Raw genomic sequence first — 50405 nt, forward strand, 5'->3', positions numbered from 1 at the left:
CATGGATGCTGCGTAGACAGCATCCCGCCCCGGCTCCGTCAGGGAGGCAAGCATGGCTGGCAATTGGCTGAAATTACGCTGCCGCGCATCCAGAATATGCCGGGCGCGGGCCAGCACAGGGGCCTGATAATCCCTGGGCCGCCATTGGCGCACAAGGGCATCTGCCCATGCGGCGTCCTTGTCCGGATGGCAACCAAGGCAGGCGTTTGGCGAGCCAAAACTGGCAGTTGCGGCAGGCGTGGGCGGGCGCATGGAGTGGTCGCTCCGGCTCATGCGGGCAAAGTCCGTCTTGGGCATATGACATGAAATGCAGCGGGAGCCGGGGCTTTCCGGCTTGTGCCGGGTGTGTTTGTCCAGCCCGGCCTCCTTGTCCTTATGGCAAGGCAGGCATGCCTGATCTGGATCCTTGGCCTGACGGAAACGCCCGCTGGAGGTATGGCAAAATATGCATTCCAGTTTACCCGCGCGCACGCAGGGGGCAGAAAGCCATGATGTGAAGGTGAAGTTTTCCCCCAGGTCGCGCCCGTCTGGATAGTAATCCTCATTTTCCAGCAGGATCAGATCAAAGTGGTCAAAAAAGCGTTCGCCAGGGCGGAATGAATCCGTGATGGGCGACATCTTCGCATGACACGAGGCACAGGAATCGTCGCGCTGCTGGCGATCCAGATCTTTTTTTATACGGATGATTTTCAGATCCGCAGGCGGCTTTCCCGGTTGCGCGGCAAGGCAAACGTCATTGTGAGCCTGCGACGGCCCGTGACATGTTTCGCAGTTGATGCCCGGCTCACGCCATGTGGTGCGGTAGCTGTCGCTTGCCGCATCATAATTGGTGGTCAGCTGGCTGACATGGCAGGCGTGGCAGGAGGTATTGAAGGTGTAGGCGCGGTCGCGCCAGTTGAGGCCCTCGTGCCCGCCAGCCCGAAAGTGGGGGCTGTGCCGCGTTGCACTGTCTGCAACTGCAAACCACTGGCGACTGCGCACGTCAAAAGCCAGAGGCAGGGTCTGCAAGCGCCCGCGCTCAAGGGTTGTAAGAAAATAATAAACGTTTTTGCCGCCGAGCACCTGCGCAATGGCGTAGTCGTGTTCGCCGTCCGGGCCCGTCTCGCGCACAAAACCCAGCCCCGGCCCGCAATAGGCGCGGTACACCCGCCCGCCGGATTCAATGCCCTGATCCTGCGGGGCCAGCTGCGCCCCAACCGTGGCATCTGTATACGGCTGCATGGCCAGCCCGTGACGGGATGTGGACCAGAGGGAATAAAATTTTTCGTGGCAGCCCTTGCAGCTTTGCGAACCGGCAAATCCCTCGGCGGCATCGGCGGCAAGAGTCGCGTCCGGCCCGCAGACAAGGGCAAGCCCCAGCAACAGGGCCTGCCCGCATCTGCATATATTCTCCGCTATGTTCAAGCCTAGTACCCTGGCAGGCGGAAATTGGGCGGATACTTTTGCAACACGCCACGGTAGCGGCCAAATTCCGAATTGATGACATTCCCCACCGGTATGTGGCGAATACCCACGGAATCGTCTTCCTGCGGATTTGTGTACAGGTTGAACATCACAAGGCCGCCGGTTTTTTCAACGATGCCGCCGGTAAAGCCGCCATTGTAACCCTTGCGGGTGATCATGTCGGTGATCTGCACAGCCTTGTGCAACTTGAACTCGTCAATGCGCACAGCCGCAAAGGTGGTGCCCAGCCAGTACAGGATGCTTCGCCTGTTGGAATTGCCCTTGTCCGCCAGCAGGAAGGAAAGCTGGTCGATGCCGTCCACATAACGGTCTGGGGGCAGCAGCTTGGCAAGCTCTGCTCCGGGCTTGCCAGCGAGGGAAAGCGCTGTAGGCAAAATGTCCGCAAGGTCAAAGAGACCTTCTGTCTTGCGGGGGGAGATCACGCCCTTGAAATAGGCAAACGTGGGAACGCGGGTGCCGCCTTCCCAGGTAGTGCCCTTGTATCCACGGAAAGGCGAACGGCCATAGGGCGAGACTTCACCTTCCGGCCCGTTATCCGAGGTAAAAATAACCAGCGTGTTGTCAATCTGGCCGGAATCCTCAAGGGCCTTCATCAGGCGGGCGAAGACATCGTCCATCTCAACCATGCAGTCGGAATACGGCGTGCAGGCGCGGGATCTGCCCAGATACTTGTCGCTGGGATAGTTATCAAAATGACATCCGCGCGTGCCAAAATACAGAAAGAAAGGCTTGGGATTTTTTGCCTGAGCCTTGATGAAATTTTCACCGTAGGTCGTCAGGTCGTCATCCAGATGCTTGATGCTGTCGAGGTCAATAACCCGCAGATCCTTGCAGCCTTTTTCGCCTTTTTTGCACTGCACTTCGCTGTGGCTGAAGGGGGCGTTTTCAAAAGCGGCAAAACGGGGGGGATTAAGGGCAATCTCTGGGTTGGCATTGATGTCGCGCCACTCCGTGTATTCGTCAGAAACCGAAAGGAATCCACGAAAATCGTCAAAGCCGACATTGTTGGGCAGGGAGCCTTCGTTTTCACCCATGTGCCACTTCCCTATGCCCTGGGTCACATAGCCCTGATCGGAAAGCAGTTTTGCAATGGTGATGGCCCCGTCCAGACCGCCCGCCTGCCCGTACATGGGCGGGTACTGCAAGCCGTGATGCACCGGAAGCTGCCCGGTCATGATGGTGGCGCGGGTTGGCGTGCAGCTTGGCTGCGAATACGCGGAGGTCATGATAAGCCCTTCGGAAGCGAATTTGTCCAGCGAGGGAGTATCGTTGCCCACGGCTATGCCGCCGCCGTTAAAGCCCACATCCATCCAGCCAACGTCATCAAGCACAAAAACCAGGATGTTGGGTTTTTTACCGAACTTTTTTTCCAGAGCAGCCAGTTTTTCCCGAACGGCCTTGTCCTGATCTGGATGGGGAATGACAGGCTCCAGATTGTCGGCGATTTTAACGCCGGGGACAGTCAGATACTGGTCGGGGTGGGGATACCCCTTGGCTTGAACGGGGCCTGATGACGTCCCCCTGTCGTTTTGCGCAAGGGAGGTTCCTGAAACAAGCGCCATTGCCCCCAGCTGCATGAGGGTCAGGGCAGAACACAAACAGATAAAACGCAAGAATTTATCCATGCTTCCTCCGAACAACAGTGCTTAGCTGAAGATGTTCAAAAAAATAGCATTGTAAATACTGCTTGACTAGATAAAAAATTACTATTTCGCGATATTCGTAACCATAATGATTCTATAACTTTTATTTTTACATCATATTATTATGGCATATTTTCAGTACAAAATTGTTATACCGGCTTGAAATATAAAACATTCATGTCCGATCATTTTTACTTTTATATAACCTGTCTACAATATTGTTTTTATGATTTTTATAAACTTCAAAGAGACACGCGTCACCAACAACAAACTACAAACACGATATATTAATAAAATAAATTTTATCATACATCACCTTTGTGAACCTTGGTCATAACCTTAAGAAATAAAAAATATATACATAGAGCAATTAATATATCATCCCACACCATATTTTCTATGCGCGTCAAAGAATGGTACGTGCATGAAACGCTTCTCTCCAGTTATGGCATAAGGCCCGAACCAGCAGATACTTGATCAATATTAACCTGTGCGCAGAGCAGCAGCCCCCTTTGCGTGCCTTAAATACCGGTGGATATTTTTACCCTGCCACCCAAGCCAACAAAAAGTTCCATTATTTTAGATTGTTATATTTTATCTAACTATTTTTATTCAAAAAACATACGGCATCATGTAAACTTGGAGCCACAGCGAGTAGGTGGTGCCGCACCCCACTGCATGCGGGCAAATCGGCTTCCACTGTACCCGACTGAATTCCTTTCAAATGATGGTGAGATCATGCCCACAGCAGAGCAAAGCACCAGAGAAAAGAAAGGCGCGTTATGCAACTGCAACAGGCGCATGCTTGCCATCACGGCGGCGTCCCTTCTTTTTCTGCTGACGATCATCTGGTCGGCAACCCTGTGGGACATTGCACGCTCAGAAAGAGAAGTTCAGTCAACTGTTGAAATTACCACGCGCACTCTGGCCCGCGCCCTGAGCGAGCACATGATGTCCACAATCAAGCGCCTTGAGCTTGCCATCAAGGAGCTGGATGCCACATGGGCTCCCGACCAAAAGGATATTCGCGCAGAAGCGGAGGGGCTGAAAAAAATCATCGGCGATCTTGCCCTGCAAATTTCCATAGTCGAACCTGACGGCCTTGTTTCCTATTCAACCCTGCCACACACAACAGGCATAAGCATAGCCGACAGAGAGCACTTCAGCGTACACCTCACCCCGCCGTGGCGGGAAATTTATGTTGGCAAGCCGGTTTTGGGCCGTGTTTCCGGCAAATGGACCATCCAGTTTTCCAGCCCAATTGTCCGACAAGACAAACTTGTCGGCGTCATTGTTGTTTCTGTTGAGCCAGACTACTTTGCCTCATTCTTTCGCAGCCTTGGCCTTGATGCGCAAGACTCCATCGATGTCATCCGCTCCGACGGCGCACTGCTTGTGCGCTCCACGGGAGCGGGCCTCATTTATGGGCACATCATCAGCGGCACAGCCTATCTGAAAGCAAACTCCCCCATCAGCGGCAACTTTCGCCGCCCATCGCAGATTGACGGCATTGAACGGATATTCGGCTATTACAAAATTGGCCAGTATGGGCTGACCTTTGTGGTGGGCAGCGCTGTGGGCAACGCCTTTGCGCCCTTTGAGCAGATACGTACCGCCACGTTATGCGCGGCGGCGCTGGTATCTGCCCTGCTGGTGGCTCTGGCCTTTCTTGCCTACGACAGCCTGCGCCGCCGCGATGAAGCCGAAAAACAGCTGGAGCTTACGGGGCAGGTATTTGATTTCACTGGTGAAGCCATCTGCATAACAGACAGCGAAACAAACATCCTGGCAGTCAACGAATCCTTTTGCCGCCTCACGGGTTTTTCGCAGCCGGAGATTATCGGCAAGACGCCGCGTGTGCTGGCCTCAGGCCGTCACGGTCCGGAATTTTACAAGCATATGTGGGATCAGCTGTTTTCAAACGGCTGGTGGGAAGGCGAAATCTGGAACAAGAAAAAGGACGGCACCTTTTACCTTGAATGGTTGAACATCAAGGCTGTGCGCAATCTGCGCGGGGCCATAACCAACTATATCGGCGTGTTTGCCGACATCAAAAAAATCGCCGTAACCCAAAGGCGCATTGAGTTTCTGGCCACGCACGATGAACTGACCCAGTTGCCCAACCGCGCCGTGTTTTGCGACCGCCTGCAAAAAGCGCTGGATTGCTACCCGCCCACCAGTTGCCAGTTTGCTGTTGCCTTTATCGACATTGATGATTTTAAGATAGTCAATGATTCCATAGGGCATGCGGCGGGCGACAGTCTGCTTAAAGAAATGGCCCTCCGCCTCACCACCGCAGCTGGCGCGGATGCCGTTGTTTCACGCTTTGGCGGCGATGAATTTACCCTGCTGCTGGAAAATGTGGACGATGCCAAGGCTGCAGCCACTGCGCAACGCATCATTGAGTCTTTACGCCAGCCCATTTCTGTATGCGGCTTTGAAATCTACGCAGGGGTCAGCATTGGCATAGCCGTGTACCCGCAGCACGGCAGCGACATAAGCAGTCTTTTGCAAAATGCCGATATTGCCATGTACCATGCCAAGGGACAGGGCAAAAACACTTTCAGCTTCTTTAATGACGAGCTGCAGATCAAGGCAGCCATCCAGCTGCAGATAGAAAGCGGCTTGCCGCGCGCCATTACAGAAAACGAGCTGGTTTTGCACTACCAGCCGCAGGTGGAACTGGATTCCGGACGCATAATCGGGCTTGAAGCCCTTGTGCGTTGGCAGCATCCCAATGACGGGCTGCTGTTCCCTGGCAAGTTCATTCCCCAGGCGGAAAAAACACGCCTTATTGACAAACTGGGCGAATGGGTTGCCGACAACGCCGCCGCGCAGATCGAGCAGTGGCGCGCCGCAGGGCTCAACCCGCCCAAGGTTTCCATAAATATTTCACCATCGCAATTTTTGCGTGGCGCGGCCTTGCCCATGATTGAGCGAATCCTCAACAAATATTCCATCCCGCCGTATCTGCTCGCCATTGAGCTGACGGAAAGCGCCCTTATGACCGACCCCAAGGAGGCCCGCCGCGCTCTAGGCAAATTTCGCGATATGGGGCTGGAAATTTCCATTGACGATTTTGGCACCGGTTTTTCTTCGCTGTCGTCCCTGCGCCACTACCCCATCAACAGGCTCAAGATCGATCAGTCTTTTGTGCGGGATCTGGACGAAGCCCCGGATGCCTGCGCCATCACGCAGACGGTCATTGATCTGGCAAAATATCTGGGCATAGCCTCCATTGCGGAAGGCATTGAGAACGAAGGGCAATTCACCAAAATCAAAATGATGGGCTGCAATATCGGGCAGGGATTCTTTTTCGCAAAAGCGCTTTCAGTGGAAGAACTGGAAAAAAGAGGATTCGTCAGCACCGGGCCGGCAATTATCACGCGCGACCAGTAGCACCCTCCGCTCAGGCGGAGTGCACCACGGTATTCTTGCCCTTGGCCTTTGCGGCGTACAGGGCCGCATCTGCCGCGCGCAGCAGTTCCCGCCTGTTTTTCTTTCCCGTGGGCTCCAGCACCGCAACTCCGGCGCTCACGGTAACAACATTGCCGTGCCTGCCAGTTGCATGCTCAATGCACATCTGTGCAAAAGCCCGCACCACATCCTCCGCCAGTGCAAGCGCCTCTGTGGCGCCCATGCCGGGCAGGATCAGGGCAAACTCCTCCCCGCCATACCGGGCGGCCACATCTGTGGTGCGCCGGGCATGCGCTTGCAGAACCTGCGCCAGTTTGCGCAGGCATTCATCGCCTTCCTGATGGCCGTACTGGTCATTGAAGTTTTTAAAGTCGTCAACATCCAGAATCACAATGGCCATGCCAAGCCGCCCACGCACGGCCCGCTTCCATTCGCTCTCATACGCGGCATCAAACTTGCGCCTGTTGGCAAGGCTGGTGAGGGCGTCTGTCTCCGACATATCCTGAAGTTCTTCGTTGGCGACCCGCAGTTCCGCTTCCATTCTTGCAAATGTCATGGCGATAATGCTGAAAGTCAAAATCGAGGCAATGAACATTGCCATGAGCAGCAGGGCCTTGGCCATGTCATCCGGCCCGGAGGGAAGGCACTGCACGGAGTTGAAGGCCTTGTACGCGCGCAGCACAAACACCGCCCCAAGGACAACAAACATCGCCGACAGCAGGGATTGCGTCGCATGCCGTTTCCAGCCCTTGACCACATACGGCTCAAAACCGATGCGGAGAAACATGAAAGCCATGCCAAGGGAAAATACGGCAACCCTTGTGCACGTGTTGAAATCAACAAACATATAATAGGCGATTACGGCTGAAGCTACCGCAAAAACACCATAATTTATCGCCATGCGACGCTTTGGCCTGACACCGCCATACAGCAGCAGGCCACGGAACAGGAAAACTCCGGAGAGCAGCATCAGCACGCCGCCAGAGTAGAGGGAAAGCAATAAATCAAAAGGACGGAAATAGTTAAGAAACAGCCCTACAGACCAGCAAACTAGCCCAAGTGTCATACTCCCGAACCCAGGATAGGTGCGGCGGTACAAGTACGTGTACACAAGCACGGAAGACAGCGAGAAATAGAGAGCCGCCACGAGAACTGCCATGGTAAAGGCATCAAAGTTGCTCAAAAGATCAATCATTGGCAACAATCCGTAACGGTTGGGAACAAGCCAAAATTTCAGAATGCCTCAGAAACCTTGAGCAAGATTAGCATGTTGATCCATACCTGAAAAGGCGCAAATACTCCCCCGCCCTGCCAGACACGAACACTCCTTTTACGCCACCGCCCCTTTCCGCCAGGTTGACCTGCTCCGTGCTTCACGCGTAAGGCCAAGAGGTGGCTGCAACCTGCCGTGTTGCCTGTTGAATACGTTCCACCCCGGCCCTGATGCCGGATCAGCGAAGGCCCTATGGATATTCCCGTTCTTGTAGTTGTGATCGCCTGGTTTGTGGGCGGTTTTGTTTCAGGTGCAAGCGGCATCGGCGGCGCCATGATCGCCCTGCCCCTTGCGGCCCTGTTTATTCCCATTCAGGTTGTCATCGCCCTGAGCTGCATACTTAATCTTGTTATGGACGGCATGATCGCCGCCATGCATTTTCGGTTCTGCAAGGTTCGCGCGCTGTACCCCCTGTTTGCCGGGGCCATCCCCGGCTCCATCATCGGCCTTTTCATTCTCCAGATGGTTCCTGGCAGCATGCTCCAGGGCATGACCGGCATACTCCTGCTGGCATTTGTGCTTTGGCAGAGCCGCTCGCGCCTAAGCCAGACCGGGCAGGAATCCTGGCTCAAGGGCGGGCTTGCGGGCTTTGCCTCGGGCGTGCTTGGGTCGGCCATCTCTTTTGATGGCCCTCCAGTGGGAGCTTACGGCCTCTATGCCGGGTGGACTCCACGTATATTTCTCGGCACGCTGGGCGTATTTTTTATCATCAGGGCTTCACTAACCTGCGTTCTCCAGGCCGGAGCGGGATTATACACGCCCGAGGTGCTGCGCTACGCCGCATACGGCTTGCCAGCCACTGTGCTGGGCACGCTGTGCGCCTTCCCCGTAGCGAAAAGGATCAATCCAGAACGCTTCCGCACCGTGCTGCGCGGCATCATTGCCGTTGCGGCTCTCGTCTGCATCTGGCGGGCGTGGCTGTAGCGCTCAACCATTTGTAACTTTCCATCAGTATTGGCCTCCTCGCGGAGGCCTTTTCTTTGCGGCAAAGGCGCAGGGCCGGAGCTGACCACGGCCACGGTAAAGCCGTTTACAACTGAAATGAATGAATTACCCTCAACAATCTGACAATATTTCAGCAGTTTGCCATCACACACGCGGCGCAGCCCTGTTACCCTCACAGAGCTGCGCCGTTATATTTTCAACCAGACAATTCAGGCTGGCAGGGGTTGAAGCCGCCTAAACTTCGGCGGTATACGGCGGGGCCGGATCGTACTGCAAAATTTTGCGCACAAGGCGGGCGTGATCAGGGTCATGTATCTGGCCCACAAGCCACAGGGCCATATCCATTCCCGCAGAGACGCCCTGCGAGGTGACGATCTTGCCGTCGCGCACATAGCGCGCATCCGGCAAAGCTGTTATTTCTGGGTCTCTTTCAAAGGCGTCCATAAGCTGCCAGTGCGTTGTGGCCCGGCGCCCCTTGAGCAAGCCGGCCTTTTGCAGAATCAACCCACCGGTGCATACGGCGGCAAGGTATTCCACCTTTTCGTACTGCTGCCGCACCCACTCCAGAATGCCGGGGTCGCTCCAGGCGTATTCGGAAACTTCCGCCGTGCCGGGCAACAGCAGCACATCCAGCGGCGGGACGTTTTGCAGGCTGTAGTCCGGCGAAATACGCAAGCCGCTCAATCCGCAGAGGGGTTGCCCCGTGCAGCTCAGCGTCACCACCCTGCCGCCCCCGGCAAACTGGTTAGATGCCGCAAAAACCTGCATGGGCGCTACAAAATCCAGCTCTGCCACCTGTTCATAAATATATATTCCGTATGTGAGGCCTTTTTTCATCTTTATTCTCCTTTAAAAAAATGTCGGCTGTACTGGTGGGGACTCAGGCCAAGGCGGCGGATGAAGGCCTTGCGCAGGCGATCTTCGCTGCCAAAACCCGCCGACTGCGCCACCGAGGCAAAGGAATCAGCCCCGAATTCAATAAGTTCCCGCGCCCGGGTAATACGCAAGCCTTCCACAAAGCGTGCGGGGCTGCTGCCGGTTTCTGCGGGGAATACCCGCGCGAACGAGCGGGGGCTCATGTTCGCCACCTCTGCCATGCGCTCAACAGTCAGATTTTTGCCAAGATTCGCCTCCAGCCAGCGCACCAGAGGGGCAAACCTGCCCGCATTGACCTGCGCGGCCAGCGCGGAGCTGTACTGGCTCTGGTTGCCGGGGCGGCGGCGGTACAAAAGCAAGACGCGGGCGACTTCCATTGCCAGTCTGTCGCCGTAGTCTTCCTCAACCATATCCAGCGCCAGATCTATGCCCGCCGTAACGCCGCCGCTTGTGGACGTGTTGCCGTCGCGTACAAAAATGGCGTCAGGCTCCACGGTAATCTGCGGATACAGTTCGGCCAGGCGACCAGCCACCAGCCAGTGGGTTGCCGCCCTTTTGCCATGCAGCAGACCACAGGCCGCCAGAATGAACGCCCCGCTGCACACGCTTGCTATGCGCGCAGATCGGGCCGCCGCCGCACTTACCTGCTGTATGATCTGCGGATTCTCCGATATGGCTTCCGCATTCACTGCGCCGGGAACAACGAGAATATCCGGCGAAAGATATTCAAGTGTTGTTTCCGCCGTCAGCACAAGACCGGATGACGTTCGCACAGGGCCTGGGGTGCAGGCGGCGAACACGGGGGCATAGCCCTGATCCTTTTTGTTGGTGTGCGCCAGGATATCCGTAGCCGCCGCAAAAACTTCCAGCGGGCCGGATACATCCAACGAGACAATGCCGGGATAAAGAAAGAAAACAACGCGCTGTTTCATGTGTGCAGAATAGAAAACGACCGCACTGGCAGCAATGACAAAAAATAGTCTTTTTCTGCCACAATGGCGGATACAGGGATGCCGCAGGAACAGACGGTGCCGATTGGCAGAAAGGCAAAGGCCGTCCGGCATACTCGCAGGTATGCCGGACGGCCTTTATATTTTTGGATGTCGGGTCTTCTGGCCCGTCTGGTTTACTGTTTCTTTTTATCGCGGGTCTGTTTGGTGGGGCTGCTGGGAGCTGCGGCCTTGGCAGGAGCCTTGGTGGACATGCTGCGCAGGGCGGCCTTGGCATCTGGATCCCCGTTCTTGGCGGCAAGCTGATACCAGCGGTTGGCTTCGGTCAGGTTGCGGGGAACGCCCGTACCCTGTTCGTACATGAGGCCAAGGCTGTACTGAGCGGCAGCTTCATTCTGCTCCGCAGCCTTGCGGTACCAATCCACAGCCTGGGTATAATCCTGCGCCGCGCCGCGCCCCTGCTCATACATATAGCCAAGGTTGTACTGCGCTTCAGCATAGCCCTGCTCCGCAGCGCGTGTATACCACTGCACGGCCTTGGCGGGATCCTGGGCATAGCCGCGCCCTTCAGCGTACATGTAGGCCAGGTTGTTCTGGGCTTTGGCGTGATCCTGCTCTGCAGCCTTTTCAAACCAATGGGCCGCCTTGGTGTCGCTCTGGTTTTCGCCCTTGCCGTTCATGTAGGTCCAGCCCAGCGAATACTGTGCCGAAGCCAGCCCCTGATTGGCGGCCCGGGTGTACCAGTCAATGGCGGCGGCTTCATCCTTGGCCACGCCCTTGCCATAGGCATAGAGGTAGCCAAGATTGTACTGGGCCATGGCCAACCCCTGATCGGCGGCCTTGCGGAACCAGCGGGCGGCCTCGTGGTAATTGCGTGGAACGCCATCCCCGGTAACCAGCGATGTTGCCCACGAATTCATGGCGCTGACGTCGCCCTTTTCTGCCGCCAGACGGAAAAATTCCGCAGCGCGCGTATTGTTTTTCTTCACGCCCTTGCCTTCAAGGATCAGGCGACCCATAACATAGAGGGCTTCGGCATTGCCGCTGTCCACCAGCGGCTTGAGCACGCGCACGGCCTGATCGTAATCGGCCTTGTCCAGCGCGGCCTGAGCCTCGCGCAGGGTCGAGGCATCATCAGCCAGAACAGTGCCGCCCATGAGCAGAACAGAACAAAATACCGCAGCCACCAACAGCGACAACGAAAAGACACGAACTTGCATGTGTTACAGACTCTTCAGCATTTTCAGCCAGTAAGGGTTAGGACCGCCCGGAACGGTCAGGGCCTGCTGCGCGCAGTAGGCCTTGCGCGCCTGCTGCGCCTTATCGCTCATCCACCATGCCAGCGGATCACTCCAGACCTCGGCGGCCTTGGCGGCGGCCTTCTGGGGTGTTTCGTGCCATATACCGGCTTCGGCCAGCATGTCCAGCAGGGCCGTGGCATCGCTTGTCAGCGCCCAGGCCTCGCGCCGCCAGAACAGCACCATGGGGATATTGGCAACCAGCGATTCCAGCAGTGTTGTGCCGTTGTGATCCAGCACCAGCAAACGGCAGGCATAGAGGTGGTTTGACAACATGCCTGTAGCCATTCGCACAGCGGGGAAACGCTCCAGCACCCAATCCGCATCGCGCAGGGAGCCGGGAACCGGGAAATAGGGGCGGTACAGCGAACAAGCCTGCACATCGCGCCCCAGAGCTTCAAAAAATCGACTTTTATCCTTGCGGTATTCCACTACCTGCAAGGGCGAGGGATGCGCGTCAAGCCGATAGGGAAAGGCGGGCATTTCGGTGCCGACATACAGCAGGTTTTCGCCCTTCTGCCCCTGCCAGCGCCCTTCAAGGCCATCAAGCTGCGGGTAAGGCAAGGGAACAAAATTGCCCGCGCTGCCCTGATGCTGCTTCCAGCCCCAGGTGCCAAAGGCATGCTGGCTGTATTCCACCATCTCCACATCTGAAACGCAACGCACCTGCCCGTAGTCGCTGCCATGCTGCACATACATGAGGCGGTTGCCGCGCCCCCGCCACTTGGCCAGCGACTGGCGGTAATCCGCATCTTCATAGGCCAGCACGCTGGCAACGCGCAGACGCGGCCCCAGCGGATCAGGCGTAAGACGGGCCGGATGCTTGTGACTTGCCAGCAGTTGCGGCAAGGAAGCCATAAACAGCGTCACCAGCGTACTGGCGAAATTTTCTGGCAGATCCGCCGCAATACCGGTGGCGGCGCTGCTGTACTCCGCCTGCGGGCGCGACTTGTCCGGCCCATGGCTGCGGTGCAGCAAGGCCAGCGAAAAACGCAAAGTCTGGGCAATGCTCATGCCCTTGAGCCGGGGGCAAGGCAGGCGCAGCATCAGCTTGCGCAGCACCTCACGCACCTGCTCCTTGCCGGAGAGCTTTTCCTGCTCGCCATACTTTTTTTGCACCGAGGGCAGATATTCCATGCTCCAGGCAGCGGGAAAGACCTCTTCCAGCAGGCGCGAGAACAGCCAGTGGTTGTAGGTATGCCCCAACGCCCCGTGCATCACAAAATCCGGCCCGGTGGCAAAACTGAACGAGCAGTCACGCGGCAGCAGCGGCACATGCAGCGGCTCCTGCCCCCAGGCCTGCACCATGGCCTTGACCCGCCACCAGCGCTCCACAACCTGCTTGGAAACATTCATTGCCCACGGCGTGAGCAGGGTCTCCCAATAGGCAGGCGGCAAATTGCGGGCATGCGGGCATATACGCTCGGCGACATGAGGCAGCATGTCGGCGCAGAGAGCCTTTACCTCCTGACAGGCCCGCTCCTGCAAGGGAATCTCGACCAGCGGCTCAGGAGCAAAGGTGAATTTTTTATCCCAGTCGGGAAAAAATTCTTCCTGCTCTGCAAAGCACCAAGGCCCGGCCGCGCGAAAAACCGCAGGGTCGGCCTTGTGGGGCATGCGCCCAAGAACAAGGGTTACGCGCCCGTTGCTCATAATCAGGCCCTGTCAAGATCGGCCCAGGAAAGCACGGTATCTTCCGGCAGATCGCGGCGGGCGCGCATACCGAGCACCTCGTCGTAATTACGGGGGGAGATGCCGTGCGCGGGGCGCTTCCAGGTAAGATCGGCAGCGGTCAGCGGCTGACCGGCAGGCACAGCCCGCGCCGTCACCAGGGAGCGGCGGGCATGCTGCCGTGCTGGTTCTTCTTCTGGCAGGGCGCGCAGCTCCATACCGCCCACGCTGGTCAGCGTGGCGTTGAGGCGCTTGTAGAAATGCTTGAGGTCTTCCTTGTCCATGGCATGATAATGGTCATTGCCGGGCAAGGTTTTGTCGTGCGAAAAATGCTTTTCAAGAATGCGCGCGCCCAGCAGGGTGGCGGTTTCAAGAATATGCATGTCGTTGGGCAGAGTGTGGTCGGAATAACCAATGACATGCTGGGGGAAATGCCGCTTGAGCGCGGGAATCATACCCAGAGCCGCGTTTTCATCAGCAGTCGGATAGTTGAGCACGCAGTGCAGCAGGGCCAGCTTGTTGCCCTTTTCTTCAATCCATTCCACGGCTTCTGCAATTTCGTGCAGATGCGCCGCGCCGGTGGAGAGAATAATGGGCTTTTTGAAATCGCAGAGAATGCGGATAAAGGGCTTGTTGGTAATGTCGGACGAGGAAATCTTGAACACGTCCATGAGGTCGTTGAGAAAGTGCGCCGACTCCACGTCAAAGGGCGTGGACATGAAGGCAATGCCCGCAGCGTCGCAATGCTTCTTGAGGGCTTCAAATTCGTTCTTCCAAAAAGAATCGTGCTTTTTGAAGAGCTCGTACTGGCTGGAGGTGGGTTCCTTGGAGGTATCCCAGTAGGCAGGAGAATCCTTGGAGGCCAGGGTTCCTGCCTTGTAGGTCTGGAACTTGATGGCATTGGCCCCGCCCTCGGCGGCCTCGTCAACCAGACGGCGGGCAATTTCCATGCTGCCCTCGTGGTTCACGCCAGCCTCGGCAATAACATAGGGAACGGGGATGTGGGTTTCCTGAGTGGGGACATCGAATATTTCCATGAGTTTCATGCTCATTTCCTCTCTGATGAATGATGGGGGAAAACTATACTCCCGCAAGATGCAAAAGAAAAGCACACGCTGTGGCCCATTCACATAACATTTTACAATAACAGTATATTTAAACTATCCGGGCGTTTTACCCAACGCTCTTTACCTGCGGCCCGCCTGCGGATATGTTCTTTGCCCAAACCCATAAAGGATGCAGACATGGCGCACAGCAAGACACTTCGTATCGTTCTGGCCACGCAGAACGCGGGCAAGGTTCGCGAACTGGCCGACCCGCTGACCGAATTCGGCGTGGAAGTTCTGGGGCTTTCCTCCTTTCCTGAAATTGGCGACATCGAAGAGACCGGCACCACCTTTGAAGAAAACGCTCTCATCAAGGCCCGGGCCGTGGCGGCCCTGACCGGCCTTGTGAGCGTTGCCGATGATTCCGGCCTGGAAGTGGACGCACTGGACGGCGCACCGGGCGTGTACTCTGCCCGCTATTCCGATGACTGGGAGAGCCTGCCCGGCGAAAGCCGCGATGCCCGCAACATCCGCAAACTGCTGCACGCCATGGCCGCAGTGCCCGCTGAAAAACGCGGCTGCCGCTTTGTCAGCTGTATGGCCGCCGCCAAGCCCAATGGCGATGAACTGGTGGTGCGCGGCACATGGGAAGGCACCCTGCTGGAAAGCCCGCACGGGGACAACGGCTTTGGCTACGACCCTATTTTCTTTGATCCAACAGCGAACAAATCCGGCGCGGAACTGACGCGGGATGAAAAAAACGCCCGCAGCCACCGGGGCAATGCCCTGCGCACCCTGCTGGCCCGCTGGGCCGAATTTATGCGTTAAGACGCGACACGCACCAATGATGCGGACGGAACAAATCGCCCGCAAAGATCGCATGGCTACAAAGCCAAGAAATCAGGAGCAGGCGGGGCAACCCGCCACTTCTTTTCTACCCCGGCTGCAAGGCCGCGCGCTGCGCCCTCCTGCCGATGCGCAGAACGCCCCACGAGTTCCGGAGGAACAGACCGTCATTTTTATGCCAGTCAGGGCAACCGGCAACCGGATCTGCTCATTTTCCACGCGCCGCCAGTCTCTAAACTTTTTCGCCTTTGCTCCGTTAAAATAACTGAGGTGCAAGACCTTCGGCATTTTTGCATGGAGGCAAAAAATGCCTTTTGGGCAGCCCGGAGCAAAACAAATGCTCCGCGCGCGCAAACGAAAAAATACGGCCAAGACGGGTATCCGCGCTATCTGCTGATTTTTTTCAGTATTTCTGGCATCGCCCCCCCCGCCCCGCCGTATCCACCAATTTGCACGTATCTTGCAAATTTTTGAGTGTCCGTCATGTCTCCGGCACGTATTGCCGCCATTTGCATGCATGGCGGCTGGCGGTTCCCCGGGGTTTGCGCATGCCCGCACCGGGAACGGCACATCTTTTTTGTGAGGCACCTATGGCCACCACCATATCCGGTTCCAGCGCCATATCCAACCTGAGCGGTTCGGATACAGACTTTGACAAGGTTCTTGCGGACCTTAAAAAGGTTGAGTCTACGCAACTCAATCGTCTTACGGCGTGGAAAAGCGACTGGAAACTGCGCTATGATGCTTTCGACAAAGTTATTGGGCAGGTCAGCACCGCCAGCAATGTGCTTGCAAACCTTGCCAACAAAAACAGCTTTGTTACCAAAAACGTAACCAGCAGCGACAGCAATATTATTTCGGCTGTTGCCAGTGCCTCTGCGGACGACGTACAGCATACCATCAAGGTCAGCCAGGTGGCGAGCAACGCCATATGGGCCAACACCGGGCACGTCTTTAGCAGCAAGACGGACATCGTCAATACATCCGGCACATCGCAGACATTTTCATACCGCTATGCCGGCAAGGAATACAGCATGGCCGTTCCGGCCAATACCACGCTCGATTCCTTTGTGAGCATGGTCAACAATTCTTCCGACAACCCCGGCATCAAGGTCAGCATTGTTCAGGCCAGTTCCGGCTATGTTTTTCAGGTTGCTGGCAAGAGCACCGGCGCGTCCAACGATCTGGTCATCCACAGCTCTGGCCTTGTGGGCATGAGCGCATCCGGCGCATCCTCCACATGGTCGACCAACAGTGTGCTGGACATGGGCAGCACGCTCACCAACCCCACCAAATATGCCTACGACCTCATCATGGAGGACGGCAACACATTTTCGGTCAAAATCGATGGTGACAAGACCAACCAGGATCTTGCAAGCGCCATCAATGCGCAGGTGGGACGCAGCATTGCCAGCATTGACGGCTCCGGCAATCTGCAACTTGCTGACGTCAAGGCCATGTATCGGCGCAACACAAGTACGCAGACATCCTTCAGCACCCCGGTCACAAAATTTTCCCTAGGCTCAACGCCCACAACAACCAAGCTAACGGGCGCCCTTACGGTTGATCTGAACATCAACGATGGCGTCACCACTGGCACACGCACCTTGACCATTGCCGCTGGCACCACCATGAAGGATGCCGCACTGCAGATCGCCCAGGCTTCCGGCGCCAGCACGGCTGAAATGACTTACAACAACACCACTGGCGGCTGGGAGCTGAACCTCTCCAACGTGAACGGCGCAACCCTTAGCTTTGCGGACAGCGCCAGCGATTCTGGCAAAATGACCTCAGCCGTCATTGCGGACCAAACCCAACTTGGCACCAAGGTGGTGGGCGATTCCGGCTCGCAGAGTTTTACCGCCAGCACCGCCATTACCTTCGACAGCGCCAAGCTCTCGCAAAAGCTTGGCGGCACAAGCGCTGACGGCACAAAAAACTTTACCTATACCTTTGTTGACAACACTGGCGGCACGCAAACCCTGACCATTGCGCAGGACAAGACCTATCAGGATCTGCTGACCCAGCTTCAGTCTTTAAGCGGTAGTACATTAAGTGGGGATGGCAAAACTGTAACTTTTGCGAATACTGAAAAATTCTATTTAAGCGCTGGCGGTACCGGCGGCGGCATGGACGGAATCACCGTCAAAACAGACGCCACGGCCACCGTTACCAAGATGGCCGCAGGCACCGCGCTGGAGACGCCCCCGGCCCTGACCTATACTTACACCACCAATGACAGCTCCACGCCCAAGACTTTTACGGTTCCTGGCGGCTCCAAGATGGCGGACGTGATCGCCGCCATCAAAGCCAAAGGGCTGGCTGGCTCCCTGGTAAGCGCGGACGGAAGCACAACCATCGACCTGCAAACAGGCACGCTGCCTACAACCGGCAGTTATTTTCTCAAGCTCAACAATATTGATTCGCTCAGCGGGCCGGGAATTACCGGTCAGGTGACCTCGTCCTCCAACTGGAATATCCGTGGCGCGGCAAATGCCAAATTTACGGTGGACAACTGGCCCCTGACCATGGAATCCGACACCAACAGCGTGAGCAACGTGATTGAAGGCGTGGTCTTTACCATTCAGGACAAAGGCAGTGCAGCCATTACGGTCAATACAGACGTCACCTCGGTGGAAAAATCCATTCAGACGTTTCTTGATTCCGTCAACTCTGTCTTGATGACCATCAATGATTGCACAAAATTTGACCCGAACAAGGATGTCACCACCAACGATCCCAAAAATATAAACAGCAAAAACTACAGTACCTCGCAACTGACCACAGAAAAAGGCGGCCTCCTGCAGGGCAACTATGGCGTGCAACTGTTCAAATCTCGCTTCACTTCGTTGGTCAACAGCGCCCCCCCTGGCTTTGCCAGCCGGTCATCCGCCTCTGATGTGCTGTCGGGCGATGTGCTTGCCAACCTCGCCAACATGGGCATCAAGGTTGAAACCGACCAGTCGAGTTCCAACTATGGGCTTTTAGTAATTGCGCCTTCGTCCGGCATTGCCGAGCTGCAGAAGATGGACAAGAGCAATTATGAGAAAATGATCAACAGCAACCTTTCGGACGTTGTGGATTTTTTCTGTTCCAGCGGCACCGGCACGACGACAAGCTCTGATTTTCGCTATGGCAGCCACATTGCGGGCATCACCAAGGGCGGTTCCTATGATGTGAACTACTCTGTTGATGCTGGCGGCAATATTACCAATGTCACAGTTGGCGGCGTGGCCGCAACTCGCGACACAAGCCAGCCGGGCTATTACTATAGCGTTGCTTCCGGTGATGCGCGAGGCCTTTCGCTCCAGATAGACAACCTTACCCCCGGCAACCACACGGGGCAGGTACGCATCAAGGAAGGACTGATTCAGACGGTCAGCACCTTCCTCAAAAGCGAACTGACCTATACGGCTGTCAACGTCTCGGGCACCGGCACCGCAGATCAGACGTCCGCAGCCATTGCGCTTAAATCAAAAAACGGCGCCTTGATGATTCTGAAAAACAACTATCAGAGCATCATGGAAAATATCGACAAAAAGATTACTCAGGAACAAGATCGGCTTGACCAGTGGGAAGCCCGGCAAAAAAAATATTTTGCCAACCTTGAAACCCTGCTTAAAAAATACAATACCCAGAAAGATCAGCTCACGTCACAGCTCAAGCAGCTTTCCAGTTCGTCAAGCAGCTCCTAGCCAGCATGAAACAACAATAAGGCCAGCCAAAGAACACCGCCATAAGGACACACTATGAACAAAGCGGCGCAAGCATATTTTCAGACCAAGGTCGGTACCACGGATCAGGGGCAACTTTTGCTCATGCTCTATGACGGCGCGCTCACATTCATACAGCAGGCGCGCACAAAAATGATTGCCAATGACTATGCGGGAAAGGGCATCCTTATCTCCAAGGTTATTGACATAATCAATGAGCTTTCCGCTTCTTTGAACATGGACAAGGGCGGCAGCCTGGCTGTGAACCTGAACAACCTGTACCTGCTCTGCACGGCACGTTTGCTGCGCGCCAACCTGAAAATGGATATGGATTCACTTAACAGTGTGGAATCCATCCTTTCAGGCCTGCGTGGCGCCTATGCCCAGATTATTGAAACCCCAGAGGCCCGTCAGGCGAGCAACGATATTGCCACCCGCCTGCAACCCCTGGGGACAATGACCAGATCTCCGCAGCCTATCATACCGTCAACAGTCACTGCCGTGCCGCGCTCCCATGCTCAGGCGGCCTATGGCCGTAGCGCCATGCGCCCTGCGGCAGAGGCACCCAGCCAGATGGCCGATGCCCAGCGCGCGCATGTGCAGTCTTTTGACCAAGCCACGCCGCAGGCGACAGCACCACAACCGCGCCTGCCCGGCGCTTACGGCAAACCCTAGTACAAAGCCTTGCCCTGAACAGGAAGGCTGATAGCAGTATTACGCAAAAAGCGGCGGCATCTTGGTGTCGTCGCTTTTTGCGCTGACATGCGGTCTGCCGAAAAATACCACCGATGCGGATGGCAAAAGACGCAAGGCTGTTTTGGAAAATTGATCATGATCCTCTTTGACAGGCTTATCCAGAGAAGCTAGTCTTCACAAAATTTTTAAAGAGCATCCGCTCAGAGTTTATCCATATTTTACTGCACTGCGAAACAAGCGCCATGGTGAAATCCAAAGAGTCTTCTGTTAACTGCAAAAACACATATCTCAAACTATTTGATATGTTTGATAAAGCAGGCGTCCCGCCAGAAACGCGCTGGCGCTCCCTGCTGCTTTTTTTCAGGGAAATGAAGGACTATCATTTTCTTGACGAAGAACAAAAGATTGCCATTCTCGCACAGATGGAAGATCTGTTGAAAAACAGACACTACTCTGATGAGCAGCTTGTTTCCACAATCCGCAAATGCAGCGAAATATTCAGTAAGCCAATTGTGACCCAGCTCGACAGCATGGTTCACGAAACGTCTTCCATCATAGACCAGTTTTTCAGCAAGCTGTCTTCGCGCTACGGCGACATTGCCCACCTTGAGAAAGAAAGCCTTTCCATTGTGGCGGAAAACGGTGATAGCACCGTCATGCTTGAAAAGCTGCAATCAGCCTTTCACCGGGTCAAGGTTCTTTTTGAGGAAGACATCTGCAACCTTGAAAATCTCGCCTTTATTGACCCTCTGACTCAGGTTGCCAACCGCCTGAGCCTTGATCTTTTTATCAAAAATTCTACGGCCCGGTGGCACGAAGAAGGGCAACCCTTTGCCTTGGCCCTCTTTGATATCGACCACTTCAAAACCTTTAACGACACCTACGGCCACCTTATCGGCGATCAGGTGCTTAAGGTTGTGGGCTCGCACCTCCGCAGGGCACGCGAAGAAATTGATACAGATACGGATGCCCTTGCAGCACGCTTTGGCGGCGATGAGTTTGCCCTTGTGGCCTCCGGGGCCAACGCGCATCTGTTGCCCGAAATAATCAGCCGTTTTTGCAAGGCCATCAAAAATTTCAACCTGCTCATCCGGGATACGGAAGGCAATGTTGAAAAAAATAACCTGCACATTACCGTCAGCGCCGGCATAGCCGTGTTGGATGCCAAAGCGCCCCAAATCCAAACGGCAGAACAACTTTTTGACCGGGCGGACAAAGCCCTGTACCACGCCAAGCACAATGCCCGTTCGCGTGCGGTGGTGTTAAAGGCTAACAACCAATACCTGATTCTGGACGAAGAAAACCACAAGGCTGTCTAGTGCCAGGGCAATGCCCGCAGCTTGCGCATCATTAAAAAAGGCGGGAAAACCCGCCTTTTTTATGGTGCCGAAAAAATCAGCCGCATGCCCGCCAGCAAAGGGTTACCCCCTCGCGCCCCCGTTTTTTACAGCCCAGCCAATGGTTTGGTGAAAGCTGAGCTTTACCGCCACTGCGGCAAGGCAAGCTGTCAAAAACGCCCCCGCCATATCCAGCGGATAGTGCACCCCCACAAAAATCCTGGCCCAGGCCGTAGCGAACCCCAGCAGCATGACAAACAGCGCAATGCCACGCGAGCCATTTTGCAGTAACAGAGCAAACGCCAGAGAAAACAAAAAAGTGGCGTGTAAACTGGGAAAGGACGATGTGGGTTCGTGGGCAATCAGCATTCGCCCAAGCCCCAGTACAAAGGGCCGAGGATTATAATGAAGCATTCGGATCAGGCAGGCTGAACCCATGGCTACCGCCACGGTCAAAACCACACGTAAAGCCAGAGCAATGGCAAAACCGCGAGGCTTTTGCCGCACAACAGCCAACAGGGTCAACACCACAGCAATGCCGATGGGCCATTCTGCCAGTGCGGCCCCTGCCCATACTGCAAAGGGAGATGCCGCATCGCTGGCGTTAAGAACGAGAAAAATCTGGTGATTCAGTGAAATCATGATTTATGCCGGGATGCAGTGCATCAGAAAAAATCCGCATTATGCGCGCTGAAGCGTGTTGTCAAAAATTCCTTGAACATAACCACGGCCGAGGCCGCAGTGGGACTCCAGGCAAAATCCTGAAAAACAAAATGTCCGCAATACGGCAGCATGAGCAGGGAGGCCCCTGGAATCAACTTTTTCATTTCCACAAGCTGCTCTGGCAAAACGATATCCCGGTCGCCACCCACAACGAGCGTTGGCGTTTGCAGGGCTTGCAGACGCTCAGTTTTTATAATGTCCATGCACTCCCACAGCTCTTTTGTCTTGCTGATGAAACTCTCGAACTTGGGGGCCGGATTAAGTTCCTCATACTGTTGCGCAACTTCCGGCATATGCTCCCGAACAAAATCCGCAGACAGATTACCAACAGTTTCCAGCCAACCATCCGACATACCTTCAGCAAGATAATTGCCGGATATGGCAATGAGGCTCTTTACCCTGCCCGGCAGGCGGCTTGCCATATGCAAGCCGAGGTTCGCCCCATCGCTGTAACCAACGATGTGGAAAGATCGCAGATCAAGCGCCTGCGTGAAAGAAATCAGCTCCTCCGCCATCAGGGCATACTCAAAAGGCGCGTCTGTATCCGCTGTTCTGCCGTGCCCGCGCCGGTCAACAGCGATAACGCGAAAATCCTTTGCCAGTTCTGCCAGCAGGGTTTCGTAATTTTCGCAGGTATCCAGCCCGCCGTGCAAAAAAAGAAGAGGTTCCCCCTGCCCCTTTGTTGTATAAAACCAGTTGATTTCGCCAGTTGATATCTGCATTTCTTGCACTCCGATGTCTGATTTATTTATTACATTACCTTTTTACGTTGACTTATCAACTCTAGAGAGTTGCCATTACTGCCCTGAACTGAAAAATATTTTCGCGGATACTCACACAACACGCCCGGTCCTGTAAACAAAAAGAGCCGGAGCAAATAATACTCCGGCTCTTTTTGCGCATATCAGAGTTTGCTTTCAAGCTGCTGTCAGTGCACGCCCTTACCATTAAGAAATGGCCCGTAGCGTTTGTCCGTCCCCATAATATGGCCCACGAGCCACTCTTTCAAAAAGCGCATGATTTCCATGGTGACCTTGGCGCGACCACTTTTAAGCTCCTGCTCAAAAGCCAGAACTTTTTCTACCAGATCACGATGCGCTTTTTTGTGTGCAGGCGCTTCTGCGTAGCCATAGCGGTCAAAAAATTCTTCTTCCGTGGCGAAATGCTTTACTGTGTATTGCTTCAGCCTGTCCAGCACGCCTGCAAGCACCTCTTCTGACCGACGTTGCCGCATGGCGGAATTCAACTCATTGATAAGGGCCACAAGAGCCTTGTGCTGTTCGTCAATCTTTGCAACCCCTACAGAAAGATCGCTTGTCCAGCATATCAGCTGATCGGAATCTACAACGCCGCCAAGATTTCCCTGCCCCATGGCGCTGACGATGGCGTCCAGTTCTTCTGCCTGACCGGATATTTCCACAAGCACACGAATGGAATTATTGACATGTTCCGCAGTTTCCTTTGCGATTGTGTTGACTTCAGCCGCACCTTTGCGAACATCTTCACTCGCTGCAGTTTGCGCCTGGCTGGATGCTGCGATGGCAGAAACTTCGTTGGCGGCCTGCTGGACAAATCCCGCAATCCTGTCCACATCTTCAGCGGCCTGTTCGGCGGCGCTTGCGCTAGTAACAATATCTTGCGCGGCGGCATCCACAGCCTGAACATTTTCGCGGGCCCTGGCCTGAATATTTCTCAATGACTCGCCGACCTCGCTGGTGGCCTTCATTGTCTTTTCCGCAAGCTTGCGCACTTCATCGGCTACCACGGCGAATCCACGGCCGGCTTCGCCAGCCCTGGCGGCCTCAATGGCGGCGTTCAGGGCCAACAGATTTGTTTGATCCGCAATGTCGGAAATAACTCCAAGCACAGCTCCAATGCCCTCGGCCTGTTGCCCAAGATTGGTCATGGTTTCCTTGAGCAGCAGAATGCGCTCTTTAACCTGATCAATGGAAAGAACTGCCGAGCGCACCCCTTGCGCGCCCGACACAGCCCCCTGCTGCGCCAAAGCAGCGTCATCCGCAGCTTTAACGGTATTGAGCGCTATACTCTGAATGGCGGAATTAATCTGCTCTATGGCTTGCGAGGCTCCCTGCATTCTTTCCCGCTGAAGCACCACATCGCGATCAACATTCTCCATGTTTTGACCAAGTTCGCGGATACCGGAAAAAATACTCGAGGATGCAGTAGCCGCTTTTTGCGAGGCGGTGCGCATGTCATTGAGCAGTTGTCGCACCTGCGCTTCCGCAGCGCGGCTTTCCTGCAATGCAAGCTCGCTGTCTGCCGCGAGCCGGTGCGCTTCGTCGCCTTTCTGCCGGGCATCTTTAAGGGCCTGATCCAGTGAGGCGACCATAGTGCAAATACTTTCGCGCAGATCTGAGTATTCTTTGGGCATGGTGTACGCTGGGCATGCTGCGGGACGGCCACTGGCGATCTCTTGTGCGTAATCACGTATGCTGCGTAAAGGAAGTATCAGTTGCCTGTAGACCGTCCATATTAAAAAAAGACCAGCCGTGGCCGCTAATAAAAATAACACACCGTGTATTATAAACGATGCATTAGAAATAACGCCATATGTGAATGATGCTGCGCCACCGCACATCAGCACGACAGCAGAAGAAAACAACCGGAATGAGAGGCTTGTTCCTGATGCAATAGCCATGACAGATCCCCTAATGTAGTCGATTGTCGATTTTCAGGAAGCAAAAACTGTCTCGATAAAAATGCAGGCTAAACAACTCAACGGGAACATTAATAACTTTTATATATAATTATACAAAGTTAAATGCAACTGTCACTCAAAAAATACGGTAGCTGCCTATCTTTTAAACCAATGGCAAAGCGTGTGCCCATTCTTGAGTAGTTTGCTTAATAAAATAAAAAAATATCTCTAGAGACTTACCGCCCCATGCATTGACCTCAGTATCAACCTTATTTGAAATATAACGGATGCATCAATTTTTTTATTAGTTGAAAAAATAATTTTTTTGGAAATAAGCAAAATAATCATTGCCATACTGAACAAAATAACGACTACTAAAACTTCCCACTACAGCAACAAGGGAAAGCATGCGCGCTTCAAGCTCACACGTGCCCCATGATAGCCACGTGTGATATAAAGCCGCACATGACCGGGAACTTGCTTTCACATAGCGAACGCATAATTGCAGAAGCTGCGCGCCGGTAAGCGTGTCGAATGGTGCAGGGGAGGGGGAAGGCTGCTTAACTAGAAAAAAAGACTGGAGCTGCATGTACGGCATTGCACCATACATGCAGCTGACGCTGACGGGAGTATGCCCTACCCTGCCAGTTCACCAAGCTCTTGCAGGCGCTGTTCCGCAAACTCCCAGCGTTGCAGCAGCTCAGTCTGCTCTGTTTCCAGCGCCACCAGACGGTCTGTCGTTTTGGCAAAAGCTTCTGGATCGCGAGCGAACAGTTCCGGGTCGGCAAGGGTCGCTTCCAGAGTTTTCTGCTCCTGCTCCAGAGCGTCCATGCGTTCGGGCAGGGCTTCCAGCTCCTGGCCCAGTTGTTCAAATTCCCTCTGTTCCTTAAAGCTGCGTCTGCGGGGCTTATCCGAGGCTGGGCGGGGAGTTGAGCGGGCGCTTTTTTCTTCCGGCTTGCGCTCCTGTGCAGGGGCCGAGCGCTGGCGCAGCCAGTCGGTATACGCGCCAACGTACTCGTGCGCCATGCCGTCGCCCTCCAGGGCGATGACGCTGGTGACAAGATTATCCAGAAAACTGCGGTCATGGCTGACCACAAGCACAGTGCCGGAATAATCCGCAATCAGCTCTTCCAGCAGATCAAGGGTTTCCGCGTCCAGATCGTTGGTGGGTTCGTCCAGCACCAGCACGTTGGATGGCCGGGTAAAGAGCTTTGCCAGCAGCAGGCGGTTGCGCTCGCCGCCGGAGAGCACCTTGACAGGCAGACGCAAGCGGTCGGGAGTGAAGAGAAAATCCTGTAAATATCCTGCAACATGGCGCGTGCTGCCGCCCACTGTGACCACGTCGTTGCCCTCTGCAACGCTGTGCATGACGCTGGCTTCCGGGTCGAGCGTTTCGCGCAGCTGATCGAAATAGCTGATTTCCAGATTGGTGCCGAGGCGCACCTCGCCTTCTGTGGGTTGCTGCTCGCCCAGCAGAACGCGGATAAGCGATGTTTTGCCCGTGCCGTTTTCGCCGATCAGGCCCACGCGGTCGCCGCGCTGAATGATGGTGGAAAAATTACGGATAAGCGGCGGCTGACCAGGGTAGCCGACTGAAACATCCTCGGCCTCAATAACCAGCTTGCCCGAGCGCCCGGCCTCCTGCGCGGCCATGCGCACGTTGCCCTGCCTGTCGCGCCGCTCGGCGCGCTCGGCCCGCAGGGCCACAAGAGCGCGCACCCGCCCCATGTTGCGCGTGCGGCGAGCCTTGATGCCCTGCCGAATCCACACTTCCTCCTGCGCCAGCTTTTTGTCTTGCAGGGCAAAGGCGCGCTCCTCGGCGGCAAGGCGTTCCTCGCGCCTCTCGGGGTAACGGTCGAACCCGCAGGAGTAGTTGTGCAGCTTGCCCCGGTCGATCTCCACAACGCGCGTGGCAAGGCGCTTGGCAAAGGCCCTGTCGTGGCTGACAAAAATCAGGGTGCGGGCCTTGCGCAGCAAAAAATCTTCCAGCCAGGTGATGGTGGCGATATCCAGATGGTTGGTAGGTTCGTCCAGAATGAGGTCTTCTGAGCAGATCAGCGCCCGCGCCAGAGCCACGCGGCGCTTGGTGCCGCCGGAGAGGGAGGTAAAATCCGCATCGGGATCCAACCCCAGATGGTTGATGACGGCAAGCACATCGCCGTAGCGCTCCCAGCCGCTGGTCAGCTCAAGGCTGTGCTCGGCCCCGGCATGGGCAGCGGCAAGGGCCGTGCCCTCCTCGCCCAGGACCTCCGCCACCAGAGAAAAAACAGTGCCGCGCCAGCGTTCCGGCACATCCTGCGGCATCTGGCCTATGAGCGTGCCGGGGCGGATAATCATGCCGGAATTGGGCTGCATCTGCCCGCCGAGCAGCGCCAGCAGCGATGACTTGCCCGCGCCGTTGCGGCCCACGAGACAAAGCCTGTCGCCCACTTCAACCGAAAAATCCGCAGAATCCAGTAGCGGCTTGCCGCCAAGGTTCAGGGTAACACCCTGCATGCTCAAAAATGCCAAAATATTCTCCAACACGGTGATATGATTCTGCCCAGGGCTGTGGCTGCTCTGGGTTGCGGCTGCCCTGCGGATGCGTGCTTTGCGCGATCCGCAAACTGGGCGACCAGCGCTGTGCGCAAAAAATGCGCTGCACCTGCGCCCCGCAGAGGCGTATCATTACCCCAGCGGCGAAACTGACGCAACGGGCCGGGGGCAAGGCTGCGCGCGGCGCAATCTGCACAACACACGCGGGCGACCTTGTATTGCCCGCACAAAGCGAGTACCCGAAGACATTGCCGGAACTTCATTCATTACCTAAGGGCGGGAATATGCGGAGCGCAAAAATCTTTTGCTGGTGTTTTCTGTTTGTATTTTTTGGCGGATTTGGCTGCGCCCTTGCGGGCGAGATTCAGGTTCACGAAACCACGCAAACGACATCCCAAGGCCCGGTTGAGGTCAAAACCTTTCTTGCTGCCGGGCAAGGGCCGCACCCGGCTATCATCGTGCTGCACGGCAGCCAGGGCCTGGATAAATTTCGGGCGTTTTATGAGCGCAACGCCACGCAGCTGGCCCACGCGGGTTTTGATACCTATGTGCTGGATTATTATAATGAGCAGGACGTCGCATGCTCCAAAACTGTGGAAACGCGGCGCGCAAATTTTTCAAAGCGCATAGGCGCGTGGTCGCAGATGATCAGCGATGTTGTGACAGACGTGCTCGCGCAGGGGCAGAAGGCCCGCCCCGTTGGCATCGTGGGCTTTTCTCAGGGGGGATATCTGGGAACATCCGTAGCCAGCAAGGATACAAGAATCGCGGCGCTGGTCGTGTATTACGGCGGCATCCCCGCTCAACGCAGGGCTGACGGCAAGCACCCCATTACCCACATGCCGCCCTTGCTGGAACTGCACGGCGACGCGGATACAGTTGTGCCCATGGAAAGAGGCAAGGAACTGGTGGAACTGACCCGCAGCCTTGGCCAAACGGCTGAAATGGTGATCTACCCCGGCGCGGGGCACGGCTTTAACCGCTCTGCCGCAACAGACGCGGAGCAGCGGACGCTGGAGTTTTTTCAGCGGGTGTTGATGGACAAGAGGTAAAGGGGGCCCAATAGTTAGTGTCCGTGGGACGCCAGATAACTACCAGAAGGAATTTTCACCTAAAGAGCCTGCCCCAGATGTTAACCCCTTGGCGGTGATTATTGAATCTGTGGTTCTGTCGGAATCTGTTCGGAGGCATGAGGCCAAGGCCAGTGGGCAACTCTGGACATTTTACCACATAGGGGGGGACGATACTGCAGCTTGCCCTTATGTTTTTATGCAACAGGGCACAATAAACATGACGGGGAACTGGCAAAATGATTCGTATTTGCTGATTAAGGCTTTTTTGCAGTGCCGTAGCGAAAAACGCCGCGCTCCATAATGATGAGATCAGAAAAACTGCTTTCTTTCAAAATCTCGTCTGTGCGACGGTTGAGGTTGCATCCGTCGGCAATTCGTGCCCATGAGCCATTAGCAAAGTCAAAAATTTTACCGGCCCGCGCTCCTTTGGGCCGCACATGCTCTATGAAAATGAACAGGCCGCCCGCCTTGAGCACCCGCTGTATTTCGCTCATGCTTTTTTCAATATCCGCAGTGCAAAAAAGCAGCGTGGCGACCACGGTGTCAAACTGCCCTTCTGCAAAAGGCATTTTTTCAACATTGCCCTGATAAAACGCAAAATCCTTCCCGGCCCGCCGTTCAAGTTCCTGTGAGTACTGGCGATCCAACCCTGTCAGACTGCGTATTTTTTCAGGATTATAATATCGAAGGTTGACTCCTGTTCCTATCCCGGCTTCAAGCACATCGCCATATGCACAGGGCATTATTGTTGAACGCATTTTCTTCAATACCCACGCTTCTAAGGGCATCATGGCTATATCGTATATGTTCATGCCCGATTCCATTTGTATTACAGAGTGCGATGAAGAAGGCGAGGGTGGGATTCATAATTACAAACAATTACCTGAAATAATTAAATTATTTAACTAAACAAAAAAGATATATCCGGTTTGATGTCCAAAATAAATTAGCCTCAAAAAAATTGCGAACAATCATCTATCTAAGGCTTTTCAACTGGATCATGTAACTTTCTCCATAAAAAAGATGCATCAATACAGCAAGTTTATTGTAGTATTTAGTTTGCATATTTTCCAAGTGTAAAAATAGATTTTGCCGCAAGAAAACAATGACGAAACTCAGGAAAACAAAATTCCACACGTCTAATTAGTGACAAGCATCTATTTATTGCATCCTTGTCACTACTAACATTGGCAATTATTGATGATTTTTCTCTCAGAAAATTAAGCGCCTGCTCCGAATTACTGTAAGAATTAAAGACATTCAGAACTGCGCATAGACATAGAAACTCTTCATTTTTATGTTGCTCAACAATCCTTGACAGAATCCATTCAACTATAGTTTCAGCCAGTTCTGTAGAGTAATTTATCGATGCAATCCGGCTCACTCCTTCAACTATCTTAAATAAATCATCATCCTTAATTTCTGCATATGAGGTCTTCAATCGTTTACATGAAATTATTATTTTTTCAATATGTTCAGGGCTAACCCGAAATAAATGAGAGCAGGCATAGAGAGAAAGCAAGAACTCTTTCGCCTCAAACATCTCAAACCTTCTGACAATCTCTAACGAAATTTCATCAGGAATGATTAGCTCACGATAGTGCTGGCTCAACCCAGAGAACGGCGTTGGATGCAGGACATAAATATTGTTTTCAGCAGTTGCCTTCTTTGAATTGGCACCTAAAAGCAAGTCGCTCCATTCTTTCGGCACGCCTTTTGTGCAAAAGACATCAATAGAAGCTATTATTCTATTACAAAGAAACCCAACAATATACGGCTTTGAAATTTGATAATTTTGCCATAACGGCGATTCAAGCCCGCCAGTTAAGCCTGATAACAAAAACAAATCGTTTTGTTCGTCTCTTAAACACTTCAACAACGCAGTTCTATCAAATTCATATTTATTTAAAATTCGGGAAACGTACCCAGACCACCCCCAAGCACAAAGTCGCTGGAAGTAAAGAGGAAAATCTTTCAAAATATTTTTTTGAACAAGCGAGGGGGACACAAAGTGCAAGCTAATCTCAAAATCAATAAATTCATTTGAGGATGATGCTTCGACAATCCTCTTGATGATGTCCTTACCAATCGCAACGTAACAATTATTTTCACAAGATAACGCTGCACAGATATCAAATATAAGCATAAGACTAAATGGATCTTTAAATGTACTTGCACAATGTTGCAAAAACTCAACAGAAAAATCACACCTCTTATGCAAACATGTATCCAACATTTGCTTTGAAGGGATTACAGAGCTTGGCCCAAATTCATACAACGCCTTCTTCAAGTTTCTAGCAAGCAATCGTCCCCGTAGGACAGCTGAACTAAGAAAAAAACCATCAATATTGTGCGACATCGGCTTACCAAACAGCGCAACAAATGTATCAACAGACTGGGGGGTGAGAGAATCAGCCAATAGCTTATGCGTCCGTGATATTTCAGCTTCTATCTTATCCAATACAACAGAAGGTAATTTGCCAATGTCATCAACGAGCTCCCAATAATCAGAGTTAGTCAACTCAACAGTAATACTCTTTTTCCACTTTCGAACAAGCTCGCGCGGAAAGTCATATGTTTCCTTGAGGACGTTAAGAATTCTTTGGCGAGCTTTTGTTGAATCCGTAAGGATACAACCTGCGGTTAACTCACAGCTACTGTCCCCATTAACAAATTGAATTGCTCCACTCCCTGTTTTTTCAACCCTTAAACTTGTTTTATTGCCGCTATCATCAATCAAATTATTCACATGACCATTAGCAATTTCTCTTATTTTCCCCAAGAAGTTATTATATGAAAAAGACGCATTGCATATTGTGACTTGCCCAAAACATTCCATATATTTTTCATAGAATTCGGGGTCTTTTAGCAATAGGGATTTAATTCGAGGGTGCAATTGCAACATGCAAAATTTTAATATTTCTGCATAGCTATAAGGGCTACCCTCACCCTCATGATTGCAGACCATATCGTTTATTACCTTACGAAACAGATCACTAAGCGATGGATAAACAAACGTTGCTAAATAATTATCTGCTTTTAGTATGAAGTCCTCAACAAACTCGAAATAGGCTTTCACCTTACTAGGTTCGTGGAGAAAGTTTGCGTCGGCAAGCAATGCAACAATTGCTCCGGCAGTGCGGGCATATGCTCCCGCAAAGCCCCGCGAATCTGAAGTAGGTAAGCAGCAATACAAAGCATCTAAAATTTTATGTATATAAATAGATTTTTTTCGAGCCGCCTCAACAACTTCCTCATTAATCCAGACATCCTTTATTGCAGTTGTGCATACTTTGACACAAGATAGAATGAAAGGCATTTCATCTGGCAAAACTAGAATAGATGTTTTACCAATCATACAAAAATATTCTATAAATTCAGTTAACTCGATTGATTGTTTATTCTGCTGAAAACTTTGATTTGCAGCCGCAAGAACTTCTTGGCTTGTCAACGGAACAAAGACCGTTCCACACCTTCGCAATTTTTTATAAATATCACTCAAACCTTGTTCAGTAATAACTGATGCACACTGTAGACGCCTTAGCACGTCCAAACTAGACATTATTATCGGGGACTCCCCAATATTTTTATTTACGAATCTATCATCAACTACGATGGCATCACGTTCATGTCCATGGGCTAACAAAGCCTGCAAGGAGAAACCGTCATAATCCTCGTCGCTCTTATTCCTTATCAAAAATTGTATTTTACCTGACGCAATGCCTCCACTAACTTCATTTCTAATCATTGTAATAATATCTTCAACATCAGACTGCCTGTCTACATAAGAAAGTAAACCAAGATAATGAAGACGCATTTCTTCCGATATAAAAACTTCTGAATTAACTTTTAAAAGATTTTCAATGATGCCATACCTTATAAGACAATCCAAGGCATAGCTATCTAGAAAAAGTTGTGTATGCCTTGAAATTTTTTTATGACTGACAGAATATAAATGGTTTGCCTTATGATATTGTACAATTTCTTCTTCATTATCTTTTGCAATGACTCCTTCGTGTGAAAGAAAACTTACAATTTCAATTAAATCTATTAACACAGAATCTATAGCAGACAAATCTACCTTTTTTGTTAGAAAACTTGCAGTATCATATTCGTCTTTGGCAATAACGACATATCCATTGTTTTTTTTGGCCTGAACGACCAGCATACTTAAATCCCTGCTCAAGCCAGCAGGGATATCATCAGAAATAGCACACGCCTCACTTTTACAAATTTTAACTTTTTGTTCGGCAATGAGGCGCTCCACGAGCCGCGCTTCTGTAACTTGTGACGCCTGATGGAAACGAATTTTTTCAATATCTTCTAGAAACTCTGTCATGCAAGAATTTGTAATTGCAACCTTGTCGAATGCACTAAAGACTATATTTAATGAATTTAAATAGGCCAAAGTGATCAAACTGGATCTATCGATAGCAATACTTTTTATTTTAGGAATTTCGTCTATTCTATTTCCACAAAAAAGAGGAATACAATTTTTTTTTCGCCAATCAAGCTGCTGCTCATTATAAAGCATCTGTCCAGCGAGGACATTAGATAATGCTCCATTCTTCTGAATAGCAAAAATTAAAGGAATAGTGCCGAGCCTGACATTCTCTGAAATACTGCTTTCATATTCATGGGCCTGTCTAAATATTGTTTCTAACTCACTATAGGGAACAGCAGTTAAAGGTCCTTCAGCCGTAGTTGAAAGTTCCTGCGCTTGAGTAAGTGCGCTTTCAGCAATTTTTTTTAGCTGGCTATCGCCGATACGGATGGCTAAGGAATATATCCGAGTTAGAGCAAATGCGTCATTTGAGTCAGATGCCTTTACCGAGGCGGCCTTAAGTAGATCTATGGCGATCTGCCCAGGGGCTTTGATTAACCAGCTCAGTCCGGCATAGCGAACGAGCTCATCATAGGAGAGTGTCTCGGCGTTATTTTTTGCGTAAACAAGCTCGTCAAGCCCATCTTCCCAATTTCCTGTTTCCTGAGCGATCAGCAGAGCGAGTCTGTAATTATTATCATTTTTTTCACGATTTTTAGGAAGCAGCTTCAGGATTGAAGACGCTTCAACAATATCGCCATTAAAGTAAGCAATCCATGCATTAAGACTTTGCAAATTAGAATTTTCTGCAATCAACAGCTGCACAACACCTTGGCACAAAAAATCGTTTGCTTTTTTATATTCTCCACATTTAATAAAATGGTAAAGAATTCTTTCCGCTTCTTCGTAGCTTGGCGTTTTATTAAAAAAATAAGTCAGATGTTCTGCTGCTTCTAAATATCTGTGGTTATCTTCAAGTGCCTTAATCAACAATCGCCTTTCCCCCTCACCGCTCGTAAGCTCAAAACCCTCACGATATGGTGCCACAGGATCCTCTAAATTTTCTTTGAGAAATAGCGACTTAAGAGTATTAGCTTTTATTTCACCAATAACATCACTGTTATCATTGATATATTTCTCACACTCATCTCTTCTACCGCATTTGTGGAGGACCTCCGCCTTAAGACTAACAAAATATTCCATCTTTATTACTTTTGTAATGCTGGCACTGTTCTCATCAAGAAGCTGCAAGACAGCTTGTGGCGTATCTTGATTCATTGCTAACAATAAGATCGCAATTGTTTCATTAAATGTTAATTCACCAATACTTTTTTGCAAATTTAGGTATTTATTCATGCCACGCATATCCAGTGAATATCCGTAGTCAAACGCAAAACGAGAATACCTGACTGCCTTTTCGGTATCAGCGATTAATTCATTGAAAGCATGACGCTTTTTTTCTCGAAAATTATCGTCTGGATGTTCGAGCTCAAGCCATAACTTAACTTCTTCAATAGCAGCCTGGAATTTTGGAATTTTTAACAATAAATAGTTATCTATAAAATTTGTTGCATCCTCCAACGCTGACACCCTTAATCCTCTCATTTCAGGCGTATCATCAAATTTGACTAATTTTGGATGGATTGGCAGAGTTGAAAATAGTGAATCTTTCTCCATACACCCCGTACAAATTGCTACTTTTATTAATGCCCTAATTGGAATAATAGCCGGACAATCCTGAATTTGAGTCTTAGTAGCCCTAACAAGCAGCTTTAAGGAAAAATTATAATCACCAATTTCACATTGCTTAATAGCGAAGCCCAACAGTTTTGTTCCCGACAACAAGCTTGAATCTTTAATTTGATAATTATAGTATTCTAATGCAGACAAGTTATCCTTCTGAGTGAGCAAAACATTGAAAACAAACTCTCTGACACTTAATGAATCAATATTTTTTGCTTCAGTTAGGACTTCGTCTACACGACCAGCACTCATCCTTATTCTAAGGTTATCAACGACAAACTCCTCGTCAGCGGATAATGCTTTTGCTTCTTTTAACCATTTCTCCCCCCGCTCCGAATCATTTTTATTGCAGCATGCCCTTGCCATCTCACGAAAAATTGTAACACGAATTGGCCTACTTGCAGACGACAGATCACCGAGTTCTGCTCTACTTGCTAGTTCAGATATCTCATTAAAAGAATCAACTTCCTCAAAAGGCTCACGCCAAAGTACTAACTTCAAGGCATCTTGTGCTATTTTATCTATTAAAGGCTGTGATTGAAATCCAATGCGTATATTATTTAAACGTTCGTTTATACGTTCCTGCCCCAGTATTATTGGCTCAAGTTGTTTCTTGAAATCAATTGACATCTGCGCAAATCTAAGCTGCCCGAATTCATCTATAATTTTAGATTGAGCATCTAACAATGCAGTAACACTACAAACAAGCAACTTATGTGTCAGTTCAATTATTTGTCTTGCTGAAAAATTATTTTCACCAGATATTTCCATATATGTAGATGCCAACAACTCATCAAATTCATTGTGTTCTTTGAAACTATCACCAGAAAACTTTCCGATAGCCTTTTCTATGAACATATCTCTCGTCTTTTGATTATTGAGCCACTCTTTCATATGTGGTTTATTATAAATACTGTCATGATTTGAAAGAAACGAAAGACAGCTGTTTTCCAGATTATCAAGTGAAGATAATTTCGTGTAACTCAATACATTTAATACATGCTCCAGTTGTTCAATTAAGAACGTACGAGAAACTGAATTCCCAGAAATAATTTTTCTACGTTCGATAACTGGCCTACATTTATTCCAACCACCACGAATAAGGGGGGGGATTAGTATCCCCAAAATTTTCATCATATGGTCGTTCATGATGGATAAACCTCGCTTACCGGTTAAGTACGAAACCTACTAGCATAAAAATCTTTCATCTTAGTACCGCCTCAAAAAAATGACTTCTGAATAGTAGCTATAACCTCATTTCTAAAATTATCAGCACAATGAATCTACCAGAACATCATTTCAATGACACAATCTATATTTTCACAAGTATTGATGCCAGACAAGGGAAGCTTGCGAACTCGCTTCCCTTGTTTTTTCACAGCCCGATTAGATGCTAGGCATCTAGTTTCTGATCCATCCAATACATGCTTGCACCAACACCAGAAACAGTGTCGTGCATATAGATGTCAAACTTGCCAGCCACCACGAATCGCCCCGCAGCGCCTTGCCGTAAGCTTCCATTACTACACGCGATTTATCAAAAGATTCCTTTGATGCGATTGCCGCCTTCCTCGCCGTTTTGCGGGCACTGCTCCATACGCGCCCTGTGCGGATTCAAAACCTCAACGGGTTATTTCTTTTCTTGGTGAGCTCGGCCCCGATCTCGCTCGGCGGGGCTGGTGTTGACGGTAGAGCGCGAGTTCCCCCCCCATCAACCAATTGCTATCATCTCATATTTTAGCTATTATACTAAAAAATAAAATTAAGAGCTATTATGTTAGATGATATTCTAAAAACTCCGCAGGAAATCCGGCTCGGCATCGCCGCCAAGGCGCAGGCCAAACGTCTTGCGCTCAATATGAGCCAGAAAGATTTGGCAGCCCGTAGCGGCGTTTCCCTTGGCTCTGTGAAGCGCTTTGAAACAACAGGGGAAATCTCGCTCGCGTCCCTACTGGCTATCGCCCTGATTCTTAACGATCTTGAAGCCTTTTCCGGCTTGTTCAACCCGCCGCGCACAGAAAACCTGTTCAAGCCGCAATCCCCAGCACCCCGCAAGCGGGCAGGGAGAAAACGCCATGAATCTTGACGTGCATCTGCATGCATACGGCGTACGCCGCCATGTGGGAAAGCTCGCCGCGCACAGCAACGCCATTCTGTTTCAGTACGCGCCAGAATTTCTTGATTCGGGCATCAACATTTCGCCGTTCAGGCTTCCGCTCAGCCCAGAGGTCAAGGAAGACCCCAAGCGCACCTTTGACGGCCTGTTCGGCGTGTTCAACGACAGCCTGCCCGATGGCTGGGGGCTGCTTTTGCTGGACAGGGCATTGCGAAAAAAAGGTTCATCGCTCCATGCCTGCCTGCCCTTGCAGCGCCTTGCCATGGTGGGTGCCCACGGCATGGGCGCGCTGGAGTACACCCCGGCGGCGGAACAGACAGAGGAAGCCGTTTCTGTGGCGGAACTGGATGCTCTGGCAGAGGAATCGCTGCGGGTTCTGCGCGATGCGCCGGTGGATGCGGGGCAACTGGACAAGCTTATTCAGCTCAACGGCTCATCCGCAGGGGCCAGACCCAAAGTTCTGGTGAACGTTGCCGATGATTACCGCATTGTGCCGCAGGGGGCGGGCAAACCCCAAGGAACCCCCTGGATCATCAAATTTCGCTCCGCGCACGAACCGCCAAACACCGGGCTGACGGAATACGCATATTCCCTGGCGGCCAGAGATGCCGGGCTGGATATGCCGGAAACGCACCTGTTTCCGTCGGCAACCTCGCCGGGATATTTCGGCGTCCAACGCTTTGACAGGGTGCATGGCCAAAAGGTGCATGTGCACACCGCCTGCGGCCTGCTGCACGCATCGCACCGCGAACCCTCGCTCACCTATGAAAGCCTGCTGCGCCTGACGCTGCTGCTCACCAAAGACATACGCGAAGTGCTCAAAATGGTGCGTCTCATGGTGTTCAACGTGCGCTCCGGCAACAGGGACGACCATTCCAAGAACTTTTCCTTCCTGCTGAACAAGGAAAACCAGTGGCGCATGGCCCCAGTTTATGACCTTACGCCGTCAGAGGGCATTAACGGGGAACAGACCTGCATGGTCAACAACAAGGGCAAGGATATAACCGAAAAGGATTTTCTGGCGGCCGCCGCAACTGTGGATGTAGACGCTCGGACAGTGCGCGAAATTATAGAGCAGGTGGACGCGGCTTTGGCCGGGGTGAAGATGTAAGGTGCTCAAATGTGCAGGAAGGAGGCCGTCTGAGTGACAAATGGGAAATTCCCCTTTCCTTCAAGGGGCACCTGTCAGATCAAGTCTAAACTAGCTCAAATAATGATGATAATAGAATTCTATTAATGGCATGATGGGCGCGTGTGCAAAATATGTATACGCCCCCATCATGCTTTCAACGCTGATCAATTTCTTGTTAAATATCCACTTGTTATCTTACCACCATTGACATTGACCGCATTAATACGATCACCATTCAACCGATAAAGGTCAACGTCTGTTGTTCCACACTTTGGGTTTGAAACCGTTTTCTGGACAAATTTATACCCAACTTGTTCTTCAATAATGTCACCTTGGTATGTGTTGCTGTATGAATTTGTATTGGAACATCCAAACACGTCTGCAGGATCATCAAATTTTAAAAAACTTGTTTGTGTAAAATGATACATTCCAACTTTGGCGCTGTCCCGAGATATAACATATGTCATATTGAGCATATATGATTTACCATTCGAATTTTTTACAGGGAAATATCCTGACCATGTCCCCGTAATATCTTTTGCTATCTGCTTTGAATTTTGTTTTTGCACACTGGTAGTATTTGACTTTGACAAATTATTTTTCTTTTCATTTCCTTCGTGTGCATCAAATTCATACTGACCTTCACAATACTTATACTTTACAGGTTTAAACGACTTATCTGGAAGGCCATCTGAAGTAACGCTTAACCATGAAAACGACGTCTCACTATACACTTTATATACATTAGAATCTTGTTGTACAGTACTATCTCCCATTTGTCCGCCAGGCTTTAATCCGAACAGAACAGTATACAAGTTACCATCCTTCTTAATTACCTTCAAAAATTCATAACGTTGCCCCACTCCCAAAAATATTTTAAAAACAGATCCATTTTTTGTCTGAACATATATGCCATCACCAGTATATTCTTTCCCTTCAGGGTGGTATTCATTTTCAATTTTGTAACACTGATCTTTTTCTGGCACATACAGACCATCTTTAAGATAAAAAACATCATTTGCCAGCACACTACAGACATTCACCCCCAGAATTACCGCAATCAAAATCAGATAGGTAGCCAGTGCTTTCAAGTACATCTCATCCTCCATTTTGTTCACAGCTTTTGCTCTAATTTCTAGGATAAATTAGAAATAATCCTACACACAAAAAAATAGAAGCCGTTGCATTACATACGAAGCAGGTATCTTTTTGAAAAAATCTTTTTGAGGCAGCACAACTTGCTAAATAAATTAATTTTATCTTAATCTCCTATACTGAAGCATTGCGAGAATAAATGTTTTCCCTGTGGCCAAAGCGTCGCACCCCCAGAAAAAAAGCACTCCTCCGCCCCAAACCTTCGGCGTTTTTTTGACGCTTCTGTGCAATCCCAGAGCCTGTGCAAAGGGCAGGCGAATCTACAGGGCCAATGGCGAAAAAGGGAACTGGGCTATTGCGCGCTATGCAGCCTTTTGCAAAGGATTGCAGGCTGATTGCACACATTCCCGCCTATTTATTAGGTATAATTCCCCTAATTTTTTGACCTTTTTCAAAAAAGCGTGAACGCCTGAATCGTGGTGTTTTGCAAGGGCCTGCGGATAGCATCACGCATGAAATCACGCATGAAGCCTAGGTACGCCCAAAATCAGGGCATAAAAAAAGAGCTGGCTACGTTTGTAACCAGCTCGAATTATTTACTAATGGCGGAGAGGGTGGGATTCGAACCCACGTAGGAGCTACTAACCCCTAACTCGATTTCGAGTCGAGCGCGTTACGGCCGCTTCGCTACCTCTCCGCAGGCCACAAAGGGCGTTGGGTGCCCCGCTTGCAGCCGAAGGCGGTATATAGCCTATCTTTGGGTGAAAGGCAATGCTTCTGTCTCACAATGGCGCGTCGCCGCTGTGCTTTGTCTCAAAATGGCTAAGAGTCGCCCGCAATTCCTTTATTTACATCCCCCGGCAACCTGAGAGGAACAGCCCTATGGGCATAGGCGCAAGCCGAGTACAGCAGGTCATCTGGCCAAGAGGGATCGGGAAGCAGGCCAAAATTTTCGTCCAGCTCTGCCCTGCCGGGGTAAAAGGCAGCGTGTCCATTCCGCGATATCGCTCTGATCGCGTTTTTCACTCAAACCCTGCAACCCCACCCATAGAGTCTGCCAACGCCGCCTTCTCTTCAGGGCATCAGCCTGCGCCACTCCTAGTGCTTGCCCAGCGCCGCCATGACCTCCAGAGCATCAGCCTGCTCGGGGTCTGTCTGCAAGGCGCGCAGGGCGTTATCTTCCGCAGCCTGTTTTTTACGCCAGGCAAGATACAGCTTCGACATTTTGCCAAAGGTGGAGGCATGTCCGCCAAACGTACGCAGCACCGCCTGATACACCGCCTCGGCCTTTTCGTATTCCCGCAGTTCCATCCACGCCGCCACAGCTCCGGTGTAGGCCGAGGCCTCGCGCGGCTGGATGGTCATGGCTTCCTCATACATGGCGGCGGCTTCGGCAAACAGCCCGGCAGCGGCAAAAATCTGGCCCATTTGCAGGCGGATGCCTTCCTCATCGCCAAACTCTTCCACTATGCGCTTCAAAAAAGCGCGCCCCTTGGCTACCTGCCCTTCGCGCAAAAAATCCAGCCCGCTGCTGATAAGCTGCTTTTTCCGCTCCAGCCGGGCCTCTGCCTCCTGCTGCACAGCCTGCTCTGCCGCAGTTTGCAGAATCTTTGCCAGCCCATCCAGTACGGTGGAAAGCGTTGCTTCCTTGCCCGCTTGCAGGGTGATGCTGCGCGGATTGCCCGTATTGCCGGGATCAAGCAGCGGTTGCAGGGCGCTATGGCGCACAATGCCCCCCAAAAATTCCCCGATCTGAATATCCAGTTCCGCCCTTGCTGAACGCATCAGCTTTACCCCGGCCAGAAGCCGCAGCGCCTCACTCATGGTCACAAGGGCGCGCTCAACTTCGTCTCGCCGCAGATAGCCCATTGCACGGGCGATATTTTCCCTGATTTCTTTTGGAGCAGTAGTCAGCATGCCGAGCCGTCCTCTAGCCAGTGATGCCGCACTGTTTGAACGTTGCTTCGCAAAATCTGCAAGGCCGCATCCGGCACAAGGAAATCCACGTTCCGGCCTGTCAGCCAAAGTTGACGCACCCGAGATGCGCTCACAGCCAGCCACGGCACAGAAAGAAAATGCGCCAGCCCCCCCCCCGGCAAGACCATGCACGGGCAGGCAGGCAGCAATGGAGCGAACTCTGCGGCATCGGGCCACAAGGCTTTGGCGGCGGTGATAAAATCGGCAGAGGTATGTCCCTTGCGGGGCACAACCACAAAATGACACAGCCGGGGCAGATCCAGCCCCTTATGCCATGTGGAGAGCAAGGCGAAATCCGGGCTGCCCAGAATAAAATACAGATCCGTATCCGGCTCTGCCTCACGATAGGCGCAAAGCGTATCCCACGTATACGACGGCCCCTGGCGCTGAGCCTCCATCCGGTTGCAGCGCAGCCAGGGCAAGCCCTGAGCGCAGGCTTCTACCATGTCGGCGCGCAGATCAAAAGGCAACATGCCGCGCTGCGCCTTGTGCGGCGGTACGGCGCAAGGCACCATATCCACGCCCTGCACAAGATCGCCCAAGGCCTCGCGGGCCTCTATGGCCAGCCGCAGGTGTCCCACATGGGGCGGGTTAAAACTGCCGCCAAGAATGGCTCTGCCCGGCGGGGGAGACGCCGCTTCCGTCATTTATCCGCGCACCTGCCCCTGGCCAAGCACCACAAACTTGGTGGTGGTCAGTTCGTCCACGCCCATGGGGCCGTAGGCATGCAGCTTTGAGGTAGAAATGCCGATCTCCGCGCCCAGGCCAAGCTGCCCGCCATCGTTGAAACGGCTGGAAGCGTTGACTGCCACCATGGAAGCATCCGCCTCGCGCAAAAAGCGCATGGCATGCTCATGGTTGTTGGTGCAGATGATTTCTGTATGATTTGAGCCGTAGCGGGCAATGTGATCCAGCGCGGCATCCATACTTTCCACCACGCAAACAGCAAGCACCAAGGCATGGAATTCCTGCCCGAGATCATCGGGCTGCTGGGCAACGGCAGTCGCGCCAAGCAGGGGCAGCGATTGCGGGCAGGCGCGAAATTCCACCCCGGCAGCGCCAAGCTTTGCCGCCACCTTGGGCAGAAAATCCTTGACCACGTCGCAGTGCACCAGCAGGCATTCCAGCGCGTTGCACACACCGGGGCGCTGCACCTTGCCGTTAAAAACAATCTCTGCGGCTGCATCCAGATCGGCATCCACATCAATATACGCGTGGCACACGCCCTTGAAGTGCTTGAGCACGGGCATGGTGGCAGCTTCGGTCACGGCGCGCACAAGGCCCTCGCCGCCGCGCGGGATAATTACATCAATATAGCTGTCGAGCTTGCACAGAGCGTTGACGGCTTCGTGTCCGGGTATGGACACAAGCTGGGCCGCATCGGCGGGCAATCCCGCCTGGGCCAGCGCATCACACAGGGCCTTGGCAAGCGCGATGTTGGAGCGCAAGGCCTCGCTGCCGCCGCGCAGAATAACCGCATTGCCCGCCTTGATGCACAAAATGGCGGCGTCGATGGTCACATTGGGGCGCGCCTCGTAGATCATGGCGATCACGCCCAACGGCACGCGCATACGGCCCACAAGCAGACCATTGGGCCGCTGCCACTGGCGCTCCGTAGCGCCCACAGGGTCAGGCAGATTGGCCACGTGGCGGCAGGCTGCGCGCATTTCATCCATGATGGCAGGGGTAAGCGTCAAGCGGTCAAGGCGGGGGGCATCCTGCCCGGCGGCACGGGCCGCAGCAAGGTCTTCCGCATTGGCGGCCAGAATTTCGGCCTCCCGCTCCTGCAGCAGTTGCGCCAGCCCCAGCAGGGCTTGCGTTTTGGCATCGGGGTGGGCCTTGGCTATGGCCCTGGCCGCTTCCTTTGCCCGCGCGCCAAGGCGCGACATTTCTTCTGCAGGCGTCATGCATACTCCTTATTGTATTGGCCGGGGCCGCGCGGGCAGCCTGACCAGAGGATATTTGTTTTGACAGAGGGGCTTATTCTGGCCTAAGAAAAAAGCTTCCGTCCAGCTCCGCCGATCGTGAAACGCGCAGGGCAAACGCGCGGAAAAACTACGGCGGTTCCGCCTCCCTAAGGAGTTTTGATACATGAATCCGCAAAAGAATCAAGGCGCAGAGGATTCCCCCCTGTTGCGCGACCTTCAGGCAGAAGTCAGCTCCGAAAGCGCCCCCATGCTCCAGTTCATGCTGCGCCACGCTGGCACCATAGCCAGCATTGTGGTGCTGTTTGTGCTGGTTCTGGCGGGCACCGGCATCTGGCGCTGGTACAGCACATCTAAAAATGATGAGGCGCGGCAGTCGCTTGCGCGCATTGTGCTGCAAACCAGCGGCCCCGCGCAGGTCAAGGAACTTGCCGCCCTGGCGGAAAAAGCTCCTGCTGACGTGAAGTTTTCCGCCTATCTGGCTCTGGGCCAGAGCGCCATGAGCAACGGCGACAACGCCACTGCCGCAGATGCATTTGCCAAGGCCGCCAAGGAAAGCGAAGGCCCCCTTGCGCTGATTGCCGGCATGAACGAGGCCGGCGCCATGCTCAAGGCCGGAAAATACGCCGATGCCCTTGCCCTGCTGCAAAAGCTGCAAGCAGCGCTGCCGGGTGAAGTTACAGCTCCCCAGCTCAAGCAGATGATGGCCGAAGCCGCCGTAGCCGCCGGGCAGACAGAACAGGCCGCACGCATATACCTTTCCCTCTCGCGCGAGGCGCAGGGCCTCAACAGCGAATATTTCCGCGCCCGCGCAACCACGCTGGCCCCCAAGATTGTTGAAGAAGAAGCTGCCCAGACTGCGACCCCGGCAGCGCCAGACGGCGCTGGGGAAAAATCTTCCGGCAAAGCCCAGTAAATATCTCTTCGCAAGCCCGCGCATGTGCAAACAGCGCGGGCTTGCGTCATTGTAGGCGGGGCCGCATGGGTCGCGCCATTTTGCATCCAGTTGCGGTTCAGGCGCATATGCCTGGGCCTGGAGGGAACATGAGCAATCATCCGCTGTTGCAGGGCGCTCGCGGCGAGCGGCACCTGCTGTTGGGAAACGAAGCCATTGTGCGCGGCGCGCTTGAAGCGGGTGTGCATATGGTCAGTTGTTACCCTGGCACTCCGTCTTCGGAAGTGCCGGACACGTTCCACCGGCTTGGCGGCGAGGGCCGCTATCGGCTGGAATATTCCGTCAACGAGAAGGTGGCTATGGAAGTGGCCGCCGGTGCCGCCCTTGGCGGTGCCATGAGCCTCGTGACCATGAAGCATGTGGGCGTCAACGTGGCTGCCGACCCGCTGTTCACCTCCGTTTACACTGGCCTGCCCGGCGGCATGGTCTTGCTGACGGCAGACGACCCCGGTTGCCACTCGAGCCAGAACGAACAGGACAACCGCACCTATGCGCGCTTTGCCCTGCTTCCCTGTTTTGAGCCTGCCTCAGCGCAGGAAGCCAAGGACATGACCCGCGAGGCCTTTCGTCTTGCCCGCGAGCTGCAACAGCCCGTGATGCTGCGCACCACCACCCGCGTCAGCCACATGCGCGGCGCTGTGGATTTTGACGATCTGCCCGCCACCCAGCCCAAGGTTGAGTTCAAGCGCGACCCGAGCCGTTTTGTGCCGGTTCCCGCTGTGGCCCGCAAGCGCCATCTGGTGCTGGACGGCATCATTGAAAAAGCCCGTCAGTTTGCGGAATCCAGCCGCTTCAATACAGTGCATGAACCCCAGACACCCACGCGCCTCGGCATCATCACCAGCGGCGTGGCCCGCAACTACCTGGCCGACGCCCTTTCGGCTGGCGGATGGGAAGACCGTGTGCGAGTGCTTGAGCTTGGCATGACCTGGCCCCTGCCCACCGCCATGATCACCGAATTTTTACGCGGCTGCGACCGTGTGCTGGTGCTTGAAGAAGGCGTTGACCTGCTGGAGCAGGACATCCGCGCCCTGGTGCAAAAGCAGGACATCCACGTGCGCATTGAAGGCAAGGATTCCGGCCTTACCGGCCAGGGTGAATACTCCACCACCCTTGTCATGCGCCGCCTTTCCTCCTGGCTCGACACGCCCTGCCCGGCCAAACCCGTGCGCAGCGTGGACATGGAGCTGCCGGGCCGCCCGCCGAACCTCTGCGCCGGTTGTTCGCACCGCGCCGTCTACTATGCCGCGCGGCAGGTTTTTGGCGACGATGCCTTCTATTCCAGCGACATCGGCTGTTACACTCTGGGTCTGTTGCCGCCTCTGCGCGCTGCGGATTTTCTGGTGTGCATGGGGTCTTCCATATCCGCAGGCAGCGGCTTTGCCCGCGCATCGGAAAAACCCGTTGTGGCCTTTATCGGCGACTCCACGTTCTTCCACTCCGGCATGACAGGCCTTGCCAACGCGGTTTTCAACCAGCATGACGTCATTCTGGTCATTCTGGACAACGGCACCACGGCCATGACCGGGCATCAGCCCAACCCCGGCATGCTGCAGGACATGCTTGGCTCCATGAGCCAGCACATGGATATCGAAGCCATTGTGCGCGCCATGGGCGTTACCCAGTGCGCCAAGGTGCGCTCCTTCAACGTGAAGGCCGTCACCAAGGCGCTGGAAGAAATGAAGGCCCAGAGCGGCGTGCGAGTGTTGATTACCGAAGAGCCCTGCGTGCTGTATGCCCGCCGTCAGCTCAAAAAGGCCCAGCCCCAGGTGGCCGAAGTGGCCCAGCAGGGACCGGAAGCCATGCGCTGCCTTGAGCAGCTGGCCTGCCCCGCCTTTTACCGCGAGGGCGACAATCTTGCTGTGGACGCCACGCTCTGCACGGGCTGCATGGTCTGTTTGCAGGTTGCGCCCACGGCCTTCAAGGCGCGGAAGCGGTAGGGAGATATTATGAAGACACAAGAAATGCAAAAGCGGATGCGTATATTCTTTACCGGCGTGGGCGGTCAGGGAACCCTGACGGCCACAACCCTGCTGGCCCGCACGGCGCTGGAAGCCGGACTGGATGTGGTGGCTGGCGAAGTACACGGCATGGCCCAGCGCGGCGGCGTGGTGGAATCTGTCATGCTGCTCGGCGGCTGGCGTTCCCCCAAGCTGGACTACGGCGAAGCCGATGTGCTGCTTGGCTTTGAGCCGCTGGAAACCCTGCGCGCCCTGCCCTATTTGCAACCCGGCGGCGCGATCTTTTCCAGCAGCGATGCCCTGCCGCCCCTCAGCGTTTCACTGGGCAAGGCAGTGTACCCCGACATGCCGCACATTATGGAAAAGGCCCGTCAGGTCGCCGGACAGTGCCACTTTGTGCCCTGCCGCGAACTTGGCATGCAGGCCGGTTCCGTACAGAGCGGCAACACTGTGCTGCTGAGCGTGGTCTGTTCTTCTGGCGTGCTGCCCTTTGGCGTGGACGCGCTGGAAGCCGCCATCAAAAAATTCCTGCCCGCGAAATTGCAGGAATCCAACCTCAAGGCGCTGGAACTGGGCAAAGCCTACGTGAATAAATAGCGCCTTGCGGTGCAGGCCCGCCACAGCGGCGGCGCCTGACGTGACCCATTATGAACGCAAGAAGCCCCTTCAATGAAGGGGCTTCTTTTTTGCTACGGGATAATTTTTGCCTCAGCAGTTCTGCATCTGCTCAATGAGGCCTTCAAGATTTTTGGCCTGGGCAGAAAGCCCCGCAACGGCGCGCGAAGCAGCGTTCATGGCAACAGCTGTTTGCCGCGAAAGGCTGGTAACATCCCCAATAGTACGGTTAATCTGGTCAGTGGCCACAGCCTGCTGCTCGCTGGCGGTGGCAATGGCGCTGACCTGATTAGCGGTTTCTTCCACTGTTCCCACAATGCCCTCCAGCGCCTGCCCTGACTGCTGGGCAGCTTCGGTTGCCAGCGAGATGCCTTTTACCGCTTCCTCCACAGAGGCGGCGCTATGGGCCACGCTTTGCTGAATAGCCTTGATGGCCGTATCAACATCGTGGGTGGAAGCCATTGTTTTTTCCGCAAGTTTGCGCACTTCGTCCGCCACCACGGCAAAGCCGCGCCCTGCATCCCCAGCCCTTGCGGCCTCAATGGCAGCATTGAGGGCGAGCAGGTTGGTCTGATCCGCAATATCCGAAATTACGTTCATGATTCGGGTGATGGCCTGCGCATGCCCGCCAAGTTGCTCCATGTCATCCTTGAGGCGCAAGGAGGTGGAGCGCACGGTTTCAATACTCTCCAGAGCGTGGCGAACCACCTTGGCCCCGTCCTCGGCTTTCTGGCGGGTTTCTGCCGAGGAATCAGACGCCACGGCGGCATTTTGCGCCACTTCGCCCACGGTGGCATTCATCTGCTCCATGCCTGTGGCGGCTTCCGTGAGCCTCTGGGCCGTGCTGTCAGCACTTTCTTCCGCCTGCCGGATGGTTTCGCCTACCTGCCCGGAGGCAGTGGCCACAACATGGGTCACTTCTTCCAGCGCCTCGGCTACCTGCTGCATGGCTTCTGTTTTTGCCCGCGCATCGCGCTCCGCCGCCTCGGCCTGTTGCAGGGCGGCATTGGCCCTGGCGGATTCTTCCCGCGCCTTTTCCGATTCACTGCGCGCACTTTCTATATGCGCTTTCAAAGCCTGAACCATGAGTACCAGCGAGGCGTACACACCTTGCTGGCGGCCTGAGTGCTCAAGATCATAATCCCCTTGAGCCACGCGGCACGCTATAAGCTGCAACTGCGCGGGATCCTTGCCGAGCTGACGCTTGATGGCAAGCGTGATGCCCGCCGTAACCGCAATGCTGAACAGTATGCCCACGATGGCAAGCGCGGCCCCGGCCATACGCGACTGGCGCGCAATTTCCTGCGCGCCCGCCGCAGCCTCCTGACTACGCTGCACGTCGTGCTGTACAAGCTGGTCAAAATAGCGCGCAAGGCGGATAAAATCGGCCCTGCTACGGGTGAACAGCGCAATGGAACCATCAGTGTCACCCTCGCCCGCCAGTCGGATAATTTCTTCGCGTGTGGCTTCCTCCGCACGCAACTGGGCCGTGATGTTGCCCCACAGCTCATCATCCACTTGTTCGCCCGCCTGCTTACGCGTCTCAATCAATGCCTGATAGGCCTCGGCGTGCTGCGCAAACTGCTTGAGTGCGCGCTTGATACGGTCGCGATACTCGGCAATGGTGACTCTATCCGTATGGGGGGTGAGGGCCGCCAGATCTGAACGAGCCGAATAAAGCAGGGAGGCCATGGTCTGCACCGCAACGAGCGAGGGTACATACTGCTGATCCATATGGCTGACGGCGTGATCAATACGGTCGGTATTGACGTAATACACGCCGAACAGCGCCAGCATGAGAACAATGATGCTGCTGAACGAAAGAACCAGTTTCGTGGTCAGCTTCATGAACACTCCCGTAGTTTGATTGCTGCCCCTGCGAGGGCAGCAAAGATCGTTAGGCTTCAAGCTGGTAGTTGCTGCCGCTGATGCGTTTGCACTGTTTTTTCAGCGTGGCTGCGGCCCGCGCCAGATCAAAGCTGCTCTGAAAGTTGCTGGCCTTGACGCCGACAATGGTCAGGGACATGAGCGGGAAGCGCTCCTCAATATTGCTGCGGCTTTTGCCCTCGATGTAACCGCGCTGGACGTCATCGGCACTGTAAAAGGCAGGCACGCTATCGTTAAAGGCCGAGATGATGGTTTCGCATACGCTACGGGCTGTCAGGGCGTCTGTTACAGCGATAAAATCATCACCGCCGATGTGCCCCACAAAGTCATCCTCGAGCGCGCTTTCCTTGATGATGGAGGAAAGGCGCTTGAGCGCCCTGTCGCCATTTTTAAAGCCGTATTTGTCGTTGTAAGCCTTGAAGTTGTCGATATCGAAGTAGAGAACAATGCGTGGCAAACCAAGACGCACAAGCCGTTCCAGCTCAATATCTATGAGCGCGTTGCCGGGCAGTTCTGAAAGGGGGTTGAGTTGGCGCGCATTGGCGACCTCAAGCTCAATGCTTTTTTCGAGCAGTTCCTTGACTGTCACCACGCCCTGGTAGCGCCCCTCGCGGGTCACGGTGACAAAATCATAGAGTTTGGCGTCATCACGGCGCATGGCCTGCCGCGCTACCAGATCAATGGTGCACTGGTGGTCTACACACAGAAAGGAGCGGTCCATGACCGCCTCCACGGCTTTGTCGGCAAAAAGGGAAAAACCGAACCTTCCGCTCAGTTGCTCGTGCAGGCGGTTGCGCGTGAGCGCCCCAACGGGAATCTCGCCCATGACAACGCACAGGCCATTGAGCTTGCTGTTTTTTTCAAACAGATCAACCACGCTGCGTATGGGCATGTGCGGCGGTACAACAGTGCCTGGGCGGCAAATGTGCCGCACATGAAACTTGTGGACGCGCGCGCCGAAAAATCTGTTTTTAATTTTGTTTTCACGGTGAATGACCTGAAGCGCCTCCGGATCTACGGCCCTAGGCGTGGGGTCTGGCCTGCGGAGAAAATATCCCTGCCCGTAGGGCACATCAAAGCTTATGAGGGTTGCCAGCTCTTCTTCAGTTTCAATGCCCTCGGCAATGATGCGCGTATTGGTGAGCGCCGCGAATTCCTGCATGCTCTTGATAAGCGCCTGCCGGGTAAGATCTTTATCCACACCGCGTATGAGCTGCATGTCGAGCTTGATAAAGTGCGGCTGTACGTCTGATATGAGGTTGAGGCCGGAATAGCCCGCACCTGCATCATCAATGCTGATCTGGTAATTCTGGCCTTTGTAGTGCTCGATAATCTGTTTGAAGCCGCGCAGGTTCACGACGGATTCACGCTCGGTGATTTCAAAAACAATATCTTCGGCGCTGATGGCAAAACGGGTCAGGTATTCCTTGGTGAATCCCATACCGAAATGGGAATCCTGAATAATGTTAGGATTTACATTGAGGAACAGACGGATGCCCGTTGGCATCTGGCGGGCAGCGCGCAGGGCGCTGCGCCTAAAGAGATGCTCAAGCTCCAGCATGCGGCCGTTTTCCAGCGCGCACTGAATGAGGGCCTCGGGATTTTCAAGCGGAGTGCCTGCAGGGCCGCGACCCAACGCTTCGTAACCAAAAACTGCGCCATCACGAAGAGAAACAATGGGCTGGAGCACGCTGGTGATGGTCTGATCCTGGAGCACGTCCAGCAAGGCCTGACGACGCTGATCATCATCGGCATTTGCAACATTCAGTGAAGTTGATGCGGGGGGCGGAACCATGGAAGTAGCACGGCGTGGATGAGAGCACGAATCCGCCAAGCTTGCAGGATGCAGCGGCAGATCGCAAAAAGTTTCTACAAATAAATCCTGCGCGGAAGAATCGGGCATGACCCCCTCCACATGACTTGCTGTGTTGGTTGGGCTGCGGTCTGTTCGCCTGAAGTAGGCGGTATCAATCGGCTGTTAGCTCGGTACTCAGACTCGTAGTCACAAACATCACTAAGCCGATACTATGGCGGGTCTGTTACAAAAATAATTGAATTTGACGGCGAATCAAATTCGTCAGAGATAATTTGAAAAGACAATTACCAAAAAGAAAGAGGGAATTGAGCCAATTGTTACAGCAGTATTACGCGACTTTTGACAACAAAGTTACAGCGGTAATTGTGCGTTTGCGCGGGGCCTCAATTGATCGGCGTGTAGATGGGAGAACGGATGATCTTTAGTGATAGCCGTGTCCGATGCGGCAATGATGCCAAGAACACGTTGATCGGCTCAACTTAATTTATTATTGCCCTTCGGGCGCTATCTTCCGCCGTCCGGCGGAGTTTGGGACGCCTGTGCGGCGCGCAGCAAGGCGGGGCCTGTTATGGGGGCTACGCCCCCTTCTCGGCCCCCCTTGCATCCCCCCCGAAGCACCCCGAAGAGGGACTACCAATTACCCCAGCATGGCGTGGGCAACGCGGCTGAAGCTCGGGAGCTTCCTTCCCTCGCT

Annotated in this window: 33 protein-coding genes and 1 tRNA gene (1 of these 34 only partly in view); 13 read left to right on the plus strand and 21 right to left on the minus strand. The window is 53.3% G+C overall.

Features of this window, described 5'->3' with window-relative positions; genetic code table 11:
- Together JMF94_RS13655 and JMF94_RS13660 are read right to left on the minus strand one after the other, a co-directional pair.
- Positions 1 to 1404, minus strand: the 5' portion of a protein-coding gene (locus JMF94_RS13655; protein WP_240825765.1) for a tetratricopeptide repeat protein. Its footprint begins 792 nt before the window's first position; 1404 of the gene's 2196 nt are visible here — the first part of the coding sequence; the start codon lies at positions 1402 to 1404; its stop codon lies beyond the left edge, outside the window.
- A 2-nt stretch (positions 1405 to 1406) separates the two neighbouring features.
- Positions 1407 to 3089 carry a sulfatase-like hydrolase/transferase gene (locus JMF94_RS13660; protein ID WP_240825767.1) on the minus strand — a complete coding sequence of 561 codons (1683 nt, stop codon included), beginning with the start codon at positions 3087 to 3089 and terminating at the stop codon, positions 1407 to 1409.
- Between the two features lie 756 nt (positions 3090 to 3845).
- On the opposite strand from JMF94_RS13660, the gene JMF94_RS13665 reads away from it, so the two are divergent.
- Complete coding sequence (locus JMF94_RS13665) at positions 3846 to 6506, plus strand: EAL domain-containing protein (protein ID WP_240825769.1); 2661 nt, start codon at positions 3846 to 3848, stop codon at positions 6504 to 6506.
- A 10-nt stretch (positions 6507 to 6516) separates the two neighbouring features.
- On the opposite strand, the gene JMF94_RS13670 is transcribed toward JMF94_RS13665, so the two are convergent.
- Positions 6517 to 7719, minus strand: a complete 1203-nt coding sequence (locus tag JMF94_RS13670; protein WP_240825771.1) for a GGDEF domain-containing protein — start codon at positions 7717 to 7719, stop codon at positions 6517 to 6519.
- Between the two features lie 270 nt (positions 7720 to 7989).
- On the opposite strand from JMF94_RS13670, the gene JMF94_RS13675 reads away from it, so the two are divergent.
- Positions 7990 to 8721, plus strand: a complete 732-nt coding sequence (locus JMF94_RS13675; RefSeq protein WP_240825773.1) for a sulfite exporter TauE/SafE family protein — start codon at positions 7990 to 7992, stop codon at positions 8719 to 8721.
- Between the two features lie 255 nt (positions 8722 to 8976).
- On the opposite strand, the gene JMF94_RS13680 is transcribed toward JMF94_RS13675, so the two are convergent.
- From JMF94_RS13680 to JMF94_RS13700, 5 genes are all read right to left on the minus strand, one after another.
- The gene (locus JMF94_RS13680) at positions 8977 to 9579 is read right to left on the minus strand and encodes a DJ-1/PfpI family protein (RefSeq protein WP_240825775.1); all 603 of its coding nucleotides are present in this window, start codon (positions 9577 to 9579) and stop codon (positions 8977 to 8979) included.
- Between the two features lie 2 nt (positions 9580 to 9581).
- The gene (locus tag JMF94_RS13685) at positions 9582 to 10550 is read right to left on the minus strand and encodes a GlxA family transcriptional regulator (RefSeq protein WP_240825777.1); all 969 of its coding nucleotides are present in this window, start codon (positions 10548 to 10550) and stop codon (positions 9582 to 9584) included.
- A 194-nt stretch (positions 10551 to 10744) separates the two neighbouring features.
- Positions 10745 to 11788, minus strand: a complete 1044-nt coding sequence (locus tag JMF94_RS13690) for an SEL1-like repeat protein (RefSeq protein WP_240825778.1) — start codon at positions 11786 to 11788, stop codon at positions 10745 to 10747.
- Between the two features lie 3 nt (positions 11789 to 11791).
- Complete coding sequence (locus tag JMF94_RS13695; RefSeq protein WP_240825779.1) at positions 11792 to 13519, minus strand: LIC12162 family protein; 1728 nt, start codon at positions 13517 to 13519, stop codon at positions 11792 to 11794.
- Between the two features lie 2 nt (positions 13520 to 13521).
- Complete coding sequence (locus JMF94_RS13700) at positions 13522 to 14583, minus strand: N-acetylneuraminate synthase family protein (protein WP_240825815.1); 1062 nt, start codon at positions 14581 to 14583, stop codon at positions 13522 to 13524.
- Positions 14584 to 14781: 198 nt separating this feature from the next.
- Here JMF94_RS13700 and rdgB point away from each other — a divergent pair, with 198 nt between their 5' ends.
- From rdgB to JMF94_RS13725, 5 genes are all read left to right on the plus strand, one after another.
- Positions 14782 to 15411, plus strand: coding sequence for an RdgB/HAM1 family non-canonical purine NTP pyrophosphatase (gene rdgB / locus JMF94_RS13705; protein ID WP_240825780.1), 630 nt, complete (start codon positions 14782 to 14784; stop codon positions 15409 to 15411).
- Between the two features lie 16 nt (positions 15412 to 15427).
- The gene (locus JMF94_RS13710) at positions 15428 to 15694 is read left to right on the plus strand and encodes a hypothetical protein (RefSeq protein ID WP_240825781.1); all 267 of its coding nucleotides are present in this window, start codon (positions 15428 to 15430) and stop codon (positions 15692 to 15694) included.
- Positions 15695 to 16019: 325 nt separating this feature from the next.
- Positions 16020 to 19124, plus strand: a complete 3105-nt coding sequence (fliD, locus tag JMF94_RS13715) for a flagellar filament capping protein FliD (protein WP_240825782.1) — start codon at positions 16020 to 16022, stop codon at positions 19122 to 19124.
- Positions 19125 to 19178: 54 nt separating this feature from the next.
- Positions 19179 to 19817, plus strand: a complete 639-nt coding sequence (gene fliS, locus JMF94_RS13720; protein WP_240825783.1) for a flagellar export chaperone FliS — start codon at positions 19179 to 19181, stop codon at positions 19815 to 19817.
- Positions 19818 to 20140: 323 nt separating this feature from the next.
- Positions 20141 to 21157: a GGDEF domain-containing protein gene (locus JMF94_RS13725; RefSeq protein WP_240825784.1), complete on the plus strand. Its 1017-nt coding sequence runs from the start codon at positions 20141 to 20143 to the stop codon at positions 21155 to 21157.
- A gap of 102 nt (positions 21158 to 21259) precedes the next feature.
- Here the strand turns inward: JMF94_RS13725 and JMF94_RS13730 are convergent, their stop codons facing one another.
- The 4 genes from JMF94_RS13730 to JMF94_RS13745 form a co-directional block, all read right to left on the minus strand.
- Positions 21260 to 21817 (minus strand): phosphatase PAP2 family protein, encoded by a 558-nt coding sequence (locus JMF94_RS13730; RefSeq protein WP_240825786.1) that lies wholly within the window; start codon positions 21815 to 21817, stop codon positions 21260 to 21262.
- A 23-nt stretch (positions 21818 to 21840) separates the two neighbouring features.
- Entirely contained in the window at positions 21841 to 22620 is a 780-nt protein-coding gene (locus JMF94_RS13735) for an alpha/beta hydrolase (protein WP_240825788.1), read from the minus strand.
- A gap of 206 nt (positions 22621 to 22826) precedes the next feature.
- Entirely contained in the window at positions 22827 to 24290 is a 1464-nt protein-coding gene (locus tag JMF94_RS13740) for a bacteriohemerythrin (RefSeq protein WP_276612933.1), read from the minus strand.
- 903 nt (positions 24291 to 25193) lie between these two features.
- Positions 25194 to 27068 (minus strand): ATP-binding cassette domain-containing protein, encoded by a 1875-nt coding sequence (locus tag JMF94_RS13745; protein ID WP_240825795.1) that lies wholly within the window; start codon positions 27066 to 27068, stop codon positions 25194 to 25196.
- Between the two features lie 308 nt (positions 27069 to 27376).
- On the opposite strand from JMF94_RS13745, the gene JMF94_RS13750 reads away from it, so the two are divergent.
- Positions 27377 to 28144, plus strand: a complete 768-nt coding sequence (locus JMF94_RS13750; RefSeq protein WP_240825797.1) for an alpha/beta family hydrolase — start codon at positions 27377 to 27379, stop codon at positions 28142 to 28144.
- 275 nt (positions 28145 to 28419) lie between these two features.
- Here the strand turns inward: JMF94_RS13750 and JMF94_RS13755 are convergent, their stop codons facing one another.
- Together JMF94_RS13755 and JMF94_RS13760 are read right to left on the minus strand one after the other, a co-directional pair.
- The gene (locus JMF94_RS13755; protein ID WP_240825799.1) at positions 28420 to 28977 is read right to left on the minus strand and encodes a class I SAM-dependent methyltransferase; all 558 of its coding nucleotides are present in this window, start codon (positions 28975 to 28977) and stop codon (positions 28420 to 28422) included.
- Between the two features lie 242 nt (positions 28978 to 29219).
- Positions 29220 to 35381 carry a hypothetical protein gene (locus JMF94_RS13760; RefSeq protein WP_240825800.1) on the minus strand — a complete coding sequence of 2054 codons (6162 nt, stop codon included), beginning with the start codon at positions 35379 to 35381 and terminating at the stop codon, positions 29220 to 29222.
- Positions 35382 to 36006: 625 nt separating this feature from the next.
- Here JMF94_RS13760 and JMF94_RS13765 point away from each other — a divergent pair.
- Both JMF94_RS13765 and JMF94_RS13770 read left to right on the plus strand, forming a co-directional pair.
- Positions 36007 to 36318 carry a helix-turn-helix transcriptional regulator gene (locus JMF94_RS13765; protein ID WP_227119438.1) on the plus strand — a complete coding sequence of 104 codons (312 nt, stop codon included), beginning with the start codon at positions 36007 to 36009 and terminating at the stop codon, positions 36316 to 36318.
- Complete coding sequence (locus tag JMF94_RS13770; protein WP_240825801.1) at positions 36308 to 37459, plus strand: type II toxin-antitoxin system HipA family toxin; 1152 nt, start codon at positions 36308 to 36310, stop codon at positions 37457 to 37459. Before JMF94_RS13765 ends, JMF94_RS13770 begins: the two co-directional genes overlap by 11 nt.
- A gap of 185 nt (positions 37460 to 37644) precedes the next feature.
- Here the strand turns inward: JMF94_RS13770 and JMF94_RS13775 are convergent, their stop codons facing one another.
- From JMF94_RS13775 to JMF94_RS13795, 5 genes are all read right to left on the minus strand, one after another.
- Positions 37645 to 38577, minus strand: a complete 933-nt coding sequence (locus tag JMF94_RS13775; protein WP_240825802.1) for a hypothetical protein — start codon at positions 38575 to 38577, stop codon at positions 37645 to 37647.
- Positions 38578 to 39178: 601 nt separating this feature from the next.
- Positions 39179 to 39272: transfer RNA gene (locus JMF94_RS13780), tRNA-Ser, on the minus strand.
- A gap of 401 nt (positions 39273 to 39673) precedes the next feature.
- A complete protein-coding gene (locus JMF94_RS13785; RefSeq protein WP_240825803.1) occupies positions 39674 to 40492 on the minus strand; it encodes a tetratricopeptide repeat protein in 819 nt (272 codons plus the stop codon).
- Positions 40486 to 41199: a nicotinate (nicotinamide) nucleotide adenylyltransferase gene (gene nadD, locus JMF94_RS13790; RefSeq protein WP_240825804.1), complete on the minus strand. Its 714-nt coding sequence runs from the start codon at positions 41197 to 41199 to the stop codon at positions 40486 to 40488. The genes JMF94_RS13785 and nadD overlap by 7 nt, the downstream gene beginning before the upstream one ends.
- Positions 41200 to 42459, minus strand: coding sequence for a glutamate-5-semialdehyde dehydrogenase (locus tag JMF94_RS13795; RefSeq protein ID WP_240825805.1), 1260 nt, complete (start codon positions 42457 to 42459; stop codon positions 41200 to 41202).
- Between the two features lie 184 nt (positions 42460 to 42643).
- Here JMF94_RS13795 and JMF94_RS13800 point away from each other — a divergent pair, with 184 nt between their 5' ends.
- From JMF94_RS13800 to JMF94_RS13810, 3 genes are all read left to right on the plus strand, one after another.
- Positions 42644 to 43393: a tetratricopeptide repeat protein gene (locus JMF94_RS13800; RefSeq protein WP_240825806.1), complete on the plus strand. Its 750-nt coding sequence runs from the start codon at positions 42644 to 42646 to the stop codon at positions 43391 to 43393.
- Between the two features lie 128 nt (positions 43394 to 43521).
- A complete protein-coding gene (gene iorA, locus JMF94_RS13805) occupies positions 43522 to 45372 on the plus strand; it encodes an indolepyruvate ferredoxin oxidoreductase subunit alpha (protein WP_240825808.1) in 1851 nt (616 codons plus the stop codon).
- A gap of 9 nt (positions 45373 to 45381) precedes the next feature.
- A complete protein-coding gene (locus tag JMF94_RS13810) occupies positions 45382 to 45990 on the plus strand; it encodes an indolepyruvate oxidoreductase subunit beta (protein WP_240825809.1) in 609 nt (202 codons plus the stop codon).
- Between the two features lie 111 nt (positions 45991 to 46101).
- On the opposite strand, the gene JMF94_RS13815 is transcribed toward JMF94_RS13810, so the two are convergent.
- Positions 46102 to 47856 carry a methyl-accepting chemotaxis protein gene (locus JMF94_RS13815; RefSeq protein WP_240825811.1) on the minus strand — a complete coding sequence of 585 codons (1755 nt, stop codon included), beginning with the start codon at positions 47854 to 47856 and terminating at the stop codon, positions 46102 to 46104.
- A gap of 49 nt (positions 47857 to 47905) precedes the next feature.
- Positions 47906 to 49798 carry a bifunctional diguanylate cyclase/phosphodiesterase gene (locus tag JMF94_RS13820; protein ID WP_240825813.1) on the minus strand — a complete coding sequence of 631 codons (1893 nt, stop codon included), beginning with the start codon at positions 49796 to 49798 and terminating at the stop codon, positions 47906 to 47908.
- Between the last annotated feature and the right edge of the window lie 607 nt (positions 49799 to 50405).

It is taken from the genome of Desulfovibrio sp. UIB00 (assembly GCF_022508225.1).
Lineage (GTDB): Bacteria > Desulfobacterota > Desulfovibrionia > Desulfovibrionales > Desulfovibrionaceae > Desulfovibrio.

Coding starts and splice junctions, on each gene's coding strand:
- JMF94_RS13710 (WP_240825781.1), top strand. CDS start 15,428: ATGATGCGGACGGAACAAATCGCCCGCAAAGATCGCATGGCTACAAAG.
- iorA (WP_240825808.1), top strand. CDS start 43,522: ATGAGCAATCATCCGCTGTTGCAGGGCGCTCGCGGCGAGCGGCACCTG.
- fliD (WP_240825782.1), top strand. CDS start 16,020: ATGGCCACCACCATATCCGGTTCCAGCGCCATATCCAACCTGAGCGGT.
- fliS (WP_240825783.1), top strand. CDS start 19,179: ATGAACAAAGCGGCGCAAGCATATTTTCAGACCAAGGTCGGTACCACG.
- JMF94_RS13735 (WP_240825788.1), bottom strand. CDS start 22,620: ATGCAGATATCAACTGGCGAAATCAACTGGTTTTATACAACAAAGGGG.
- rdgB (WP_240825780.1), top strand. CDS start 14,782: ATGGCGCACAGCAAGACACTTCGTATCGTTCTGGCCACGCAGAACGCG.
- JMF94_RS13765 (WP_227119438.1), top strand. CDS start 36,007: ATGTTAGATGATATTCTAAAAACTCCGCAGGAAATCCGGCTCGGCATC.
- JMF94_RS13675 (WP_240825773.1), top strand. CDS start 7,990: ATGGATATTCCCGTTCTTGTAGTTGTGATCGCCTGGTTTGTGGGCGGT.
- JMF94_RS13755 (WP_240825799.1), bottom strand. CDS start 28,977: ATGAACATATACGATATAGCCATGATGCCCTTAGAAGCGTGGGTATTG.
- nadD (WP_240825804.1), bottom strand. CDS start 41,199: ATGACGGAAGCGGCGTCTCCCCCGCCGGGCAGAGCCATTCTTGGCGGC.
- JMF94_RS13760 (WP_240825800.1), bottom strand. CDS start 35,381: ATGAACGACCATATGATGAAAATTTTGGGGATACTAATCCCCCCCCTT.
- JMF94_RS13810 (WP_240825809.1), top strand. CDS start 45,382: ATGAAGACACAAGAAATGCAAAAGCGGATGCGTATATTCTTTACCGGC.
- JMF94_RS13800 (WP_240825806.1), top strand. CDS start 42,644: ATGAATCCGCAAAAGAATCAAGGCGCAGAGGATTCCCCCCTGTTGCGC.
- JMF94_RS13670 (WP_240825771.1), bottom strand. CDS start 7,719: ATGATTGATCTTTTGAGCAACTTTGATGCCTTTACCATGGCAGTTCTC.
- JMF94_RS13730 (WP_240825786.1), bottom strand. CDS start 21,817: ATGATTTCACTGAATCACCAGATTTTTCTCGTTCTTAACGCCAGCGAT.
- JMF94_RS13695 (WP_240825779.1), bottom strand. CDS start 13,519: ATGAGCAACGGGCGCGTAACCCTTGTTCTTGGGCGCATGCCCCACAAG.
- JMF94_RS13820 (WP_240825813.1), bottom strand. CDS start 49,798: ATGCCCGATTCTTCCGCGCAGGATTTATTTGTAGAAACTTTTTGCGAT.
- JMF94_RS13685 (WP_240825777.1), bottom strand. CDS start 10,550: ATGAAACAGCGCGTTGTTTTCTTTCTTTATCCCGGCATTGTCTCGTTG.
- JMF94_RS13750 (WP_240825797.1), top strand. CDS start 27,377: ATGCGGAGCGCAAAAATCTTTTGCTGGTGTTTTCTGTTTGTATTTTTT.
- JMF94_RS13815 (WP_240825811.1), bottom strand. CDS start 47,856: ATGAAGCTGACCACGAAACTGGTTCTTTCGTTCAGCAGCATCATTGTT.
- JMF94_RS13770 (WP_240825801.1), top strand. CDS start 36,308: ATGAATCTTGACGTGCATCTGCATGCATACGGCGTACGCCGCCATGTG.
- JMF94_RS13785 (WP_240825803.1), bottom strand. CDS start 40,492: ATGCTGACTACTGCTCCAAAAGAAATCAGGGAAAATATCGCCCGTGCA.
- JMF94_RS13680 (WP_240825775.1), bottom strand. CDS start 9,579: ATGAAAAAAGGCCTCACATACGGAATATATATTTATGAACAGGTGGCA.
- JMF94_RS13740 (WP_276612933.1), bottom strand. CDS start 24,290: ATGCCCAAAGAATACTCAGATCTGCGCGAAAGTATTTGCACTATGGTC.
- JMF94_RS13690 (WP_240825778.1), bottom strand. CDS start 11,788: ATGCAAGTTCGTGTCTTTTCGTTGTCGCTGTTGGTGGCTGCGGTATTT.
- JMF94_RS13665 (WP_240825769.1), top strand. CDS start 3,846: ATGCCCACAGCAGAGCAAAGCACCAGAGAAAAGAAAGGCGCGTTATGC.
- JMF94_RS13725 (WP_240825784.1), top strand. CDS start 20,141: ATGTTTGATAAAGCAGGCGTCCCGCCAGAAACGCGCTGGCGCTCCCTG.
- JMF94_RS13700 (WP_240825815.1), bottom strand. CDS start 14,583: ATGAAACTCATGGAAATATTCGATGTCCCCACTCAGGAAACCCACATC.
- JMF94_RS13775 (WP_240825802.1), bottom strand. CDS start 38,577: ATGTACTTGAAAGCACTGGCTACCTATCTGATTTTGATTGCGGTAATT.
- JMF94_RS13660 (WP_240825767.1), bottom strand. CDS start 3,089: ATGGATAAATTCTTGCGTTTTATCTGTTTGTGTTCTGCCCTGACCCTC.
- JMF94_RS13795 (WP_240825805.1), bottom strand. CDS start 42,459: ATGACGCCTGCAGAAGAAATGTCGCGCCTTGGCGCGCGGGCAAAGGAA.